This window comes from Marinobacter sp. OP 3.4, assembly GCF_036224885.1.
Lineage (GTDB): Bacteria > Pseudomonadota > Gammaproteobacteria > Pseudomonadales > Oleiphilaceae > Marinobacter.
On sequence record NZ_JAVVLT010000051.1, the window covers coordinates 1 to 52,779 of the forward strand.

Annotated in this window: 73 protein-coding genes (1 of these 73 only partly in view); 12 read left to right on the forward strand and 61 right to left on the reverse strand. The window is 59.4% G+C overall.

The window, feature by feature from the left end; genetic code table 11:
• From RO069_RS09035 to RO069_RS09050, 4 genes are all read left to right on the forward strand, one after another.
• Positions 1-1,045: tyrosine-type recombinase/integrase (locus RO069_RS09035; RefSeq protein WP_328186871.1), on the forward strand; the 1,045-nt coding region annotated here is incomplete at its 5' end.
• Positions 1,046-1,085: 40 nt separating this feature from the next.
• Entirely contained in the window at positions 1,086-1,634 is a 549-nt protein-coding gene (locus tag RO069_RS09040; RefSeq protein WP_328186873.1) for an HNH endonuclease, read from the forward strand.
• 89 nt (positions 1,635-1,723) lie between these two features.
• Entirely contained in the window at positions 1,724-1,972 is a 249-nt protein-coding gene (locus RO069_RS09045) for a hypothetical protein (protein WP_328186876.1), read from the forward strand.
• A gap of 15 nt (positions 1,973-1,987) precedes the next feature.
• Positions 1,988-2,281 carry a hypothetical protein gene (locus RO069_RS09050; RefSeq protein ID WP_328186877.1) on the forward strand — a complete coding sequence of 98 codons (294 nt, stop codon included), beginning with the start codon at positions 1,988-1,990 and terminating at the stop codon, positions 2,279-2,281.
• A gap of 107 nt (positions 2,282-2,388) precedes the next feature.
• Here the strand turns inward: RO069_RS09050 and RO069_RS09055 are convergent, their stop codons facing one another.
• The 3 genes from RO069_RS09055 to RO069_RS09065 all read right to left on the reverse strand — a co-directional run bounded on the left by RO069_RS09055 (position 2,389) and on the right by RO069_RS09065 (position 3,969).
• Entirely contained in the window at positions 2,389-2,892 is a 504-nt protein-coding gene (locus tag RO069_RS09055) for a hypothetical protein (protein ID WP_328186878.1), read from the reverse strand.
• A gap of 106 nt (positions 2,893-2,998) precedes the next feature.
• The gene (locus RO069_RS09060; RefSeq protein ID WP_328186880.1) at positions 2,999-3,799 is read right to left on the reverse strand and encodes a KilA-N domain-containing protein; all 801 of its coding nucleotides are present in this window, start codon (positions 3,797-3,799) and stop codon (positions 2,999-3,001) included.
• Positions 3,796-3,969, reverse strand: a complete 174-nt coding sequence (locus RO069_RS09065; protein ID WP_328186881.1) for an Arc family DNA-binding protein — start codon at positions 3,967-3,969, stop codon at positions 3,796-3,798. The genes RO069_RS09060 and RO069_RS09065 overlap by 4 nt, the downstream gene beginning before the upstream one ends.
• A gap of 116 nt (positions 3,970-4,085) precedes the next feature.
• Between RO069_RS09065 and RO069_RS09070 the strand changes: the two genes are divergently transcribed.
• Entirely contained in the window at positions 4,086-4,397 is a 312-nt protein-coding gene (locus tag RO069_RS09070; protein WP_328186883.1) for an Arc family DNA-binding protein, read from the forward strand.
• 415 nt (positions 4,398-4,812) lie between these two features.
• Here RO069_RS09070 and RO069_RS09075 read toward each other — a convergent pair whose 3' ends face one another.
• From RO069_RS09075 to RO069_RS09355, 58 genes are all read right to left on the reverse strand, one after another.
• Positions 4,813-11,241 (reverse strand): LPD38 domain-containing protein, encoded by a 6,429-nt coding sequence (locus tag RO069_RS09075; protein WP_328186885.1) that lies wholly within the window; start codon positions 11,239-11,241, stop codon positions 4,813-4,815.
• Positions 11,238-12,671 carry a hypothetical protein gene (locus RO069_RS09080; protein WP_328186887.1) on the reverse strand — a complete coding sequence of 478 codons (1,434 nt, stop codon included), beginning with the start codon at positions 12,669-12,671 and terminating at the stop codon, positions 11,238-11,240. The genes RO069_RS09075 and RO069_RS09080 overlap by 4 nt, the downstream gene beginning before the upstream one ends.
• A 12-nt stretch (positions 12,672-12,683) precedes the next feature.
• A complete protein-coding gene (locus tag RO069_RS09085) occupies positions 12,684-12,941 on the reverse strand; it encodes a hypothetical protein (RefSeq protein WP_328186888.1) in 258 nt (85 codons plus the stop codon).
• Positions 12,929-13,441, reverse strand: coding sequence for a hypothetical protein (locus tag RO069_RS09090; RefSeq protein ID WP_328186890.1), 513 nt, complete (start codon positions 13,439-13,441; stop codon positions 12,929-12,931). The genes RO069_RS09085 and RO069_RS09090 overlap by 13 nt, the downstream gene beginning before the upstream one ends.
• A gap of 7 nt (positions 13,442-13,448) precedes the next feature.
• Positions 13,449-14,081 (reverse strand): hypothetical protein, encoded by a 633-nt coding sequence (locus RO069_RS09095; RefSeq protein WP_328186892.1) that lies wholly within the window; start codon positions 14,079-14,081, stop codon positions 13,449-13,451.
• A gap of 381 nt (positions 14,082-14,462) precedes the next feature.
• A complete protein-coding gene (locus tag RO069_RS09100; protein WP_328186894.1) occupies positions 14,463-14,849 on the reverse strand; it encodes a DUF4376 domain-containing protein in 387 nt (128 codons plus the stop codon).
• Positions 14,827-15,237 carry a hypothetical protein gene (locus tag RO069_RS09105; protein WP_328186896.1) on the reverse strand — a complete coding sequence of 137 codons (411 nt, stop codon included), beginning with the start codon at positions 15,235-15,237 and terminating at the stop codon, positions 14,827-14,829. Before RO069_RS09105 ends, RO069_RS09100 begins: the two co-directional genes overlap by 23 nt.
• A complete protein-coding gene (locus RO069_RS09110) occupies positions 15,234-17,687 on the reverse strand; it encodes a phage tail tip fiber protein (RefSeq protein ID WP_328186898.1) in 2,454 nt (817 codons plus the stop codon). The genes RO069_RS09105 and RO069_RS09110 overlap by 4 nt, the downstream gene beginning before the upstream one ends.
• Positions 17,684-19,306, reverse strand: a complete 1,623-nt coding sequence (locus tag RO069_RS09115; protein WP_328186899.1) for a hypothetical protein — start codon at positions 19,304-19,306, stop codon at positions 17,684-17,686. The genes RO069_RS09110 and RO069_RS09115 overlap by 4 nt, the downstream gene beginning before the upstream one ends.
• A 10-nt stretch (positions 19,307-19,316) precedes the next feature.
• On the reverse strand, positions 19,317-19,895 hold the full coding sequence (locus tag RO069_RS09120) for a hypothetical protein (RefSeq protein WP_328186901.1): 579 nt from the start codon (positions 19,893-19,895) through the stop codon (positions 19,317-19,319).
• Positions 19,892-20,551, reverse strand: coding sequence for a phage adaptor protein (locus RO069_RS09125; protein WP_328186903.1), 660 nt, complete (start codon positions 20,549-20,551; stop codon positions 19,892-19,894). The genes RO069_RS09120 and RO069_RS09125 overlap by 4 nt, the downstream gene beginning before the upstream one ends.
• 3 nt (positions 20,552-20,554) lie before the next feature.
• On the reverse strand, positions 20,555-20,866 hold the full coding sequence (locus RO069_RS09130) for a hypothetical protein (protein ID WP_328186905.1): 312 nt from the start codon (positions 20,864-20,866) through the stop codon (positions 20,555-20,557).
• Positions 20,867-20,917: 51 nt separating this feature from the next.
• Positions 20,918-21,664 (reverse strand): phage major capsid protein, encoded by a 747-nt coding sequence (locus tag RO069_RS09135; RefSeq protein WP_328186908.1) that lies wholly within the window; start codon positions 21,662-21,664, stop codon positions 20,918-20,920.
• 98 nt (positions 21,665-21,762) lie between these two features.
• A complete protein-coding gene (locus RO069_RS09140) occupies positions 21,763-22,497 on the reverse strand; it encodes an HNH endonuclease signature motif containing protein (RefSeq protein WP_328186910.1) in 735 nt (244 codons plus the stop codon).
• Between the two features lie 474 nt (positions 22,498-22,971).
• Positions 22,972-23,928: a hypothetical protein gene (locus RO069_RS09145; protein WP_328186912.1), complete on the reverse strand. Its 957-nt coding sequence runs from the start codon at positions 23,926-23,928 to the stop codon at positions 22,972-22,974.
• A gap of 124 nt (positions 23,929-24,052) precedes the next feature.
• A complete protein-coding gene (locus RO069_RS09150; RefSeq protein WP_328186915.1) occupies positions 24,053-24,259 on the reverse strand; it encodes a hypothetical protein in 207 nt (68 codons plus the stop codon).
• 35 nt (positions 24,260-24,294) lie between these two features.
• Entirely contained in the window at positions 24,295-26,292 is a 1,998-nt protein-coding gene (locus tag RO069_RS09155; protein WP_328186916.1) for a portal protein, read from the reverse strand.
• Entirely contained in the window at positions 26,285-26,587 is a 303-nt protein-coding gene (locus tag RO069_RS09160; protein ID WP_328186917.1) for a hypothetical protein, read from the reverse strand. The genes RO069_RS09155 and RO069_RS09160 overlap by 8 nt, the downstream gene beginning before the upstream one ends.
• Entirely contained in the window at positions 26,584-28,035 is a 1,452-nt protein-coding gene (locus tag RO069_RS09165) for a terminase (protein ID WP_328186919.1), read from the reverse strand. The genes RO069_RS09160 and RO069_RS09165 overlap by 4 nt, the downstream gene beginning before the upstream one ends.
• A complete protein-coding gene (locus tag RO069_RS09170) occupies positions 28,028-28,639 on the reverse strand; it encodes a hypothetical protein (RefSeq protein WP_328186920.1) in 612 nt (203 codons plus the stop codon). The genes RO069_RS09165 and RO069_RS09170 overlap by 8 nt, the downstream gene beginning before the upstream one ends.
• Positions 28,636-30,579 carry a DUF5011 domain-containing protein gene (locus RO069_RS09175; protein ID WP_328186922.1) on the reverse strand — a complete coding sequence of 648 codons (1,944 nt, stop codon included), beginning with the start codon at positions 30,577-30,579 and terminating at the stop codon, positions 28,636-28,638. The genes RO069_RS09170 and RO069_RS09175 overlap by 4 nt, the downstream gene beginning before the upstream one ends.
• A gap of 57 nt (positions 30,580-30,636) precedes the next feature.
• Positions 30,637-31,419: a hypothetical protein gene (locus RO069_RS09180; protein WP_328186924.1), complete on the reverse strand. Its 783-nt coding sequence runs from the start codon at positions 31,417-31,419 to the stop codon at positions 30,637-30,639.
• Positions 31,416-32,777, reverse strand: coding sequence for a hypothetical protein (locus tag RO069_RS09185; protein WP_328186926.1), 1,362 nt, complete (start codon positions 32,775-32,777; stop codon positions 31,416-31,418). The genes RO069_RS09180 and RO069_RS09185 overlap by 4 nt, the downstream gene beginning before the upstream one ends.
• A complete protein-coding gene (gene lysC / locus RO069_RS22110; RefSeq protein WP_442915357.1) occupies positions 32,761-32,979 on the reverse strand; it encodes an Rz1-like lysis system protein LysC in 219 nt (72 codons plus the stop codon). The genes RO069_RS09185 and lysC overlap by 17 nt, the downstream gene beginning before the upstream one ends.
• Positions 32,885-33,256 (reverse strand): hypothetical protein, encoded by a 372-nt coding sequence (locus RO069_RS09190; RefSeq protein ID WP_328186927.1) that lies wholly within the window; start codon positions 33,254-33,256, stop codon positions 32,885-32,887. The genes lysC and RO069_RS09190 overlap by 95 nt, the downstream gene beginning before the upstream one ends.
• Positions 33,253-33,477 (reverse strand): hypothetical protein, encoded by a 225-nt coding sequence (locus tag RO069_RS09195; protein WP_328186929.1) that lies wholly within the window; start codon positions 33,475-33,477, stop codon positions 33,253-33,255. Before RO069_RS09195 ends, RO069_RS09190 begins: the two co-directional genes overlap by 4 nt.
• On the reverse strand, positions 33,477-33,758 hold the full coding sequence (locus tag RO069_RS09200; protein WP_328186931.1) for a hypothetical protein: 282 nt from the start codon (positions 33,756-33,758) through the stop codon (positions 33,477-33,479). The genes RO069_RS09195 and RO069_RS09200 overlap by 1 nt, the downstream gene beginning before the upstream one ends.
• On the reverse strand, positions 33,755-34,138 hold the full coding sequence (locus RO069_RS09205; RefSeq protein ID WP_328186932.1) for a M15 family metallopeptidase: 384 nt from the start codon (positions 34,136-34,138) through the stop codon (positions 33,755-33,757). Before RO069_RS09205 ends, RO069_RS09200 begins: the two co-directional genes overlap by 4 nt.
• A 180-nt stretch (positions 34,139-34,318) precedes the next feature.
• A complete protein-coding gene (locus tag RO069_RS09210) occupies positions 34,319-34,810 on the reverse strand; it encodes a hypothetical protein (RefSeq protein ID WP_328186933.1) in 492 nt (163 codons plus the stop codon).
• Positions 34,811-34,814: 4 nt separating this feature from the next.
• On the reverse strand, positions 34,815-35,012 hold the full coding sequence (locus RO069_RS09215) for a hypothetical protein (RefSeq protein ID WP_328186934.1): 198 nt from the start codon (positions 35,010-35,012) through the stop codon (positions 34,815-34,817).
• Positions 35,003-35,446, reverse strand: coding sequence for a hypothetical protein (locus RO069_RS09220; RefSeq protein ID WP_328186936.1), 444 nt, complete (start codon positions 35,444-35,446; stop codon positions 35,003-35,005). The genes RO069_RS09215 and RO069_RS09220 overlap by 10 nt, the downstream gene beginning before the upstream one ends.
• A 1-nt stretch (position 35,447) precedes the next feature.
• Positions 35,448-35,621, reverse strand: coding sequence for a hypothetical protein (locus RO069_RS09225; RefSeq protein WP_328186938.1), 174 nt, complete (start codon positions 35,619-35,621; stop codon positions 35,448-35,450).
• Entirely contained in the window at positions 35,618-36,121 is a 504-nt protein-coding gene (locus RO069_RS09230; RefSeq protein ID WP_328186941.1) for a DUF6378 domain-containing protein, read from the reverse strand. The genes RO069_RS09225 and RO069_RS09230 overlap by 4 nt, the downstream gene beginning before the upstream one ends.
• Positions 36,118-36,528, reverse strand: coding sequence for a DUF1937 family protein (locus tag RO069_RS09235; protein WP_328186942.1), 411 nt, complete (start codon positions 36,526-36,528; stop codon positions 36,118-36,120). The genes RO069_RS09230 and RO069_RS09235 overlap by 4 nt, the downstream gene beginning before the upstream one ends.
• Positions 36,525-36,713, reverse strand: a complete 189-nt coding sequence (locus tag RO069_RS09240) for a hypothetical protein (RefSeq protein ID WP_328186943.1) — start codon at positions 36,711-36,713, stop codon at positions 36,525-36,527. The genes RO069_RS09235 and RO069_RS09240 overlap by 4 nt, the downstream gene beginning before the upstream one ends.
• Positions 36,713-37,147, reverse strand: a complete 435-nt coding sequence (locus RO069_RS09245; RefSeq protein ID WP_328186945.1) for an HNH endonuclease — start codon at positions 37,145-37,147, stop codon at positions 36,713-36,715. Before RO069_RS09245 ends, RO069_RS09240 begins: the two co-directional genes overlap by 1 nt.
• A 176-nt stretch (positions 37,148-37,323) precedes the next feature.
• Positions 37,324-38,505, reverse strand: a complete 1,182-nt coding sequence (locus tag RO069_RS09250) for a helix-turn-helix domain-containing protein (protein ID WP_328186947.1) — start codon at positions 38,503-38,505, stop codon at positions 37,324-37,326.
• Positions 38,502-39,095, reverse strand: a complete 594-nt coding sequence (locus RO069_RS09255) for a recombination protein NinG (RefSeq protein ID WP_328186949.1) — start codon at positions 39,093-39,095, stop codon at positions 38,502-38,504. Before RO069_RS09255 ends, RO069_RS09250 begins: the two co-directional genes overlap by 4 nt.
• The gene (locus RO069_RS09260) at positions 39,092-39,343 is read right to left on the reverse strand and encodes a hypothetical protein (protein ID WP_328186950.1); all 252 of its coding nucleotides are present in this window, start codon (positions 39,341-39,343) and stop codon (positions 39,092-39,094) included. The genes RO069_RS09255 and RO069_RS09260 overlap by 4 nt, the downstream gene beginning before the upstream one ends.
• A complete protein-coding gene (locus tag RO069_RS09265; protein ID WP_328186951.1) occupies positions 39,340-39,564 on the reverse strand; it encodes a hypothetical protein in 225 nt (74 codons plus the stop codon). Before RO069_RS09265 ends, RO069_RS09260 begins: the two co-directional genes overlap by 4 nt.
• A complete protein-coding gene (locus RO069_RS09270) occupies positions 39,561-39,833 on the reverse strand; it encodes a hypothetical protein (protein WP_328186953.1) in 273 nt (90 codons plus the stop codon). Before RO069_RS09270 ends, RO069_RS09265 begins: the two co-directional genes overlap by 4 nt.
• A complete protein-coding gene (locus RO069_RS09275) occupies positions 39,830-40,069 on the reverse strand; it encodes a hypothetical protein (protein WP_328186955.1) in 240 nt (79 codons plus the stop codon). Before RO069_RS09275 ends, RO069_RS09270 begins: the two co-directional genes overlap by 4 nt.
• Positions 40,066-40,512, reverse strand: coding sequence for a hypothetical protein (locus RO069_RS09280; protein WP_328186956.1), 447 nt, complete (start codon positions 40,510-40,512; stop codon positions 40,066-40,068). The genes RO069_RS09275 and RO069_RS09280 overlap by 4 nt, the downstream gene beginning before the upstream one ends.
• Entirely contained in the window at positions 40,509-40,721 is a 213-nt protein-coding gene (locus RO069_RS09285; protein WP_328186957.1) for a hypothetical protein, read from the reverse strand. Before RO069_RS09285 ends, RO069_RS09280 begins: the two co-directional genes overlap by 4 nt.
• A complete protein-coding gene (locus RO069_RS09290) occupies positions 40,718-40,873 on the reverse strand; it encodes a hypothetical protein (RefSeq protein ID WP_328186959.1) in 156 nt (51 codons plus the stop codon). The genes RO069_RS09285 and RO069_RS09290 overlap by 4 nt, the downstream gene beginning before the upstream one ends.
• A complete protein-coding gene (locus tag RO069_RS09295; RefSeq protein ID WP_328186960.1) occupies positions 40,870-41,067 on the reverse strand; it encodes a hypothetical protein in 198 nt (65 codons plus the stop codon). Before RO069_RS09295 ends, RO069_RS09290 begins: the two co-directional genes overlap by 4 nt.
• A 112-nt stretch (positions 41,068-41,179) precedes the next feature.
• Positions 41,180-41,899: a hypothetical protein gene (locus tag RO069_RS09300; protein WP_328186961.1), complete on the reverse strand. Its 720-nt coding sequence runs from the start codon at positions 41,897-41,899 to the stop codon at positions 41,180-41,182.
• Positions 41,900-42,012: 113 nt separating this feature from the next.
• The gene (locus RO069_RS09305) at positions 42,013-42,243 is read right to left on the reverse strand and encodes a hypothetical protein (protein WP_328186963.1); all 231 of its coding nucleotides are present in this window, start codon (positions 42,241-42,243) and stop codon (positions 42,013-42,015) included.
• A gap of 402 nt (positions 42,244-42,645) precedes the next feature.
• Positions 42,646-42,954, reverse strand: a complete 309-nt coding sequence (locus RO069_RS09310; RefSeq protein ID WP_328186965.1) for a hypothetical protein — start codon at positions 42,952-42,954, stop codon at positions 42,646-42,648.
• A gap of 10 nt (positions 42,955-42,964) precedes the next feature.
• The gene (locus tag RO069_RS09315) at positions 42,965-43,981 is read right to left on the reverse strand and encodes a phosphoadenosine phosphosulfate reductase family protein (RefSeq protein WP_328186967.1); all 1,017 of its coding nucleotides are present in this window, start codon (positions 43,979-43,981) and stop codon (positions 42,965-42,967) included.
• Positions 43,982-44,245: 264 nt separating this feature from the next.
• A complete protein-coding gene (locus tag RO069_RS09320; RefSeq protein WP_328186969.1) occupies positions 44,246-45,631 on the reverse strand; it encodes a replicative DNA helicase in 1,386 nt (461 codons plus the stop codon).
• On the reverse strand, positions 45,628-46,491 hold the full coding sequence (locus tag RO069_RS09325) for a hypothetical protein (protein ID WP_328186970.1): 864 nt from the start codon (positions 46,489-46,491) through the stop codon (positions 45,628-45,630). Before RO069_RS09325 ends, RO069_RS09320 begins: the two co-directional genes overlap by 4 nt.
• The gene (locus RO069_RS09330; RefSeq protein ID WP_328186972.1) at positions 46,491-47,276 is read right to left on the reverse strand and encodes an HNH endonuclease; all 786 of its coding nucleotides are present in this window, start codon (positions 47,274-47,276) and stop codon (positions 46,491-46,493) included. Before RO069_RS09330 ends, RO069_RS09325 begins: the two co-directional genes overlap by 1 nt.
• Positions 47,273-47,482, reverse strand: a complete 210-nt coding sequence (locus tag RO069_RS09335) for a hypothetical protein (protein ID WP_328186974.1) — start codon at positions 47,480-47,482, stop codon at positions 47,273-47,275. The genes RO069_RS09330 and RO069_RS09335 overlap by 4 nt, the downstream gene beginning before the upstream one ends.
• Before the next feature lie 74 nt (positions 47,483-47,556).
• Positions 47,557-47,817: a hypothetical protein gene (locus tag RO069_RS09340; RefSeq protein ID WP_328186976.1), complete on the reverse strand. Its 261-nt coding sequence runs from the start codon at positions 47,815-47,817 to the stop codon at positions 47,557-47,559.
• A 9-nt stretch (positions 47,818-47,826) separates the two neighbouring features.
• A complete protein-coding gene (locus RO069_RS09345; RefSeq protein ID WP_328186978.1) occupies positions 47,827-48,045 on the reverse strand; it encodes a hypothetical protein in 219 nt (72 codons plus the stop codon).
• A 551-nt stretch (positions 48,046-48,596) separates the two neighbouring features.
• The gene (locus RO069_RS09350; RefSeq protein WP_328186980.1) at positions 48,597-48,815 is read right to left on the reverse strand and encodes a hypothetical protein; all 219 of its coding nucleotides are present in this window, start codon (positions 48,813-48,815) and stop codon (positions 48,597-48,599) included.
• A 368-nt stretch (positions 48,816-49,183) separates the two neighbouring features.
• On the reverse strand, positions 49,184-49,369 hold the full coding sequence (locus RO069_RS09355; RefSeq protein ID WP_328186982.1) for a Cro/CI family transcriptional regulator: 186 nt from the start codon (positions 49,367-49,369) through the stop codon (positions 49,184-49,186).
• Between the two features lie 140 nt (positions 49,370-49,509).
• Here RO069_RS09355 and RO069_RS09360 point away from each other — a divergent pair, with 140 nt between their 5' ends.
• From RO069_RS09360 to RO069_RS09390, 7 genes are all read left to right on the forward strand, one after another.
• Positions 49,510-50,283: an XRE family transcriptional regulator gene (locus RO069_RS09360; RefSeq protein WP_328186984.1), complete on the forward strand. Its 774-nt coding sequence runs from the start codon at positions 49,510-49,512 to the stop codon at positions 50,281-50,283.
• Positions 50,284-50,431: 148 nt separating this feature from the next.
• A complete protein-coding gene (locus RO069_RS09365) occupies positions 50,432-50,833 on the forward strand; it encodes a response regulator transcription factor (RefSeq protein WP_328186988.1) in 402 nt (133 codons plus the stop codon).
• The gene (locus RO069_RS09370; protein WP_328186990.1) at positions 50,830-51,108 is read left to right on the forward strand and encodes a hypothetical protein; all 279 of its coding nucleotides are present in this window, start codon (positions 50,830-50,832) and stop codon (positions 51,106-51,108) included. The genes RO069_RS09365 and RO069_RS09370 overlap by 4 nt, the downstream gene beginning before the upstream one ends.
• Positions 51,105-51,422: a hypothetical protein gene (locus RO069_RS09375; protein WP_328186992.1), complete on the forward strand. Its 318-nt coding sequence runs from the start codon at positions 51,105-51,107 to the stop codon at positions 51,420-51,422. The genes RO069_RS09370 and RO069_RS09375 overlap by 4 nt, the downstream gene beginning before the upstream one ends.
• Positions 51,419-51,901: a hypothetical protein gene (locus RO069_RS09380; RefSeq protein WP_328186994.1), complete on the forward strand. Its 483-nt coding sequence runs from the start codon at positions 51,419-51,421 to the stop codon at positions 51,899-51,901. Before RO069_RS09375 ends, RO069_RS09380 begins: the two co-directional genes overlap by 4 nt.
• Complete coding sequence (locus RO069_RS09385) at positions 51,901-52,668, forward strand: recombinase RecT (protein ID WP_328186996.1); 768 nt, start codon at positions 51,901-51,903, stop codon at positions 52,666-52,668. Before RO069_RS09380 ends, RO069_RS09385 begins: the two co-directional genes overlap by 1 nt.
• A protein-coding gene (locus RO069_RS09390; RefSeq protein ID WP_328186998.1) for a YqaJ viral recombinase family protein crosses the window boundary here: on the forward strand, positions 52,665-52,779 show its 5' end (the start). 1,472 nt of this gene lie beyond the right edge of the window; 115 of the gene's 1,587 nt are visible here — the first part of the coding sequence; it begins with the start codon at positions 52,665-52,667; the stop codon falls past the right edge of the window. Before RO069_RS09385 ends, RO069_RS09390 begins: the two co-directional genes overlap by 4 nt.

Below are 52,779 nucleotides of genomic sequence, written 5' to 3' on the forward strand. Positions count from 1 at the left end.
GTACCCGGAGGTTTCCGGAAAGTCTGCGCGGGAGGAAGCGGAGCGGCTGCGCAAGCTGGCCAGCGACGGCGCAGACCTGAAGACCATAAAGGACCAGGCCAAGGTAAAGCCCACGTTCAAAGAAGCGGCAGAGGATTGGTACAGCCGCAAGGTGGCTGAAGGCCTGGCGCCCAAGACACTCCGGCTGATGCGCGACGCCCTGGACAAAGACATGCTCCCGGCCATCGGCAGCAAGGCGCTTGAGAGCGTGACCCGGGCAGAATGTACCCAGCTGCAATCGAAGATCGAGGGCCGGGGCGCATGGCACATTGCCAAGAAAGCTCGCGGCTGGATGAATCAGATATTCAGCTTGGCCATCGCCCAGGGGAAGTGTGACCTGAACCCGGCCAGTGAGCTGCGTCACGTCGCCAAGAAGGCGCCGCAGACCCAGAACCACCCACACCTGCATGAGCCAGAGTTGCCGGACTTCCTGAACGCGCTGAGTCGGTCCAACAGCATGTACCCCACTCGGGTTGCGGTGTACATGATCCTGCTGACAGCCTCACGCCCCGGCATGGTCCGGTGGGCTGAATGGTCCGAGGTAGATCTGGATGAGCAGATGTGGACGATCCCGGGGCCAAAGATGAAGAAGCGCCGCGACCACCTGGTGCCGCTGCCCGATCAACTGATCCCGCTGCTGCGCAACCTTGAGGAAATTACCGGCCGGGGCCGGTACCTTTACCCCGGGGTAAAGTCGAACGCCGTGCTCTCTCACACCACCGTCAACGCCGTTCTGTCGAATGCCGGGTACAAGGGCAAACTGACCGGCCACGGATCCAGGCACACGGCGTCCACCCTGCTGCGCGAACACGGCTGGCGAAAGGACTACGTGGAAATGCAACTATCGCACGTCGAACAGGGTGTGGCCGGGGTGTACAACAAGGCGCAGTACCTGAAGCAGCGGCAGGTTATGATGCAATGGTACAGTGACTATTTAGATGCCTTAAAACGAGGTATTTCAGAACAGGATAAGGAAGATTTTGCAAAGCGGGTGATCAAAGGTTAAGGGCTCTCAGAGCGGTTTCGCCAACAGAAGGTACACCAGTATGCAGACAAAAAAATATCCGTCGAAAGATCTATTGGAGAGCTTTCTTGAGTATGACGCTGAAACCGGTATTTTTGTTTTAAAACCCAGGAGTCGTCAGTATTTCAAGACAGAGCGCGCCTGGAAGATTTTTATGTCACGAGACGCCGGTCGCAAAGCGGGCGGGCTGGCATCGAATGGTTATCGGTATATCGCTCTTCTCGGTACTAAATACCTGGCGCACAGGCTGGCAATGATTATTAGCGGGACTGACCCGTATGGCAAGCATGTCGACCACATTAACGGGGACCGGGACGACAACAGGCTATCCAATCTCCGGCTCGTGGATAACTCTCAGAACCACCGAAACGGAAAGCTTCATTCCAGCAATACATCTGGTGTAAGTGGTGTGTGTTGGGACAAGTCTGTAAAAAAATGGATCGCAAGAGTTTTTGTGGAGCCGAACGTAAGCAAAACCATCGGCGTCTTCCAGGATATTGAGGACGCCAAGAAGGCAGTTATACGGATTCGCGAATCTTCCGGCTATACAGATCGCCATGGTAAAGCATAGATTATCTGGATGCTTTGCAGGCCGGACTTACTGAAGATCAAAAACACCACTTTGCAGCCAGGGTGCTGCACTGACCAACGGAGGCCATCATGGGAAAGGTTGTGCGATTTCAGGATTATGCCGAGAAGATAGCAGACGCGCTCATGGAGGGCCTGCTGTCCCGGCAGGTAACCCGAGACGATGTTGTGCGTGCTGTCCTCGAAACTGAGCCCATGCAGTTCGCGGAGGGCGACATCCTGCTTAGGGGTCTTGATGGTGAGGCGCAAGAAGGCTGCCGGCCGGGCCGGCCCAGGGATAATGCGCCCATTTTTGCTGACGATTTTCTTCGAGATCACTGACCAACGGAGGTCACCATGTACCTAATTTTCGGCGGTGAACGCTATTACGCAGCAGGCGGCGGTTACGACCTACTGGGCAGAAGGGAGAGCCGGGAGGATGCCATTGCCTTTGCGCAGCAGGCTATTGGGAAGGAGGGCGTGGAGCCGTATGATGAAGATCTCGACTTCATGGAAGATGAGCCGCGCACAACGCCCATAGAGTGGGCGCACGTATTTGACGCTGAGTCCGGGGCGATCATTGCCACCTACGGGGATATGCCCCTGGGCGGCGGGACCATGTTCACCGGAATCCGAGAACGAAAAGCGTAGCCAAATACCCCCATTTAAGGGGATTCCCTACCTGTAGTCTTGTGCTATGGTTGCCGGAGGTTCATGGAGGGAGAGAGTGGGCCAGGCACTGTGCCCGGCCCGAACTGTCATACAGGGCGATACATCTCGGCACCACCAGCGATAGCTCGCATACCAACGATTGCTAGAGCTGCAATGGCTTCAGCAAAGCCGCATTCAATACCTTCGCCGCCGGTCCGCCACCCATCGCTCTCGAAAGCGAACTTCATTGCTTCATGGGCGGCGTGCTCATCTTCCTCTCTCAGCCTCATGATTTCTCCAGCCATGTCATACCCCATCGCCTTCTCGCGATGCCACTGGCCGATCTGAGTGGGAAGGCGGGGCGGCAGCCAGTTATCCATAACAGTGAATTTTCCGCTGAACACCCTCCCCGTGAAGCTCAAGTCATCCCTACACTCAATGTTTCTTTCTGGGATGCGAAGGTCAAGCTGGGGCGCCAGGTTCGTCTTTGCGTAACTGAATTCCTCCTGGTTATCCTTCAGGTCTTCGTCCCAGGCGTCTCTCTCGGGGGCTCCCCCTTTATGGGGATTCACGGCTTCACTGCGTGTGCTAATATGATCTTGCGTTCTCATGACGCTCTCCTTTTGCCTGTTCCCGCAGGCGTTAGGGTTAATCGTGGCCACCGACAGTGTGCGGTGGTCACGGTTTTCTACTCATAGTGCAGTTTTCACCATCCGGCTACGCTGCCTCGCTATCAAACTTCATGTGTACGAACTCACCATCCCAGGTCCGCTTCATCGGAAGCTCGCCCTTCAGATACAAGTCATACAGCTTCTTGGCGCCCTTCTTCAGCAACCTTGGTTCATAGCGTATCAGGTTCTCAGAACCGTGAACGCCGATTTCCCTACTCGTCTCCGTGAGGTACTTGTCCCGGGCAGTGTGGTAAACACGCAGTCTACGATTGGCGCCTGACCGGCTCTCGTTGTACAGCCAGCCAAGATCCTTCCAGACGTAGTTGCTGAGCTCATGAGTGTTGACGCCATTCAGCATTTTGCCGAACGCAGCCAGGGTCATCCCCTGCTGGAAGAAGTTCTCCAACTTCTCAATCCGGTCTGACTGCCTTTCAATCTGCTCCGCCTGATCCGCTGCAAGCCTCAAAGCCTCGGACAGCGACCCAGGCACCTTCACCGGTGCAAGATTGCCTGTCCGGTAGTCCATGAACACTTGGTTCACCTTCAGTTGGAAGGCGGGGCTGATCCATCCGGCATAAGAGATTGCCAGCAGTTCGTGGGCGAAAGTGCCGGTCCTACCCCTCCCCTTTACGGTGTCCAGAATTTTAGAAGCGGGAATTTCCGCTTCTAACTCTCCGACCAATTCCTGGGCCTGTTTCGTACGCAGCCATTCGCTTGGCTTCTTGCCAGCCCCGGTGCCACTCGCTTTGTGAATGGTATTCAGGTTGAACCTGCCCTGATCGTCCACTGCGATTTCAACGCCGGCCACCACCGGCAGCCCGGTTCTGATATCGGTTACGTTGCTCATGCCGCCTCCTGCTGAGTTGCTGGCTGGCTATATGCTCGCTGAAGGCGGAAAACTATCTCCGCATTCATGGAGCGCTTGTTGGCCTCTGCCTGCCGGCGAATCATTTCTCGCATGCCAGCAGGAAGCCGAACACTAAACTTCTCTAGTTGATTGCTTGGGTAGTTACTCAAGGCTTATCCTCCGTTCCGCACTTGATGGCAACTTGCCCTATCATGCTGGCATAGCTTTGTGGTGATGGCAAGCTGCCATCATAGATTTAATGTCAACTTGCCTTTATCCTCGCCGTATGAGCGAAAAATCCTACCCCAGCCATCAACTCGACAAGTTCCAGCTGCGCCTGCCGGCAGGCATGCGCGAGCAGATCCGAGAGGCAGCTGAGCGCAATTCCAGATCAATGAATTCAGAGATAGTCGCCCGCCTGGAGCAAAGCTTTGCGGGTCCGAAGGAATTGGAGGCGGCGGCAGGGGTATCCCAGAGACTGGAGGAGCAGCTTCAGCAGGTCCGCATGGAACTCTCATTGATGGCAAAAGCCAACGCGGAAGCCTCGGAGTTTATAAGGGAGTTGCGGGAAATGGATCGTCGAAAGGAAGAGGGGTGAGGATGAAATGAGCGGGCGAACCAGCGTCACCATTATTGCTGTCGCGATTGCTTTCGTTTTGGCGGTTGCTGCATGGCAGTATCTCTCTCCTTACAATGCGTGCGTCCGTGGCATGCTGGATAGCGGGGCGCCTGATAGGTCGGCGCTGCTGAACTGTAAAGGGGCGTGACGTGCTAGGGAACAAGGCTTTTTAGATGGGATGGGGCGAGATTTTTGGTTTGGCCTGTTTCATGATGGTAGTTGGTTTGCTGGCGCTTACCCAATTCACCACCAGGTGGCATACGTGGGGGTTTTTCCTGACGCTATCGTTCGTGATTATCCCGGTGATCTTTTTTATCATGATGTGGATAATCGCTTACCCGCCACTCCTAATCCTGTTGCTGATTATTGCGTTTGCGGGGGCCAACCAGGGGCGCTAACCTTCCCGGGACTCCACCTGTTCAACCAGTCTGCCAGCTCTTTCCTGCAGCCTATTCCTGATGGCCTTCATGCGATCCAACTCCCGGCGCTTCCATTCGGCTGACTTCTCTGCGCGGTTGATTTGCTCCATACGCTTGTTGATCTTGCTCAGGTCTCGCTGGGTGCTGTTCAGCATTCTTCGCAGGGCCAACTTGCTGCGGTTCTGCTCAATCAGTTCTTCGGCTTGCTCCATCTGGCCCAGCTCACGGTACTCCTGGATATCGGCATGAACCCGGTTCACCTCCTTGAGCGCTTCATAAAACACCGTGCCGTAACGGGTATACCATTCCTCGTCGCCCAGGTTCTTGTAGAAGCTGCGGATGGGGTTGTACTCATACCACCGCTTGGCAGGCTCTGTCTCGCCCTGTGCGCCTTTTATGATCGTGTCGCCAACTCCCGACATCCATGACCCGACAGAGCCGAAGTAGCCTTGAATAAGGTGATCTACCTGGACGGGGGATGGGGTCAGAGAGTTATCGGGCCCCAGAAGCATTTCAACTCCCGAACTGACCCACTTGGCCGGCTCGGTTGTGGTCGGTCGCATGCGCAGCGAAGGCCGCATGCGTTGCATGCCCTGGGATTCAATGGGCCTTCCTGTGAAAGCGTCGTAGTTCGAGTACACATCAAGTAGCGGCGCAGCGACCTGCGGCACGGGGCTGAATGAGAACGTATCGGTCAGCATATGCCCCAGGCGCTGCCTGAACAACTTGCCGGTCGCTTCCTCGTTGACGAACTGCTCCGTCACCCTTTCGGCCATAGTGGCAATGGCGCCAACCTCAAAGGGCTTCGGAACGAATATAGCGTGATCTTCAGACAGGCGAATGAACCAGTAGGTGTCCTTCTGCCATTCTTCAAGGCGCTTGTATTCGTCATCCTCGTAGTTGCGCAGGTAGTTGGCGATAGACACCAGGGCCAGAGTGCCAGCGACAGCCCAGAAGCGCTTGGCGATCTGTGCATCCGTGGCGTTGCCCTGGCCAAAGGTGGCTCGGAATGCAGGTTTGACGCCACTGCGGTAGATCTTGTCCAGCCCTTGGAGCCGGGCATTCATGAACGGGACCACATCAATCAGGATGCGCACAGCCGGCCATGAGCCGTACTGGCTGAAATTCATCAGGTCTCGCGCCTGGAAGGCTGCGTAGAGCTCCCCGCGCTCCTCCACGTTCTGTGCATAGATTGCCGCCCGGTTCACGTTTTCGGTAAAGTCGGTCACGTTATTCCACTGGCGCCAGAGGGCTTTGACCGTCGCCGGCACCATGCTGGGGGAGCGGAGCACCTCCGCCCGACCCAGGGCCCCGGTGATCTGTAGCCGCATTTCATCCGCGTTCTCGCCGTACAGGTGGCCGAAGCTGAATGAGCCACCAGACGCCATCATCTGCGCCCTGGTCCGGCCATTGCCGTAGGTTTTCGCGCCCATCATAGCGTTACGCAGCGGGTTCTTGGCAACCGGGCTGGTGGCCAGGGCCTGCAAAGTATCCCGGATCAGGTTGCGCAAGATGAAGGTTGGCGTGGTGGTGATCATGTTCGTGAACAGGCGCTTGAACTTGCGCATTATGTCCAGCATCGTGCTGTTCATGCCCGGGTGGGACAGCGCGCTGACCGCCTTGAATACCAGCGGGTCATCAATCTCATACCAGATCTTGCGCCCGTCTCGGAGAACGAAGGTGCTGTTCTCTGGGGTGCGCTCAGCCTCCCGAACTTCCCGGGCAATGCCGAGGTCTTCAGCGTTTTCCATTGCCTGCAGCGCAGCCTGGTTCTTCAGACTTGCCTGAAGCAGATGATGGAAGTTCATCATCGTGTTTTCCAGCAGGTCGTTCAGGTTTTCCCTGCCGCCCTTCAGGCGCTTGTAAGCTTCCTGGCGACTGATGCCCCCGGATGACTTCGGGCCGGTAAATCCGCCCTCTTTGTCAGCCAGGCGATAGAACGGCACATAGAATTCATTGGCCCAGGTTTCGCGCTGCTCCTGGGTAATGATGCCGGTCTGCGCTGCAATCTCCAGCACGTCGTCCCGGTACTCCTGGAACTGGCGGAACACTTTGTTGTAAAGCGCTTTGCGCGATTGCCCCGATTCAGTTTTGCCCTCGTTCAGGCGCTTCAGGGCATCGACTTCTTCGGGCGTGAATAGGTTCTCGCGGCCATCCTCCATCAGCCGTGCTGACCGGTTGCCGGCGATCCAGCCAAAGAAGCGTTCGATCTCGGCAGCGGTGCCCAGTTGCTTCAACGTGTCGTTCAGCCCGCGCTCGCTGTCCTCTCGCAGGGTGATGACTCCCTCCTTGGTGTTCAGCTTGATCCGCGAGGTAGTGAGCATCGATTGCAGGGCCCCGCTGGCAGCGCCGGCCATTTGCGCCAGAACCCAACTGCTGGAGGCGGTGGAGCCCTCCACTACGTCCTGGCCATACAAGGCCTCGTCCACATCCTTGAGCGCGGCAAAGCGGTCCACGATACCCTGGCGGAGCTTGGTGGCCCAGCGGTCCAGTCTCTCGGCCAGCCAATCAGAAGCCTTTTCTCTGGGCGTTTTGGGTGCAATCTTGCCCAGGGCGGTGCGCTGGTCTGCATCAAGGTCATCGAAGTGGTCAGCAGCATGGTCCAGCCGGTTGCCCATTCGGCTGAACATGGGCACGTCGTCATCAATGATTACCGACTCAGGCGCGAACGGCACAATGTGCTGCGGGCCACCAAGGTCAGTGTAGTCGATCACGATTCCGTCGTAGCCCCGGGCTTCCAAGTCATTACGGAATTGCTCCGCCTCTTGGGGCGAATTAAAGCCGGGCAAATCGCTGCCCTCGATCAGGTAGGGGTTGCGCACGTCAAGGAAGTACGGGCGGACGGCGCCATAACGTTGCGCGTCAATATCGGAGTGCGTAAAGAAAGTGCCAAGAGAGGCCGACGGGTGTTTGGTGGCGAACCCCCGGCGCTCGGCGCTGAAGTCTTCCGCTGTCAGCTCTCGGCTGGCCCCTCGGAAGACGAGGAGCGGTCGCCCGGCTCGGTCGGTGATTCGGGTTTCTTCCTGCCACCCTTCCCGAGTTTGCCCTCCGCCAAGAGATCTTCCACGGACTTCCTGTTGGCCAGGCCCTTGGTTAAATCGATCTCGGATTCTTTGCGCTTCTGACTCATCAGTGATTTCTCCAACCTCGGGCAGTGGCGGGGCTTGCTCAGCCTCCGGCTGGTTGCCGCGAATGTCCTGTGTGAAGTTGCGGCGTGGAGCGCGGCGGCCATGCTCGAAAGCTCGGGCAATCAGATCAATGCGGCTGCGCAGCTCATCCGCGCCAATGTTATCACGAACCCAGCCGGCCCTGACCAGCAGGCGCTTCAGTCCATTGCGAAGTGTGCGCCAGCCCCGGGAAAGCCAGTTGACCTTGCGCTGCGCCAGGGTGCCCAGCAGTTCCTCAGCATACAGCCGGTTGGCTTGTTCTTCGTTCAGGCTTGCGGTTTCTGCAACCGATTCATAGTCACGAACCGTCTGCTCCCAAAGCTGCGCTACTTCCTGGCTTTCGGCGGCCGCTTTTTGGATGTCCCGGTAAAGCTGCTGGCGATCCTCTGGCTTAAAGAACCCCAGGCCCTTGTGAACCAGGATTTCTTCCTGAAGCGTCTCGCGGATCTGACTTTGGCGATCATAAGCATTTGCGACGAGGTGAACGGTGTTGGTTCGCGGCTCGAACTGGCCGGCGATGGTGTCGCCTGCGTCTCGCTCTGGGTTGTAGCCCGGAAGGGTTTCAGCGGAATCGTGGATCTTGGTTCGGACATCATCTGCTCCTTGATACTTCCGAAAGAACTGATTCACTGTATTCTCAACCTGGCGGCGAGGCAAGGGCTGGCGCCGCTGGCCGCGCCCCCTGCGGGCGGAGAATAGCGGCGGATCATCTTGCTGGCTGGACGCCGCTTCCGGCTGGGTGTTGGCTGGCTCAGCTTCTTGATTGGGCCGGCCAGATTCAGGCTCATATTCCTGGGAAGGCGCGGTATCAGCGGGCTCGGCTTGTTGATCGGTTGTTGATTCAGCCGGCGACTGGGCGCTGCGCTCTCCATCATCAACAATAAACTCGTAATCATTGACGGCCCGATCCTCCAAGCCTTCACTCGCCACGTCGCGCACTTCAATTGTGGCGTCATTTCCGTAGGTGGAACGGAAATACTCCGCGTATGAAGGGTCGTTCGTGTACCGTTTCCCTTTCAAGTCTCCCCGCTGGAACTGCTCAAGACCTTCTTTCTCGAACACGTCTTCGAATCCAACCGTGGGGCTGCTGGCCCGATAAAGTCGGGTGTAACCCTGCGGCACCGGGCCAAGAGCTTCGACGGACGCATTGATGTCCACCTTGCCGGCCTCGTCGGTGACAAGATCCATTTTGCGGGGGTTTTCGATTGGCGCAGCAGCCTGCTCATCGCCCCGATTATCGGTTGGCGAATTCGCCGCTTCCGGCTGTTCCGTAACTGGTTGAGCTACATCGGCTTGGTCGTTTGTGAGGGGAGCTTCTTGGCCGGTCTGCTGGCCGGTTTCTACCGGCGCCAAGGGCGCGGCACTTTCAATGGTGGGATCTTGGGTGGGCTGGCTTTGTGTAGCTGGCACCGCAGTGGACTCAAAACTCGCAATCTCGCTGCGCAGATCCTTCAGCACGTCGGCGCGACTTTCGCCCTGACTGATGCGCTGGGCAGCACGGTTTACGGAATCGTTGACTTCTGGCTGCTGGATGGCGCGAGCAATCAGGTTCATGCTGTTGGAGCTGGTAGCGGTCACCCCGGGGATGCGGCCACCCTGTTCGGCTTCCGGGAACGCAGTCTGTAGGCGGGAGCGCAGGGATTTGTTGGCATTCAGTGTCTGGCGCAGGCTATCAAGCACCTGCACCCGGGGCGCGGCAAGCTCGCCTTGGTCGCCACTGATTTCCACGTCAATGGCGGCCAACTCTCTCTGATTCGATGTGGCAGGCTTGACTCGGTCAAACACCTGAATGGCGGCGTCGCGTGTCTCGGGCTCGCTAAAGCGGCGATTCACCACATCCTGGTCTGGCTCAGGCAAGACAGAGATCGGATCTACTACGGCGGGCTCTGCCTGCTCTGCGGACGTTTCAACAGCGGTTTGGCCGGCAGGGTCTCGCTGGAGGTTGCGGCTGACCGGCTGACCATCCCCCCCCCCGGTCTGTCGGGCTGCTTCTGCGGCTGCGCGGCGTGAGGCGGGCGCCTGCTCGGGCAACTCGTCGCCCAGATACTGTTCGGCTATTGGTTGGCCGCCGACGGGGGCGTCCGCAGGCGGAGCGTCGCCCGTGTCGCCCCCCGGCTCTGACTGCTGCTGATTGCGCAGCCGCACCAGCGGCTCCGTGATGGCGGCCATGCCAGGACCAGCGATGCCGCCCACAATCATGCCGTCCTGGATCAGTTGCCGGGCCTCGCCCCATGTCATGTCCGGGTGAATGGTGCCTTTATCGATACCGGCCTGAAGCGCTGCAGTAATGCCCTCTTGGACGGATTCAGCCGCGCCTGCTTCCGCCAACTTCTTGAAGAAGTTCGTGCCCGGCTTGATGATACGCGAAATTGGCAGGTATTCAGGGATCGCCTCGGCTGCTGCCTGTGCCACCGCATAGCGCTGGGATTCATCAACAGACAGCCCCTCGTCCCGCCCGGTGCCGTAAGATTCCCCAGTCACCTGGCCGCCAATAATACTCATGCCCACGGCGGGATTGCGGGTTACGGCGCTAGCGAATAGAGCCGGAGTCATTTCCGCGATGCTGGCAATCGCAGTGCTGGTGTAATATTCAGGGCTTCCAGGCTCCGCGTTGACCGGCACCATGTCGGCCTGGGCATCACGGCGGGTCTTCTCGCCAGATTCCGCAATCTCCTGCGGGTTGATGATGCCCATGTCCGCGACCACCTGCTGCTGTTCCGGCGTCAGCTCGGTGGACATGCGCGATTTCAGGCTATCCAGCGCCTCGGGGATCGGCGTCTCTGGGTCAATTATTCCTTCCCGTCCAGCCCACGCCAGGGCCTTGTATTCGTTCGGGGAAATGCCCAGCCGCTGCGCAGAGATCTGCATGTGCCGCTCGCGCTCCTGGTCCATGTCCTCGCCCAGCATCTGGACCAGGCCGCCAAAGGACTGCTGCAACCTCTCGGGCACGTTGTCCAGACTCTTGCCGGTAGCCTCCAGGAAGCTGTCGTACTGCTGGCCATTCTCTGGTTGCGGCTGTTGACGGAAGCGCTCAGGGTTCTGATTTGCGCCAACGCCAAACAGGCGATTCGGCGATAGCCCCATTCCTTGCTCTGGGACCGCTTCCTCAGGAGAGCTTGCGGCATCGTCAGGCGCGTCAAGAAAGGCGTCAGCACTCGCGGGCGCCGGCTGCGTCACAGGCTGGCTGCCGGCAGTTGTAGGTCCATCAGAATCCAGAAACTGATCTGCTCGCATCATTCAAATCCCAGTCTGCGAAGTTCGGAAACCGCCTGCTCACGGGTGATGTTGCCGGCCTGATATTCAGCCTTGATCTGCGCAGCTTGCTGCTGGGCTTCGACTGGGATTGCGCCTTGCTGGTCGGCCTGGCCGCCACGGTTTACCCTTCCCTGCATGCTGCCGTCCGGCGCGGGAACTGCCGAGCCATCAGAGGGAAGTTGCTGGACAGACGAATCAAGCATCTGCAGGCCTTGAGCCTGGGGCTGAACAGGCGGTGATTGTTGCTGTCCAGCTTGCGGCTGCTGAATCCGGAGCCCTGCCTGTGGGGCAACGATCTGGTCATAGACCTGACGCGCTTCTTCAGTCAGCTCCTGCATAGACTTCTTGTTCGGGTCGTATTCATCCTGATTGCGGGCTGCTGCGCTCACGTATCGGCTGATGAAGGATGACGGGTTGGATTTCGATGTGGCCACAAGGGTGTAGGCCTCGGACAGATCGCCCGCAATGCCGTTGGCCACCATCCACTCAGCGGTCTGCACATCGGCGGGGGCTTTGCCGTCGCCGCCTCGGCTGCCAACGCCAGCCCGGACATCCCCGGTGCGCTGGTTGTACAGGTCGCTGTTATTCAGTCGGCGCCAATCGGCTTCGCCGCCATCTGGCTTGATGCCGTAGGCTTGGTTGCGTGCCTGTTCAGGGTCAAGGCCCAGTGCGGTCAGCTCTTGGGTCTGCCTGTAAGCGCTGGACCGCTCCGGCGTCTTCCCAGTCAGCACAGCCAGCATCTTGCTGGCCCGCGCCTGTGCTTCGGGGGAGTTTCGGAACGGCTGACGCAGCATGTCATAGCCTTTGACCTGGCCCAGCAACTGATCGACCGGAGTCTGCATAACCTCGTCATCACCGGCAGTACCACGATTCACGGTCATGGGGGCGCGGTATTTCCTGCCGTCCTCGCCCTCGACTTCAACGCTGAAGGCCACGGTGCCCGGGGCTTTGCCCGGATAGATGCCGTCGATTCGCTTCCTTCCGCCCTCGCCCCGGTTGATCCGGTGGCCAAACATCTGGTTGATGGCGTCCAGGGTTTCCGGGCTTCGCATGCCAACGGGGCTGTTCGGATCCATGACGCCTTTGGCGGTTTCCAGAGACTTGTCCGTCTGCGGATCCAGCACTGGCCAGTATTTCGGGTTGTCCCGGAGAAAGCCTTCTTCTTCCTCGGCCAGGGGCAGGCCGTGAGCCATCTTGCCCAGAACCTGCTGCGCCTGCTGCTGTTCACGCTGCAGTCGCGCCTGATCCATCGTCAGGTCGTGCCGCTCACCTTGGCGCTGATGCGTCTCTGTCGCCCGCTGCGCCTGCTGGTCACGCAGACCCATGCGCTGCTTGCGCTCATCCATGCCCTGCATGAAGCTGTAGCCCTGCATGAAGCCCTGGGCCAGGCCAAGGCCTTGTTGTCCTGCCATGGTGATTACCCCTTAAAACATGGATGAAGCGAGAAGGCCGATACCGGCGCCGATAACAGCACCAACGGGGCCCATGCCGGAGCCATACGAGGCCCCGGCATAGGCACCAACGGCTGCACCTGTGCCGGCGGCGGTCATCTTCGCCTGCTTGTCGGCCTGGTCCAGTGTGTCTTCCTGGCGTTCGCGCTCCTGCTCCAGCGTGGAGGCCTGCTGCATTCCCTGCATGGCCTGCGTCTTGTACTGACGACCTACATTGATCAACCCCGCCATGCGTCTTCCCTCTGTTGTGCGACTGTGGAGAGCCCGCCGGTCATCAGGCCCATTTCCTGGTCCTCGATGGCGGTCCTCATGGCATTTTTAGAGCCTGCCCGTGCGGCAGCCGTCTTCAGGCCCCATGTGCGGTTATTGGCCTCGGCCACGTCACCAGTGGGCGTAACGCCATACCTGGAGAGGCCGCGCTGGGTCTGGTCGAAACTGCGGTTCATGGCGCCGGTCATGGTCTGGTCGGCGAAATCCACGGCACCCTGCTTGAATTCGCTATCGTTGAAGCGGTCAAATAGCATGTCTTCCACCGGCGCAAAGCGGGCGATGTAGTCATCCCACTGGGCCCGATGAATCTTGGCGATGTTCTCGGAGCCGGACTGGTCGCCGGTTTCGGTGGTTTCGATGGTGGTCGGGTTGTAGCTGGGCGAGAAGGTGTTGCCACCACCAAACGGGCTTGCCATGGCCAGCCCTTGCGTCTGGGTATTGAGGTTTGCGGTGTAGCTCATGACAGCCTCACAGGTTCTTCACGTAAGCCGTGTTGTCGTAGAGGGGTTTCTGCTGCCCCTGAGTATTCAGGCCCTGGGTGGCGGGGCCTCGGCTCATGTAGGCCTGTGTCCCGGCCCCGGCTACCGTGCCGGCCAGATGGAGTCCGGCCTGACGGTTCTGGTAGGACTGGTTGGCGCGATTAATGGAGTCCTGCGTGGCGTCGGCGGCCACCCGGCCCATGCCGCCCAGAGATTCGGCAGCCTGCCCCTGGCCCATCTGGACCACGTTCTGCAGGCCACGAAGACGCTGGTTATCCACGGCCACGTCGGTTTCGTTCAGGCCGGTGCCCATGGACAGGCCCCGGTCTTGCCCCAGCGCATTCATGGCGGTGACGCCCTTGCCGGAATCCGGGGTAATGCCCTGGGCGAACAGGTTCTCGGAAAGATCCTGCTCTGCCGGCGCAAAGGCCTGCTGAACGGCGGACGTGGTTCGCCCCCGGGCCTCGCTGAAATCAGAGTCCGTCTTCTGAACGGCCTCGATGTATTCGTTCTCCACGGGCACGAAGCGCTGCTGGTAGTCGTTCCAGCGGTTGACCGCAATCTCGCCCAGCGCTTTTTCCTCGGGGGTTTGCTCGATGTCGTTATCGCCGCCGCCGCTCATACCAGTGTCCTCGTGTACTGTTTGCCATCACGAACCCAGTGCCGCATGGCTCTGCGGTACCCTGGGCGAGTTGATTCAAAGGTGAGTGCGACCGCCCCGATGTCCCGGGCCAGTCGTTCGATGTGCGGTTCGTACCGCCGGATGAGGTTGCCGCCGGTGCCGTAGGCCACATCAACGTGGACGGTGACCGGATTGGCCCGGGGGCGAAGGATGAAAAAACCTTCCGGGACCTTAAAAAAAAAGGCCCGTCGTTCATGACAAGCCTTTCGGATGCTCTTGGGCGTCCAGTTGGACGGGGCTTTTCGTCGGACCACAGCCAGGCCCCGCTCCACCTCTGACCAATAGTCATCAATGGAACACAGCCTGGGGATGCTCACGGGTTCAGGTCAGCCAGAAATCCAGTTGCTTGAGTTGGGCCGGCGTCGGTGCCGGATCGGCCACGCGGAATTGCTCAGCCTTTGCGTGAAGCACGGCTGCCCGGATGGCGCGGTTGGTTTTGATCTGCTGGTAAGCGTTGACAAGTTCGGAGTGGGAGAGCTGCACAATCGTATTATCTGCCAGCTTCCAACCCAGTTTACCATTTTGCAGGGTCGGCAGTGAGCCAAATGTGTCAATGGCCTGCGTCAGCCGGTATTCCGCTTTCTCGTCCGCATCAAACGTGCCGTAGGAGGTCGTGACCGGGCTCAGTTCGTGGGCGTCACGGATGTCCCGGATCTGCTCCCATGTGGCCGGTTTGTTGTCCGGATTAAGATGCAGCGACCGCTTCAATGGCGACCTCCTGACCCAGATATTCAACCGCGCTGAAACGCAGGATATAGGTGCCCGGCAGGTCCACGGAAAAGCGCACTTCGCCGTCTGTGACTTCGTCTGTTTGCCCATCAGGCCACGTCACGCTGACCCCCACCGGGATGCCGGTGATGACCGCTTCTTCCTGACCGTTGGCGGCAATCGGGGCCGGCGGGGTCAAAGCCATCGTCTGCCGCTCGACGACGGCCTCATTACCGACATAGGCGTTTCGCATCTCCACCCACTCAGGCACAGCAATAATTTGCTCGCCTGAAGCCAGGGTTTCGGCCTGGGCCTCATCCAAAAAATCCGGCACGTCGATGATCCGGTTGATCGAACCATCTGGCCTGTAAACGGCAAGGCGACTCATCGTTTGCACCCTATGACAGAGATCGTTACATCAAAAAGACTGGTTGCCGCTCCGTTCTCGGCTTCGGCTTGCACATAGATTGATCGCGTACCTGATGGCATGTCGTACTTAATCATGCAGCTTCCGCCGACGTGGTTGCCCGTCGAAACCCCCTGAAACCACTCCGACAAATATCGCTGGGAGCCATTCACGACCAGGCGGAACCTCCACCGATCAATGCGGGTGGTCGCGCCACCGTCCACGTAAAACGCGAACCCCGAAATACCGGCATTAACAATGATTGGGAGCGTGCTGGATTCACCGTGGTTGTAGTTCATGGCCGCCAAGGCACCCCCCCATGCGCCTCGGCCTCCAGATCCTGAGCCTGACGAAGATGCGGGCACCGTCACCGCCTGCCCCTTGATCTGGAGCGTATCCACGTAGGCATCACCGGTGTAAATCTTGTTGCCGTCGATCAGCGTGGTGCCGGGGCGAATCCAGTTTTCAAACAGGGACGTGTCGCCGGCAGCCTCGGCCATGTTGACGACTTGCGCCAGGTCGTAGGACGTGCCCCCGATCTGCAAGCTGGACGAGATGTAACCGCTGGTGGCCTCGATGTGCCCACGGGCGCGGATGTCGTTGAACTCCGCATAGCCTGATTTCTGGATGATCCAGCCCGACACGTCCGCCGTGTAGTTGTTGCTCTGGATCACGTTGGTGATCATGGCGTTGGTAATTTCGGCGTCACCAATGAGCGCTTCAGCCAGAGTGCCGGACGCCGCAAAGATCTTGTCAGCGGCAATGCTCTCCACCATCAGGTCGGTGATGTACGCCTCAGGGATGTACGCCGGGACGTTGATGGCGAACCGCTTCTGGCCCTCCACTTCCGCATAGCCAAACACGAACTGGGTGTCGCGTAGGGCGTCGATGCTGCTGTAGTTGGTGTTCGGGTTGAACTGCGTGATCGACTGGCCGGGGTCGATGAAGTACACCGCATCGGACGCCACAATGAATTCGCTGGTCACGCCATCGTTCATCAGGCCAATGCCGGCCATGTACCCGTTCACGTCGGTCTTGATCGTGAACTGGGCTTTGATGTCGGTCACTTCCCCGTCGAGGCCCTGAACAACAGATGTTTCGGCCTTGGTCTGCAGGGCGGCGGTGTTGTCGCCTACCGTGGAGCCCAGGCTGGTGACAGACGAACTCAGGGACGAAATGTTGTCTTCGTTCGTCTCCACCCGGGTTTCCAGCGCCTGCAGGGCTTGGGCATTCCCGTCAACATCCAGCGTGTCGATCTGCGACTGCAGGTTCGTCACGTCCTGGTTCAGGGCAACAATGCCGTCTTCCGTCAGCACGACGCGGCTGTCCAGCAAGTTCAGGGCGTCTGCATTGGCCTGAAGGCCGGTGGCTGGATCTGTGACCGCGTTCTGCAGCAGGGTGATGTCAGAGCTGTTGGCAGAGATATTACCTTCGGCTGCCGTGGTGCGTGATTCCAGTGTGCCGATGGCCAGCGAATTGGCCTGCGCATCGCCCTCGACCGCTGTCATTTCAGCCTGCAGGGCGACAACGTCCTGCGATATAGCGGTGACCTGACCGTCCAGCACATTAATTTGTGTGGCGTTGTCAGAGATTGCCACCGCGTTGGCTGACAGCAGGTCGTCATAGGTCTGGTAGGCGCCGATCTGCGTCCAGCTGGCGCCCTCGACAGGCGTCGGGCTGGGCGCGGTCATGGCCACCAATGCCCGCCAGGCGTAACCGTTGTACTTCACGGTATCACCGGGCTCGTAATCCGCTGCGCTGTCGAATTCCGGCAGATTCAGGACCTCGTTCACGGCCACCTGAATGGTGTCCAGCCGTGAGTCATGATCGACCAGCGTGTCCTGAATCGTCGGGATGGCCTGAATCGGGGTCAGCAGCTCAAGCGCCAACTCGGATTCCGAAATCAGCCCCTCGATCTGCTCAATGATGTAGCTCGGCGCCAGCGGGGTTTCGCCGTAGGTGCCGGCAGTGGCGTTGTATGGCCCCGGGTCACCAGAGGTCGATACAGCGCGAACCCAGTAGTAATAACCAACACCGCTCCCCACGGCATCCGCGTACACCCGGGCCGGCGTGGTGGCTGTCAGGACCGCGTTGCCCAGGTTGTCGTCCGAGGCCCGCCAGATTTCCGTGTAGGCGTAGTTTGTCTGATTGATGCCGTCCCATGACAGGATGATGAAGTTCATGGACGGATTGGCCTGCAGGTCGAACAGCGGGCCAACGTAGACCGGAGACGGCAGCACGGTGTCCCCAGGCTCCAGGCCGCCAGAGCGGTTCAGGCGCCCCAACTTGGAGCCCACCAGATCCCGATAGGTAACCACCCGGTCCAACTTGTCGCCCCGGTCGCCTACCCAGATCTCGACCATTTCCTTGATCTTTTCAACGGTGGGGTTCTTGTCCCGGGTAGCGGGAATGGAGGGGTAGCGCTTCCTCACGTAATGCCCTCCACCGCATCGGCCATGACCACTCGGCGCACGGTGCGGGTGCCGCTGACCTCTACCTCAAAGCGGCGGGCCAGGTAGCCGGCCGGCATCGGGAACGGCATGTTTGATGTGACTTGCTGCGTGTGCTTCAGGTCGCCGTCGGCGTACAGCTTCACCACCAGGGTGTCGTCGGCGGTCGCCGGATAGCTGTCAGCATCCACCCTGCCCCACGCCATGTTCGCGGGGCGCGTCAGGTAAGTACCGCTGCGCCAGAGGTAATCCAGCACATTGGTGTCGTCATCGTCCCAGCGCACAATCTCGTCATTCAGCACCAGATACAGGCCGCCGTCCTTCGGGTCCGTGTAACCGGCGTCGGCGTAGAAATCCAGTTCCACATAGCCTTCACCGCTGGCGTTGATCGCAAAGCCGCCATTGCCGTCCTGGCCCTGGTAGAAACCGATGTACCAGCTGTCCAGCCGGTAAGCGTGAATGGTCTCCGGGTTCAGGCGCTTCCACTCGTAGCGGTCGATGACGGTTGACGTAATCACTGGGGCATTACCGGCGCCGTCCACGGCCACCAGACCATCAGCAGTGGCGTACAGGGCAAAGTCGCCCATATCCACCATTGAGCGCTTCGACACGCAGGCCCGGGGGTTCTCGATCTCGGCCTGCGAGGCAGCGGCAGGGCTGGTGAATGAGACAATGACGGGCTGACCCTGGGTGGCCACGACAATGCCGCCACGCACCGCCACGAGGCCGGTGATGGGCTGGTCCATTGTCAGGCGGTAGCTGGGCGGCCAGGCATGCGGCAGGTAGGCCTCGGACAGGCACAGCTCCTTGCCAGAAAATCCCGCCATCACACCGTTCTCGCAGGCAATCAGGCCGGCCATGTCATCGGGCGGCTGATACCACTCGTAACTTGGCAGCACCTCGCCCAACTGATCGCTGGCCAGGGTGTCGGTGTAGGTGACATTGGCAACCGGGATCTCGCCGACATACAGGAATTCGGTGTCACCAGAGGCGGACGAGGTGCGGTAGATGCGCTTATGGGTGATGTTGTAGTTGCCGGTGGGCGCGGTGGGGATATCAGACAGGTCCACCTGTTCACCATCGAATACGTCAATCAAGGCACTTGCCGGTGACGGCGGGCCTTCCTCGCCCCGGTCAGAGACGTAGGTGAAGGTGTAGGTGCGGCTGTCGGCGCTCTCGTCTTCCGTGTCCGCTGTGCCGCTCTTGGCAACGGTCATCGGGGTGGCGGGCGCGGGAATGCCAAGGCGCCGCTTGTTCGACGGGAAAGGCTCAGAGCCGACAGTAGCAATGCCGGCAAAGGTCATGGCCGGCTCGCCATCGCCGGTGAAATAGGTGGTCGTTTCGGTGTCGGAAGGCAGCGGGCCCTCGGCCACGTCCACGTCGCCCGCAAACTCAAACCAGAAGCCTGTATCCCCGAACCGGTGCAGGCTCTTGACCGTGGGCCGTGACGTGGCCCGGATAGTGGTCGGCCCACGAAAGCCCTGCAGCGCCCCGGTCTGCATTCGGCAGTTCACGGCACGGTGAGCCTCACCACTTTCCAGCAGGTGCGGCTCAACCTTCGGCCTGGCGCTCCGAAAAAAGGACAGATCAATCTGGTTCATGCAGTCTCGCTCAGAAGAACGGTTGCGGGCTCACGCGCAGGGGCGCTTCAGTGTTGCCGTTGGCCTTGGCCAGTCGGGCATCCGTGAGGGATTCGAGGTACTTGGAGCGGTGATAGGTGGCCATATTGGGGTTTGACCAATCCTTGCCCGGGATAATCACCAAACGCTCCAGGGCGCCGTGGATCAGCGCCTGGTCGTAGTCCAGGCCGATAGCGTCCAGCATGCCGTCCGCGTCCAGGGTGGGCTGTAGAACAACGTGCAGCTCAATGGGGCCCTTGTCCGGGTCTGGCAACGTGTCGAAGCGAACCATGCGGAACACGTTGATATCCGGGTGAACGGCTTCCTTGTGCTCACTGCCGGGCTTGCGCTGCCAGGCACAGATCAGGGCCGCCACTTCGGTTTGCTCGGGCAGGTCCAGCTCATACCGATGGATGCCAGGGCTCAGGTACAGGTCCATGATCTGCTCACGCCACAGGTGCGAATCCCGGCAAAACTTGATGGCCGTGTCGCGCAAGGCATCCTCCACCATCATTTCCGGGCAGCCCGGCACATGCGGCATCACCCGGCTGAACAGGTCGCTCCACTTCATCGCTTCGCCCTCTCGGCCATCTGTTCAGGGTGCAGCTCCTGCTTGGCTACCTTGCGCCCGGTCACCATCTGGCTGGCGATCTGCCGGTAACCCTGGGCCTTGTTGAAGTCCTGGGTGCCGGTGCTCTTTTCGTAAGCGCGGGCCAGGACCAGGTAATACAGCGCGGTGACGTAGATATCCGGCAGGCTGATCTGGCTGTTCTCGTCCACCAGGGCCGGCGGGGTGGCGGCGTAGACCAGATTGACGTATCCGGCAGGGTCCGGCTGGGGCGGCCAGACTTCAAATCGCTGCGGATCCCGGTCGTCATAGATGAAATGCCGGGCGGTCGTGCTGGCCTTGGACGCTCGCCAATCAGGCCGGGCTGACTCCAGAATGGTTCGGTCGATCTGCGTGACTGAGCGCCCCGGGGTATTGCCGTCAGCGCCCATGTTGCCGCCGATATCAACCAGGGCCACGCCACCATCCGGCAGGCTCTGCACCGTGCCAGGGGCCAACTGCACCGCCTGGTTCATCGTGTAGGCCGCAGGCTTCAGCATCACCACGTCACGCTGGGCACCGCTCAGATGGCCCACAAGCTCAGCCAGGGCCCAGCGCACATGTGTGTCATCAAACAGCGTGGTGGCCGCCTGGTTGCAGATCGTGCCGGCTGTGGTCATGGGTTATTCCTCGGACTCGACCAGCTTTTTCACTTCGTCGCGCAGTTCGGGAACCTTCAGGCTCTCGTCCATCTCGACGCCAAAGTTTTCGTAGGCGAATTTCAGCAACTCGGCCTTGCTGGCACGGCTGATGACAATGCCGTTATCAGAAACCGCAGGGGCAGACGGGGATTCGACCGTTGCCGGGCCAGTTGCATCCACTTCCTCGAACGCGGATTGCCCATTCTGGCTACAGGGCTCCATGTCGGTGTTTTTGGCGAGCAGAGGGTGATACGGAAAGACAACGCCAGTCTTGCGGTTGCGAAGAAATTTCATGGGATTACCTCAAACAAAAGGGGCTCCCGAAGGAGCCCCGTCAGTGGGTGATCAGCCCTTCACGCCGTACAGGTGCACCAGCGATTCAGGCTTGATGACCTCGTAGCCGTAGACGTTCAGGCCGCGCATCAGATCGCCGAAGCGATTCGGGTTGCGCAGGGTTTCCATCTTCGTCATCTGGCTCGCGAAGGTCAGACCAGACTTGTGGCCGGCCAGCATGTGGAAGGCATCGGTGCCGGTTTCGTCCGTGGTGGCGAGCAGGTTGCTCTTGTACACGGTGAACCGGTCGATCATCCCCATGCGACCATTGCGCAGGATGGAGGTGCCATCACCGGCCAGGCTGGCGTCCTTCAGGTCAGACTTCTTGACCAGGCCGCAGGCCCAGGCCGGCAGGATGATGAAGCGCCCTTCTTCCGGGACGTTCTGCTCATCCAGGACCGTGCCGCAATCCACGATGTAATCGAGGATGTTGTCCTTGGTGATAGACACCGGGGCAGCAGCCGCGCCGAGATTGATGTTGCCGCTGATCTTGCCGGCTGTGGCGCCGGTGTTCTCGGCGGCGACGCTGCCGTAGATGTCGCCCAACACATCGCGGTCGATGGCGATCTTGATCTGCTCGGACGCATCGTTGGACCACATGTCCATCAGATTCAGATCTGACTGGTGTTTGTCCACGTCGTCGCAGGTGAAGTTGAAGTGCTTGCCCTGGTCGATCACCAGCTCGGTGCTGGTGGACTCGGGGGTGTCGTAGGTCAGGTCCTTTCCCTTCTCGTAGTCGTAGACCTGGATGGTCGGCACGGTACGGATGTGGACCTTGTCGCCGTAGGCGGTAATTTCCAGTTGTGTTATCGACCGGCTCTTTATCCGGCCTTCTGCGAGTTTCCCCGCAGCTCAGACTATATCTTGCTTGCGTTTTTGCGGTGGTAAACCGCCCAACCGGTTTCGCCTTCAACGGCGTGATGCCGGTTGTGTTCAGAGCGGGTCATGATTTCAAGATTGTCGGGCCGGTTGTCCAGCTTGTCGCCATTCAGGTGGTGGACGATTTCATCCTCTCGGATTCGTCTGCCCAACTTCTGTTCGGCCACCAGCCGGTGCTCTCGGATATAGCCTTTCGAGTCGGCGTCCGGGTGACCCAGAGCCAACAGCATCCGATAGCCGTTATGGGTGTAAATAACACCCTCGGCCTTATTTACCGGCTTGATGGCCAGCTTCCGGCATATCCGGTAAACCTGGGTGCTGCTGAACCCAAGCTCTCTGGCGATTTCCGGTGCGGACATGGTCTCTGCCATACCCCGGATGTCGTCTTCCAGATCGCTAAGCTCTAGGCGCTTCGGCAACTCGATTCCGTGTCGTGAACAGAACCGAGCCACGCTTTTGTGTTTGTCGTATCCCATTTCTGCCGCAATCTCCTTCGCGGTCATGCCCTCGCAGGCCATTCGGAATACATCATTCACCTGTGCGCCCAGGCCTCTGTCGTGTAAGGCGTCGAATCCATGCTCGATACCTACCCACTCAATAAGGCCCAGCAGTTGGCGGTAGTCGCTGTCCATTCCTTTGACAGCAACCATGCCCACCAAACCGTGTTTCTCGAAACTCTCTTGTACCCACTCTTTAAACAGTTCGTCATTCATGGTGATTCCTCGCTTTGTCCTCCGTGGACAAAGTTTATCACCATTCGCAAGCCCCCGCACTCGTGCCCGTTTCGCCCGGTCTGGGTTACTCCGAGTAGTCGTTGAACCGTCACCCTGTTCCCAGGGCGCTTGGCTGCTGATTGCCCAATCCGCTGACTTTTTGAACCATCACGCCTGCCGTTACCAGCTACGTTGTGGTGTCAGGGCTCTAAGGGCGTCCCAGCAATTCACGGGGTTTTATGAGAGCCAGTTAACCCTCGTAATCAACGTTACTGATCGCGGCCAGCACAGTTGAGTCATAAAATTTCGTGACCAACTTGCTGGACCACAGTTCGGGGATGAAACGGGAGGCCGCTGGTGCGCCGCTAACGGTGCGGTTCGCATAGTTCGGGCCGTTCGCAATAGGCATACCCATGATGAATTACCTCTCAGGTGTCATGGTGCTGCGCCACTGGAACGGCCCGTCGTAGGCCGTCAGGAACCAGTGAGTGCAGCATGGATGTCGCGTTCAAGTGCCCGCGCTTCGTCCTCCCTGCCCTTCCACAGGCCCTGTCGTATCTGCTGCTGCAGAACGGCGTAGTCCTGGGGGGTGTACTTCGGCGTCTGAACAGGCTCTCGGCGCGGCGCTTTTTTCTGCGGCGCGACCTGCTGCTCAGGGGAAGTGGCGGAAGGTTTCGGCTCGGGCGGTTGCTGTTCGCGCTTGAACTGCTCCACCACATCGATCACCGTGAGAACGTCGAGATCGTTACCGGCGGCGTTGAGGGTGTCCTGCAGGGTCAGCCCGGTGTTCGGGTCAGGCGTTTCGCTCAGCCAGGCCACGAAGGCACGGCTGTTGTTTACCTGGTCGAAATCGGGCACCCGGCGATGCAGCGTGTTCCAGAAGCGGGACTGCTCAGGGTTTTCCTTGGGCGCTTCCGGCTGGGTATCAGCTTTGCGCTGGCCCATTTCCGCGCTGACCATGCTGCGAACGGTGTCGCTCACGGCCTTGGCGGCGTCTTCGCCCAGTTCGTCCTGCAGTCGTGACTGAATGCTTTCCAGTTCCGCAGTGGCCTGGTCCGCCGATTTCTCGGCTTTGGCCTGCGATTTCTGGGCTTCAATCAGATCCGCTTGGGTTGTCCGCAGTTGCTCTTGCAGCCTGGGAACCTCTGCCCGGTACTTGCCCTGCAGGGTTTTGTAGGCGGCGTCGAGCTTGCGGTGCTTCTCGCTCAGGTCATCCTCATCTGCGTGTCCTTGCGGGGCCTCGGGTGCGGGCTCCGGCTCGGGCGCAGGCTCTTGCGGTTCCGGCTCGTTCTCCGGTTCGGTGGTGGCCTCCGGTTCGGTCGGGGTGTCCTCGGCTTCCGGCTTGGCCGGAGCGTTCGGGTCGCCGTACATTTCCCGGTGCAGTTGTTCAGCTCGTTCGAGCTGTGCTTGCGCGGCTCTTGGTGCTGCCATGGTTGCGGCCCTCCTGGGGTATCGCTGGGTTAAACGGTTCCGGCCCGTGGCGCGGGTATCGGAATCCGGGCACAAAAAAACCGCCTCAGTGGGCGGTTTCTGGGTCTTGCGTGGGCGTCAGGCCTTACGGTGTCTGTCGCCGGGTTTTCTCAAGGCTGGCTCGCGCTTCCCTGGCAGCCTTGATCAAGTCACGGAGATCCTTCGCAGCCCCTTGTGCCTGGCGCAGCGTTGTCTCGTCGGTTTCTTCAATGCAGCATTCGGTGGTGGCCTGTAGGCTTTCCTCCAACCACTGCAGAATGTCTTTGAAATGGCCGTTGTGCTCCAGGGCCATGAGGGCTTCCAGAACACGCTGGTCAGGGCGATTGATCACTGCTGGCCACCTTGCTGCATCATTTGCTGCTGAGCGGCCTGCTGCTCCTGCATTTGTTGCATCTGCATGCGGCGGCGCAGGTCTTCCTCGCTCGGGATGGCGTCACTGGCCATGTCCACACCCTGAAGGCTCTTGCGCAGCAGTTCTGCCCTGCCCTCGATGCCAAGGATCTGCATATCAATCGGGTTGGCGGTCTGGGCCAGCAACTCCTGCAGGCGCATCTGGTTTTGCTCTTTGGCAACCAGAGACAGGGAGCCCCGGGCGATCACCTGGGCATCGCCCTTGATAGACCGATCCTCGTGCCAGAGCATGTTGTAGACGTAGAACTTTTCGATGGTCGGCGCGATCACCCCGGCGTCGATGTGCTTGATCACATTCTTGATGGCCTTCGAGGCGGCGTTCATCAGCATGGACAGGCCGGAAGCGGTCTTGCCTGCCCCGCCCACTGAATCGCCCACGCCATAGCTGTAGGACGGGATGCCGCTGTATTCGTCGGCCAGGCTGGAGTATTCCTTGAACACCTTCATCAGGGCATCGGTGTTGGCGTTGGGCTGGAAGAACTCAATCGGTGGCCGGCTGTTGCCGCCGGTCTTGGTGTAATCCAGTTGCCAGATCTTCCATGGGAACATCTGCTGCACGGTTTCACCCGGCGCCAGGCTCGCGGTATTCACGGCCACCTGGGGGCCGGAGCTGATGCCCATGTTGGCCACCAGGGCGCGGGCAGCGGCGTTGCACACGTCCTGACAGTCCTTGATCAGGTCGGGCACACCCTTGCCCCAGAACGCCCCGGGAATTTCCTCGAAACAGGCCTTGGCGTAGGGCTTGCGCCCCAGCGGGTCCGGGTTCATGCGGACACAAATCACATGGGAACCGATCAGAACGGCCATGATGTCGTACATGGCGTCCGGGTCGGGAATCTCAGATTCCGTCTTGCCCCACTCGATCAACTTGGAACCCTGGACGGAGCCCCAGTATTCCAGGGCTTCAATGGTCTTTTCTTCGTCAACAGTGCCGTTGTACTGACCACGGGCCCGATTCTTAGCAGAGCGCAGGCTCTCGCGGGTCCAGTTGCTGAGGCCATGAAGCGTGTGGTCCCTCAGAACGGCGCGGATACGTTCTTCGTCATAGCCCGGCAGGCCAATCAGGTCGTGAATCTCATCAGGGATGTACTCGTGAATCTCGATACAATCACCCTGGTCCGGTTCCACAATGCCGGGTGCAGGGTAGAAGGCAAACGGGTCCACCCGCTCAACTTCCGGAGCGATTTCCTCGGCCACGGTGACCTGGCCCTGTTGAGGAACCCATTGCAGCTTCTTCTTGCGGCGCAGCACCGGGCCTTTCAGGATGCCAGCCGGGTAGTCCACAACGTCGGAGATCACGTCATCAAACTGGCGATTCCAGCCGCCTTCGCTCAGTTGGTCCTCAATCTCGTCGGCCATCCGCTCGCACTTGGTGTCGGCCTCATCGGAAATCTGCCCCTTCACCTTGTCGTACAGCTCGTCGTACACCTCGCGCATGCGGTCCGGCGTGATGCGTTCGCCAGTGGCCTGGATAAACTGAGCGGCGTCCTGCTGAACGCGCTGCATCAGGGAGAACTTCACTTCTGGGGCCAGGTCAGGGATGCGCGTCGGCTTTAAGGACCACGGCCTGTCCCCAGCCGGCATCAGAACGTCCCGAATCCAAGACTTCGCAGCCCGGCATTTCACAGACGTGATCTGCATATAGACCAACGGCAGCCCCTGGTTCTTGATCTGTTGGGCCTTGTCCTCGCTGTACTGCCCGGCGATCTGGCGCAGGCTTTCCAGCATGCGAAGCTCCACCGGCTCCTTGTGGCGCTGGGCCACTTCCCAGAACCTCCGGATGTGTCCGGCCAGGCTTGACTCGATCTGTTCGCGCTGGCGTTCCTCGGCCTCCAGTTGCTCCTGGACGCGGGTGTTTTCCTCCCGGTCCAGATCTGCATTCGATTTAACGAGGACGAGGCCCTGATTACGCATTGGCTGCTCTGCCTGTGTTCACGATGATGGGGTTGCGGTGGCGCTCCTGACGAACGCGGACGACGTGATCCCGGATGCCCTGGACCATGTTGCCGATGTATTCCTTGCTGGTCTGATTGATGTCGTAGGTCACCTCGATCACCACCTTGTCATCGGTGACACACTTGAACTGAATCAGGGGTTTCTCGCGGTGGTACTGGACCTGAACGCCGTCACGATTGGCCCACTTGGCAAAGATGTGGCGCTTGAGGTGGTCCACCAGGCTGTCAAGCTGCTTGGTTACATCATCGATCACGTCCACGCTCCCATATCCACGTTGGCCACCGGGCGGGCCGTTACTCTCTGTCCGGCTGACAAGGCCCGGGCAATCTTGGTGCTGTCCGCCATGGTCATGGCCAGCGCAGAAGCCAGGTCCGGAGAGACGTTGATGCGTTTCTTCAGGTCCTCGGTGCGCTCGATCACAATCTGCATGTTGGCGTTGTACCCGTATTCGATAGCGGTCATTTCCAGAATCAGCTCCTTGTCGTCCGGCAACGCGGCGTCATGGAGCCATTCGGCCATCCGGCACCAGATTTCGGCCCGGGTGTTGAAGTATTTGCGGGGGTCTTCAGCGCGGGCGGCAGACTGAACATCCACCACCGGGGCGCCTAGCTCTTCTAGGCGGTCCACCACGCCGGCGCCGACACCAATCCCATCCACGCACACGGCATCGGCCTTGTGTTCCTGCCATGCCTCATAGGCCTTGGCGGCCACTTCCATGGTGGAAATCTCGCGGTAGGTCTCAGGCATCCAGACTTTCGGGCCCTGACGGCGGACAATCACGGTGCGGTCGTCGCCGTAGCGGGCCACGTCCACACCAATCACCACCGGGTAGCGTTCATAGATGCGTTTCGGGATCACTCGCAGCCTGGCCGCCTCGGCGGTGTCCTCGTTGATCAGCTGACTGCTGGACGCCCTGGGGAACTGGCCCTTGACCCGAACCCGGAAGAAGTCGGAATCCTCGCCGTAGTCATCGGCCCACTGGTCAATCTCGGCCTTGTTGGTCATCCGGCAGGTGCGGGAGTCCACCTGCCGGGTATTCCAGCGGTGGCGCATGGACCGGAAGCATTCACGGAAGCGCCCGGTATTCCGTACCGGGTTCCCGTACACGAACCAGAACGCGCCCGGGGTGGTCATGGCGCCCTCGGTAACCTCCCAGATGATGTCAGCCACGGTTGAGGCCTCATCGAAGATCACCAGCACATGCTCGGCGTGAAGGCCGGCAAAGGCGTCTGAGTTGTGTTCGCTCCAAGCAATCGCCGTCACGCCCCAGGTTTCCGGGCTTTCCACGGCAAAGAACCGGGTGGCGGTCCACTTGAACCAGTGCTTGTTGATGGATCGTTGATGCCAGACGGAAAGCTCCCGCCAAGTGGTGCTGTTCAACTGGGCCTGGGTACCGGCGGTGATCCGTCCGGCGCAATGTGGCCTGGTACTGCAGAACCAGAGAATGACCCAGGCGGTTTCCGTCGATTTGCCAATGCCGTGACCGGATGTGGTGGCGTCCCGCAGGGCAATCTCTTTCCCGTCGCGAATATGGTCGCGGATGGCGTTCAGCTGATCCTTCTGCCACTCGTCCGGCCCGTCCGGGAACTTCTCAAGCGGGGTGCCTTTCTGTCCCCAGGGAAATGCGAGCAACACATAGCGCAGCGGATCGTCCCAGCACTTCGCTATTTCTTCGCGCAGGTGCTGCTCGGATTTACTCACTGCGAGCCTGAGCCCTCTGAATGCCCTTCAGCAGAGCGTCTTCCAGTGAGGTGTCACCGCTTTCACCTTCCTTGCTGTTGATCCCGAAGGCTGTCCGCTCCAGCGTCTGGAAATTCTTCATAGCTACGGACAGGTCCTTGATGGTGACGGCCCGCTGCGGCAGGGACAGGGCTCGATTGACCCGGGCCCGGCGCTGGGCATCCCATTCTTCTTCGTCGGCCTGCTGCTCAACCAGTTCTTGCAGAGTCTGGAAGTTGGCCGTATTGTCCAGCAGCTCACCCATCAGCATCCCAGCCAGCCCGCGAGCGCTCTGAATGTCCTTCCTGTGGCTATGCACCACATCCGCAGTACGGCTGGCGACCTGCTCAACAATTTCCTCATCGGTCACCGGCTCGTGCTGATCTTTCAGAAGGCCGCGGCGAATCTTGTCCTTGGTGCGCTTATCGACTTCGCTTTCCAGGTCACGGACCCAGTTGTACTTCTTGGCCCGCTGGCGAATCGCGGCTTCACTGGCGCCGTACCGGGCGCTGATCTCGCGGTTGCTCAGCTTGTTGGCGCGCCACTCTTTCTCGATGCGCTCCCAGTCGTACTTCAGCTTGCTCATGCGGCCAGTCGCTCCAGCACCAGCAGGCGGAACTTGAAGATAGCCGTCCGGCCACTGGTGGTTGTCATTGTCAGGGTGATCGGATAGGTGTAGCCGTCGCTACCCTCGGAGAGCCAGACCTTCACGCGGTCCTCGCCCGGGACGCGGCCCTGGCCGACGATCTCAACGCCAGCGGGGGCGGTGACCAGAACGTCCTCGCTCAGGTCGTCGCCTTGCAGTGTCAGCCATTCAGACAGGTCGAAGTCATAGTCCAGGATCTCGCCCGGCTGCTTCACAAAGGCCCGCTCGCCAGCCTCAATGCGGTAGGCGCGGGTGGCGATATAGGTGCGGTTCGGCGGAGCCAGAACGTCCAGCGGGTACTGTGTGGCCGGCAGGACCGTGACGGTGCGGCTGGTGCTGCCTTCGTTGCCGGCAGCGTCGGTGACCGAGTAAACCAGGTTGTAGCTGCCGGCCTGGCTGGTATTGACCGTTCCAGTGATGGTCACCTGTTCGGTCAGGTCGCCATCAACGTCGTCGGTGGCGCTGTACCCGGGATCGGTCCACGTATCGCCAACGGTCAGCGTGCGGTTGCCGCCCACCAGGGAGATAACCGGAGCGGTCTGGTCGTCCGGGACGAACTCGACCACGGAAACCGTTCGGGTGGTCTGAGCCGTATTGCCGGACGAGTCGGTGACGCTATAGGTCAGCGTGTACTGGCCGATGGTGCCGGTATCGACTGTGCCGGTGACCACCACGTTCATGGTGATGTCGCCATCGGCGTTGTCAGAGGCGGTGTATCCCGGATCTACCCAGGTTTCGCCCTGGACGATGGACTGGTTGCCGCCTACCAGGGAAATCGTGGGCTTGACGGTGTCAGCCAGCGTGGTGCTGGTGAAGTTGCGAGCCCGGCCACCAATATCAACGGTGGTGGTGATCGTGTCGGAGTAGTCGTTGCCAGTGCGGTGACGCAGGCGGACCTGATCGTTCAGGTGGACAACGGTGTCAGCCTCGGCAAACGTGCCCCAGGTTGCGCCGCCATCGGTGGAAATGGAGTATTCGCTGGTGGCATCCCCGCTGATGGTCAGGGGCACGTCGGCACCCGCGTCCACGTCCTGAATGGTGATGGTGTTGGAGGTGACCAGTACGTCCCGGGCCTGATTGGTCAGGGCCGTGAACGTGAAGTCTGCCGGAGTGGTATCAACGGCCTCGCCCAGGCCGGTCGTGTCGATGGTGAACGACCAGGTGGTGCCGTCCAGCTCGGTGTAGGTGACCGGGATCTCGGCCTCTACGTCCGTGGCAAAGTTGCCATTCTCATCAAACGTGCCGGCGCTGGTCTGGGTGGTCAGTTGCTCGCCTTCCAGCGGCGTTGCTGACCAGTCGACAAACAGGTAATCCTCTACCGGGTCCACCAGGGTCCTGGTGGTGTAGTTGTTGCCCCGGGTGTAGGTGAAGGTGGCGCTGGCAATAACCGGCGCGGCGTCCGTGGTAATTGCCGCAGAGGTCACGACGTTGGAGTTGTTGCCCTCAGTCACTTGCACGTAATGCAGGTAATACTGGGTGCCGGCGTCCAGACCGGAAAGGCTGACGCTCTGCGTAATCTGCGCTGCTATTGCCTGTGACAGCCCGCCCGCCTTGATCGTTGCGGCGCTCTCAGTGGCGTTCGCGGTCGCCAGTACGTACAGGTCACCGCTCTGCGTGTTGGTATCCACGGTGCCGTCAGCGGCATTTTGCCCGTCTGCCGTAGCCGTCGGATTGCTCAGCGTCGCAACCGTGCCGGAGCCCACCTGATAGTTGATCGCCTCCACCTGCCCGGTTGCTGCAATGATATGGCGCAGCGTGTAGTTGCCGTCAGCGCCAGACACAACGCCATCGGTGCCAACGGTCAGCGTATCGACGAACTCGATCTGGTCACCGGCCACCGGCGTGGTCGTAAACGAGGCATCGCTCGCCCAACTGGACAAAGTGACGCTGTCCCGACCAGTTCCCGGGCTGTAGGTAAAGGCGGCTGTGGGCACGGTTTAGGCTCCGGGGTCGGTCAGCTCGGCGTTGACAGAGCCGAACAGGAGGCCGGCGGCGCTGGCGCCCTGGGCGGGCAACGTGGGCATGGTGCCAGTGAAGGTGCCGGTGCCATCGCCGTTGTCGGTAATGGTGACGGTCACGTTCAGGGTGTTGCTGCCGCTATCGGTTAGCACAAGCGGACTGGTCGGCACACCCGCAAAGTTGGCATAGCTGCCGCTGATCGTGCTGCCAGGGGTCAGGGTGGCGTTGTCGAGGGTGACGGAGGGGCCGGCGTTCTCAGCAATGCCCATGGCCGCAACATACGAGTCGCCGGAGCCGGCTTCATTCTCGACCTCAATCGTAATAACGCCGCTAGAAGGCGAAACCTCGGTGAATACAGCGGATTCCGTGGTGTTTGGGTTGCCGCCAACCACGTCATTAGTAATCTGGGGAGTGCCCCCACCATTCACAGTCCATGATGAGGAGCGGCCACCGATGGTGTACGAGGAAATACCGTAAACGGTATACGTCTTGGAGTCATCAAGATCAGTCCATTGGCCAACTGCCCCACCGCGAGCGCTCTGTAGTAGAGCCCCCGGCGCCACCCATGCGGCATCCCCTGTGCCGCCGTCTGTCGTGCCCTCGCCCCCTGGTATGCCAGTGAACGAGGTAGTGAACTGAAACGACCAGCCGGTTGATCCCAGCCCCTGCACCGATTCATCGCCGGCCTCAACGTTATACCAATCGGTGACGGAAACATCGCCTCCGTTCGCGTGTGTCACGTTTATGTAGGCTTCACTCATTTCAACCACTCCGGCAGGGCGTTATACAGTTCTGTGGGCAGAGAGTCGTGCACCTCAACGCGGCTGATCGCGTACCATTCCTCGACTCGCTGATCGTTGGGGTAATCTCTCCATATAGCGTTGCCGCCAATGTCCACACAATTCCAGCCAAGCCCACCGGGGCTGCCGTTACCCATCCAGGCAATCGTGTTATTGGCAAAACAGAGCTGGTCGTTGACCCATTGAAGCCCAACGCCATCCTGCATGCCGGGGGCGGAATTCATCTTTGCGTACAGCTCAACCTTGTTCCAACCTGCGCCGTACACCATGTCGTGCGTAACCGTCACACCTGGCTGAATTACCTGCCCGGTAGTTCGGTCCAGTAGGGTGAAGCTCACGCCATCGATACCATCACGGATATTGTTGTCGAAATTCAGGGCCAGATCGCCGCTGGCAAGCGGGCGAGGGAGCCCGATAGGTGCCGGGTCGTTCTGGTAATAGTTCGACTCTTGGGGGTCGCCTCGAAATGCCAGGAAATTGCGCAACCCGTACTGGCTGACCCCCCACTGAGTCTGAAACAAAGCGGAGGTATTCCCGTCGGTGAAAAACTTGTATATCTCGCTGTCAGGGGTTCCTGCATCTAGGTGCCGAAACCGAACGATTTTGGATTGCCCACCGGATGTCCATCCCGGCTGGAACTTAATCCAGTAACGAACTAGCATTTCCGGATATTGATCATCGAACCACTTTGTCAAAATCCCATCAGCATTCCAGTTGTTCCACCCTGCGTCGTAGGACTCTCGGTAGTGCACGTAGGATTTCCCTACTCCGCCTTCCAGTTGCTCCGGGTCATCACCTTTGATCATGTAGGCGTCGTGGTGATCCGGGTATCCGTTTGACGGCGACCAGTTGACCTCACCATGGCGCTGGTTGGTCCATCCGGCGTCCAGCATGCCCTGTGGTAACGGCTGTGAGCTGGTGTGGTCCGGCAGGCCGTCAAACGATTCCTCAAAAATCAACCCCTGAGCCGCCGCAGCCGTAGCCTGGTCAACCGGATCGCTCCACGCGCCGGCGTCCTCACCGATATAGCCGCGCAACTGAACGGAATAGGTTTGCTCAGCGGTCAGCCCGGTAACCGTCAGCCCGGATACTGCCTCCCCAGAGTCAACGCGAATCTCGTAGGAATCGGCTCCGTTGCCCTGGGTGATGGTCGCTGTGATGCTGTTGCTGGTTGCCGACAGGGTGAACTCTGGCGGATTGGGCCCAGTTGAGCGTGTTCCGTCGCGCAGGTCCGGTGCCGTGGCGATAAAGGGCGAGGTCAGGCCCTTGACCGGCGGCGTCGTCAGGTTTCGCAGGACGATGTTACTGGGCGTTGGCATTGGTGATCTCTTTGATGGCGTCAACGAGGCCGCGCTGTCGGGTGGCGCAGTCGTGGTACTGGCTGGCCCAGTCGCTCATGGTGAGCACGACATCCCGGGCGGTGCCGTCAGTCAGGGGTGGGAGCGTCTTCGGGCACTTGATCAGCAGGTTCTCCTGGGGCTTCACCACTGGCGGCGCTGTTGAGCAGCCGGATAGAAGCATCAGGGAGGCAAACACGCTGATACACAGGCTTCTGAATCTCACGGATCACTCCCCGGTCGATGACGCGCTCGTTGGCTTTCAGCTCACTGAGTCGCTGTTCGACCTGTGCGGAAATCTCTCTTTGACCTTCGCGGATGTTTGCGGTGAGGCGGTCCAGGGCCTCCATGGCGGCCAGCTCTTTGCTGTCCTCAAGCCAGCCCTTGGCGGTCCAGCCGGCACCGAATACGGCGGTAATGGCGACCGCTGCGGCGGCCAGCTTGATCTTGGAGGTGATCATTTGCGGGCCTGCGCGAACGCCTCAAAAGCGTTGTTGCCGTAGTAGCCCAGAAGGATGAAGCCGAAGACCCAGCAAAGACCCTCAACCAGATCGGTGTGGGTGCTGGGGATGGCGCCGGTCAGGGCGCACAGTAGGCTTATAACGATCCCAGCCAGGCTGACGTAGGCCATCAGGCGGCGGTGAAACCACCACTGGTTGGGGTTGGGGTGCTCGTCAGTCATCACGGGCGCTCATACGTCTGGTTTTCAATGAGCCGGTCCAGCTTGGAATTGATCAGGCGCAGGTCTGTCTTGAGCTCATCGAACTTCTTCTCCGACGTTTCCCGGTCCTGCACCCGTTGGTCTTGCAGGTGGCGGATGTTCAGTTCAGCCTGGCTGATCCTCGTGTCCTGCCCTGCCAAATACCAAAGGGCGGAAAGGAGCATGGCCATAGTGGTCAGCAGATGGGTGATGTTGATGGTCTTGCTGACGTGCCAGTTCTCCCGGGGTTGCTGGTCGCTCATGGGTACTCCTTCCATGGCAGTTGGTAGTGGGGCCCATCTTTCAGCGTCTGCCAGTCCCCGCCCCACTCAATGGGAATGCCCCGCTCTTGCGCCGCCTGTTTCATGGCGTCGGCAATCTTGTGATACAGAGGCCAGTCCCAGCGGACAGAGCCAGTGACCCAGGCCCCCAGATCGACGGCATGGCCGGTCAGGTGACGGCTGTTCATGGTCTGTGAGGCGCCAGAGGCTACAAGCTCTGCCTGCCGGGATTTGGTTCGAATGCCTTCCAGCACGGTGAAGTCCACCTCTGTGATCTGGATGGCGCGTTCGACAACGGTAGACAGGTCAGGGTGAACGCTCGCAAGCCTGGCTCTTGATCTTTGGCTGAGCATGAATCCCATGACGAACTCCGGGCATAAAAAAAGCCCGCACGGGGCGGGCTGGGAACTGGTAAGGATTACTTGACGGTTGGAATTACGCGCACAAAAAAAGCCGCTGACCAAATGGCGCGGCTTTCTCTGTGGATAGTTTCTCTATTTGACCTGAAGCCTACCCCAGCAGTGAGCCAGCAGTCAACACGATCAAGCTGCTTTCTGGTGGCCCGCCATAAAGCCTTCCAGCTTCTGATATCCGTCGGTGATCCGCCGGCGCATGGCTTCAACCGAACAGTTCAGATAGTGGGCGCACTCGAGATCATCCCAGAACTTTGTTATCGGCTTGTCAGGGTTGAATGGGTCTACCGCCAAAACTCGAGTCCTTCCCCGCAGAGCACGATCTACGGCCAGCGCCTCTACCTGCTTATCTGACAGCAGCGCCATGATGGTGGCGGCCCGGCTCATGTCCTCGGTGATGTACTGACGGTTGATCCGATCGACCTTGGCGCCCAGCTTACAGAATCCAGAGAAGCCGGAGCTTTGATACTTCACCGCCATCTCGAGAATGTTCCGTCCCTCCCAGGTGATGTCTTTGGTCATATCGGCCCGAACCACGTACTCGAGGAACAGGTCAACAATGCTTTCCGCCGCTTCACGCGCCCGCTTCTGCTCTGGTGTCTTCCGGTTCTGCTCTGCCATGTCGCTACTTCCCCCGCATACGATTGATCATGCCCCGCAATGTCTGCTCGTCCCTGGCGCTATGGCTTTTCAGCCAATCCTCCAGCTCCTGCCGGGTGATGTTCTTGGCCTGGTACAGCCTCAGCTTCTGGGTGGCCTCGTCTTTGAGGCGGTTCCAGCGGGTGAGGCAGTCGGCTTTGTACTGCTCTTGGTCTACCACCACTCGACCTTCCTCATGCGCTTGGTCATGCCTTTCTCCAGCATCAGGTGCAGCCCGTAGTCGTGACATACCACCCTGCCCTTGTAGATGCCGAAGTTCGCCGCTTTGGTGTCCGTGAAAAAGGCTGGCAATTGGTCTGGCAACTTCCCGTCCAGCGGCTTGGTCTTGGCCTGAATCAGGACGCGACCACACGGGCTGATGTCCAGGCAGGGCGCAAACCACTTGGCCAGGTCGGTTTCCTGAATCCGTGACCACGTCTGCCACTCGTTGACGTTCTGGTAGAAGTCCGGCTGCTCAAACTTCACCACGGCATTCTTGATCAGGCTCCAGTCGTACACCGTGCGGCTCATGCCGGCCCCAAGCTGCTCACCGGTCAGCATGTGGAACAGGTCGTGGGCGATCAGGTTTGGCTGGAATATCTCGTCAATGACGCTCATATCACCACCCCACGCTCACCATGACTGGTCCGAAGCAGGCAAACCCCACTTTAGCCTTGCGCCAAAGACGGAAGTGCAAAGCCAGGGTTTTGTGCAGCCTGAAATCTATCCACCCATCGAAACAGTGGATGGCCATGCTCACGCTCTTGCTATCGCGGTCGAAGTAGATCTTCATTTCCCTGCCGCCTCCCCGGCCAACCCTGCATAAGCCGCCAGATCCTCAAAGTTGTCCGCCCGGAAGTCGCCCTGTTCACTGCGGACCAGTTTCAGGCAGCACATGAATTTCCAGCCCTGTTCCTCGGTCATTTCGATACCGGTCAGAGCCCTGAACATGTCCACGGTCTTGCCCATGCTGCGCTCGCCCTGCGGCGCGTCGTAGGTGGCGGCGCGGTCTTTCATGTGGCCAAGGCCAGCCTCCAGGAATTCGTGGGCCAGAAGGTTTCGAGGCGCCTCCATAGGCCGAATAACCTCTACGGGCTTGAGCCTCAACCGCGAAACTTGGCGGAACAGGTCGCGTATCAGCCCTTTCACGGGAAGGTCATAGCTCATTGCGCCAGTTTCCCAGTTCATGCGGTGAAGCATGTAATAGGGCCAACTTCCTTCAGGGATTGCCCAGTTGTTCCAGTTCGGATGATCCCGGTCTGGGCTGTATGGATATTGCTGCTCGTCACTCATGCCACCTCCCTCACCGGCAACTCCCCGGCGCTGTTGTAGACCTTGATGCCCAGGCGGTGGGCCTCGTCTATCTCGCCCTTGGCACCGCTGCTGTACTGCCAGCCATCGACCAGCACCACGGCGTCGCACTTCTTCATGAGCGCCAGGGTGCCGTCAAGCCAGAACTGATCGTCAGCCAGCCCCGGGAAATCGTGGTCAAAGAGCGCCGTATTCACCGTCGGCATGACCGGGAACCATCCACGCCGCACACAGAGGCGACCAACGTGCCTTGCGGCTGCCACGTTCTGCGCTACCGCTTCCCGGGTTTCGGCTCGGTAGGGGCCGGCTACGTAGACCAGGGGCAGCTTCCTCGTCGCCATATTCGGGTCAAACACTGCGCACCTTGTCGATGCTGCTGGATAGTTCATGACAACCCCCACATAGCCAAACCCCAAACCGCCCAGGTGCCGATGTTCATAGTGAACGCCAGGCCCAGGTTCATCAGGGCGTACATTGCACGGTGGAATCGTCCGCCGCTCCCCGTCATCCGGTGGTGAAAGTGAACAAAGCAGGCCGCCGTGATCAGCAGCGGAATCAGGATTGTGTAGGTCATCAGAAAAGCCTCCCCATGCTTTCAGCGAACTCATACGGGTCCTTGGCGTGCTTGGCCAAATTGCATTTCGGGCAGGCAATTACCAAATTGTCAATTTCATGCTGGCCGCCTTTTGCTAGCGGCACATAGTGGTCAATGTGGAAATCGCTTCTGCATTTTGATTCACACCAGTAGCAAACTTTGGCCTGGCTATCAGCCCACTCATTGAGATCTTCCCGAGAGACCCCTTGAAGACCGGCCCTTCGGCGGGCTTGAGATGCCCGCTGTATTTCCCGATACCGCTCTCGGTTTTCTTCACGCCACTTTCTTTGCCATGCAACGAACTTCTCTTTATTTTTCTCTCGATACGCCTTTCCATAGGCCAGCCGCTTGTCTCTGGTTTTAAGGTATGCGCGCCTAGCGGTCTGCTTTCTGCTCTTGATGTTTTCTGGCAATGCAGCCCGCTCCTTTGTGCACTCCAGGCATACCCCGTTGGTTGTTTGTCGAATGGAAACGTGCCCGTGCTTACATGGCCTGCCCGTGAAGTAATGCGGAGACCCGCTCTCCATTGCGTCCGGACGACTCGATGGTAGCCGCAGCCCTTGGCCATGGCTTATTGCGAGATTAGCGCTCATGCCGCTTCCCCCGCCTGATAAACCATGTCAGGCGTAATCGTGATTCGACTCACCTCGCCGTACAGCTTGTGATAGGTCATGGTCTTCGCTGACCGCTCGCTTATGTAGCCGCCCCGGGCAGCATGTGCGTCAGGGGCCGCTAAGGTCCGGTGCTGCTCATTCTTGATGCCGTTGAACTCAATCACCTTGTCATGATGCAGGTGTCCGCTGTGGCAGTATCGATGCTTGGCGGCGCCCCACTCTTTCGGGAACAGCGCGGCCATGACGGACGGTAGCTGCTCGATCTTCTTCAGGTGGCCGTGGTGGTAGGTCAGCATCGTCTCGCCGTGCAGGTGGCAGTAATACGGGCGGGGGCTGCGGTCGATGGTTACCCGGGGCTCGTGCTCATACATGGCGTGAAGCCACTCCCGTGTGGCCATGCTTACACTGATATCGTGGTTGCCTTCGGCCATCAGCACGATGACGTGCTTGTGCTTCGCCAGCAGCATGCTGATGATTCGGCGGGTGGTGCGGATCATGACGCGGATGATCTTCTGGTAACGGGAATCGGCGTCCAGGATGTGGCCGCTGGTGGGCGTGACAGCCAGTATGCCGTCATAGTGGGCATGGTCACCCAGTTGGCAGAAGATGGCCGTCTCGGAATCCGGCGACAGCGCAATCGCCTGCTCAAACCAGCGCATCAGCAGGTCTTCGGCGATTCTCAAGTCCCAATCCGCGCCGGTTTCCTCCCCCCAGGCCAGGCAGCCAAGATGATAATCCGTGAGCGTGTACTGGTTGAGCAGGTCAGCAGAGAGCCCCTTCGGCGCCTTCGTCGGCTTCACTCGCGGCAACTCGTCGGCCATAGCCTCAAAGGTAGCCTTCATCATTTCCCACTGCTTTTCCTTGTCGGCGTCGTACTTGAGCCAGCGGCGGGTCAGGGTTCCGTCTTCCTCGTTGATGAAGTCGCTGTGGCCTTTGAGCAGGAACCCAGGGGCCGCTTGGCGGGTCAGCTCATGCTCAGGCGCGAACCCCTGCCGCGCCGCCCTGGTCTTCAACCTGGCCATGGCGTGGTCCACAGCCCTACGGTTAACACCCAGCTTCTTTGCAGCCTTCTGCTGCGACCCATGCTCATTCACCGCGAGAAGGTACTCCCGCTCCCGATCAGTTGCGTACTCCAGTAACTTCTCGTCCAGCTTCATGCGGCTTTCCTCTCAATCTCACGGGTCAGCTTTCGGTAGTGGGCCTTGATCTGCTCCAGGTCCTGAATCGTGTACTTCTTCGGTTCGTGCGGCCCTTCCAGCCAATCAAGGGCTTCCTGTCCAATGGTGTTCAGCAGGTTCTTGCGATAATCGACGGTGTTGCCGGACAGGTGCTGATTGCAACGTGTGCACTGCGCCCAGCAGTTCAGTTCCTCAAAGCGCAGTTCAGGGGCGGATCCGACAGAGCGGTAATGCCCGGCGTCCACCCGGCTGCCCGTCATGAGACCGTCATTGGTCTGGTAGGCGCCGCAACTGATGCAGGGGCGGTACTTGTCCCGGGCCCGGATGTAGGCGTTGAACGCCTGCTGGGCTTCCTTCATGTGCTGGCCCCGGGTTTTGAGGTCCTGTTTCTGCTTCCTGATCCATGCGCGGGATTCCTTGCGCTCCTTTGCTGCCTTCTGTTCCTTCTCCCGGTCCACCAACGCCAGCGCACAGGCAGGACTACATGCCTTTTGCAGGCTATTCATGGGCTGATACTCGCCCTTGCAGACCTTGCACTTCTTCTTGCGCTGGATGCCGGACCTTTTCACTTGGCCTCCCGCTCAATCATCGCGGCCAGGCGCTTGCTCACTGCTTTCGCTGACAGGGCGTTCAGGCGCTTTGCAACTCTGTTCTGATAACAGACGGTTTCGGCGTACCGGTACATATGAACGCGGTGGTTCTCGATCAGGCCCAAGAGCCACCGTTGCCGCCGGCCAAACTTCGATTGATAGAAGCGCTCAGCTTTCGCCGTAGCTTCCTCAGACCATGCCGACTCCAACTCATTCAGGGTGCTCACGCCGCATCCTCCCCAAACTCAGCCGGCATGTCGTTAAACGCCGGCCTGGTGATGGTGCTGGCCTGCTGGGAGGGCAGTTCGGTGACCTTGCCTCCATTGGCCACGAAGTCCTGGGTCAGCAGTTCGATCTCTGCCCTGGCTGAGCGGCGGCTCTGCTGCGACATGCTCACGGCAACCGGGCGCATGATCTGTTCGGGCTTGCAGTTGGGGTGTCGGGTCATGTGGCCTTCTCCTGTTTCTCAGTCACTACCAATTCGATATTCAGGTCTTCGGCCAAGCTCATGAGGCTTCGCACATGCTCAATCTCGCCCAGCGTCCACTCTTTGGTGGCTTCCCGGACAATGGAGCGAACGTCCTGCTCGACCTGCTCCAGGTCCTTCTGAATCCGCTCCATGAACCGGCTGACCACCAGATCCTCAACACGGCCCTGTAGCTCGTGCGCAATGTGGGCGCTCAGCATCTTTGCGACATCAGGCTTCTGCATGCTCATGATGTTTCACCCTTCAGTTGCTGCATCAGTTGGTCAAAGGTCATGCCGTTGGTGGAGTTGGCGGGCTTGGCGGCGTTGGCTGCCACCATGTCGGCCATGATGATGCCGAGTCGCTTTTTGCGCCTGCGTGCAGCCCGGTTCATTGCGCGGGCAAACTCTTTTACCGGGTCGCTTCCGTTACCCGCTTTGGGTAAACCAGTACCCATATAGGGCTTTGTGGGTCTTTGGGTGCTCATGCGGCAACCTCCATTCCTTGCCAGTTCGGATCGGTGAGCTGGAATCCCAGCCCGGTGAAGTGCTGATAGATGGCGTCCAGGTATCGGCGCATCTGCGGGACGTGCATCAAACGGGTAACCGGGAAGTCGAAGGGCTCAGCCATCAGCGCCAGCTTGGTTTCATAGGGCAGCGGCTTGACGGTCTGGTCGTACTTGGCTTGAAAGTCGTCGTCCTCGCGGAGAATCGGCACCCCGAAGTGGAGCTTGCAGTACGCCCGGTATTCCTCGGCAGTCTGGTCGCCCTGCTCCGCCGCTTCCTTGCACCACTGCATCTGGAGTCGGTTCTGCGGCAGGCTGCGCTTGTCGCCGTCCTTGATCGTGTTGGTGAACGGCATGGGCTTGCTCTCGATGTAGCGGATGAGCATCTGGCGCTCTTGCTCGGTGCGGACCAATCGCTGATTCATGACAGCACCCTCCGACGAAACCGCAGCAGGCGGTTGAACTTCACCCCGGACCGGCTACAGTGACCGCTGACGGTATAGACCCGGAACTTGCCGTCGATCATGGCACCCCGGGTGCGGCTCTCCTTGAACGGCTCGCGGGGCAGGAAACTGGTGGCCACTCGCAGGGTGTAGGGCATGATTTCTGTGCATCGGGCGAAGCGGTTGGTCATAAAGCCTCCACCTGGCCAATTGTTGAGATCGCCACGAATACCGACACGAACCCCATAGCGACAAACCAGCCAAACTCTCGGTCGCAGTAGGAGCGCGCCGTTTCAGCAATGCACAGAACCAGCACGACGACGGTGAGCGTGAGGTGAATCATCCGTCCACCCTCCCGCGCTGCTGCTCATGCTCCCGGCACAGACCTACACCCACGCCACCACAGATGGCGGCCATGCATACTGCGATAAGGCGCCCCATTACTGTGTAGTTGCCCGGGTTCGCGTCCCAGAAGATGAAGCCGATGATCAGGAAGCCGGCGATTGCGCCGATGGTTGCCGCGACGAGATACTTCATGACTCCACCCTCCCGCGCTGTTCACGATTAATGAACAGAGCCATCGGCTGAACTGTCACCATATATGTACAAGTGGAGACGGTTTGTCTGATTGTGCTCATATTGGGACAGGTCATGACTGATCCCCTCCCTTGCGCAGCATGCCGGCGTCGTAGAGGGCGGTCATGATCGTGGCCATGGGGATCTGGCCAGAGATGCCGAAGTGCTTGATTGCCTGATGCGCGACCTTCACGGCTTCGCTACAGACTTCCTCCCTTCCGCGCTCTGCGTCGGTCTTGAGGGGGCGCAGTTGCGAGGGTTTGTAGGCGTGATACTCGTCGCCCACCCTGCAGACCGCCGACTTGATACTCATTTCTTCGTCGTAGCCAACCACTCGGCCAGTGAAGTATCTGTAGGCGCAAGGGCTGAGCGGTTCCCGGAGTTCTACTTCCACACCAACCGGCGGCAGCCCATCCACCCACTCCTGGCTCTCTGGTTGGGCCTGATCTTTCAGGCGAATACCGGTATCCGTCCAGCCAGACACTTCATCAGGGTAAAAGCATCCCCCTTTGGGGTATTCCTGAAAGCGCGGGCCGTCAGACTGAAACTCGCACAGGAAATAGGTGCCCCGGTTGCACTCGTCATCGGTGACAACGACAAGGGCGCCGTCTTCCGGCAAATCCTGGCTCTCTGGCTTGGCGTCAGTGGGCTGGGGCTTGGGGCGGGAGACGCAGCAAGGGTGCAAGCGCGCATCGTAGAACTGCTTATTTGTCGGGCAGTAATGGGACGCTGATCCTGCGTTCTCATCCCACCACTCCACACTATTCAGCTGCTCCTGCGTCGGGGTTTTCATGGCGCTCTCCTGTTCAAGCAATTCCTGAATGCGGCGCTCCCTGCCTGCCCGGCAATGAGGGCAGCTATCATCGAAGCTGTAATGTGTGAGTCGGTGTCCGTGGCAAATAGGCATCACGCAGCCTCCCCAGGCCCGCCCGACTGAACCACAAACATCTCAGTCCCGTTGGGTTTGCTGAACTTGTGCAGCTCTCCGGCGTCCACCAGCGCATGCAGTCCGGCCCGGACCTCGAACGCGCTCTCACAAAGCGCCGTGGCAATCACCCCGCAGGGCATCGGGTCGCAGCCGTCCAGAAACGACAGAATTCGCTGCTCAAGCTGCTTCTGTTCGTTGATGCTTCTCACGGCTTCACCTCCACAATCGCCACCGGAAACCACTCTGGGTGACTTCCCGCCAATTCATCCCACAGCTGGTTCGCAGACTTCGCACTCATGCGCACTCTGCGCACTCCAAACTCGTGATACTCAATCTCAAACTCCCGCAGAACCCCGCATGGCCCCGCTTCGCATGGGTTTTGCGCACTGCGTAGTGTGCGTAGTTGGTGCGTAGTCATTGGCGCGGCTCCCGGAGACAAACATATCGCTCCACCGTTGCCTGAAAAGTTGGGGGCTCGCGGTCACCGGGGTACCACGGGTAGAGCTCTCGCTCCTCGGTGATCTTTTGGACGCCAACCGTTTCGAGCCAACGCAAACCCTTGTCAGTCATGACCGGCCTCCACGCGTACCAACGCTCCATTCCTGGCTGGCTCACCGCGCACCTACCCGCTGCTTGCCCTTCTCGGATTTCAGCAGCCGCTTCATCATGAACACGGACCCTTCACTGGTGGCGATGCAGTAAGCAGCGCCGGCGGCAACCAGGTGCAGCCACGACCCGGTTTCAATCGCAGTCCACACCTGCTTCCAGATCAGGATGTTTGTCAGGAACCAGATGCCGTTGGAGCAGTACGCGGCCTTGCGGTGATAGGTAGGATCACCGGAGTTACGACTACGGCTGACCCAGGTGAAGGCCATGTTCTGGACGAAGGCCACGCAGGCCAGGATGATGATCTCGATCATTGCGGGTTCCTCACTCACAGAGTCCGTACACGGATGTGCACTTGGGTTTCTCGTCGGTCACGTCGATGGCTTTAATCAGATCGTACTGGCGGCCGCCTCGGCTGGTTCCGGCCCATTCGGCAATCTGGTGAATGCCATGACTGTCCAGGTTGATCTCGGAATTCACGCGGGAATTACCTGGCACCGTGTCCGCGCTGAAGAACGTGGCCATCTGCCTCTTGCTGGCCTTCGATACCAGCCGCTCCCATTGGGCCACTCGCTCAAACTGCTCTGGATAGGCCGTCTTAATGGCCGACAACTCATCCTTGCGTGCGTGAATACATGGCATACACCCCACTCGACTCATTCCTTTCTCATAGAGCGGGTTCCATTTCACGCCGGCCTTTCGGTGTTGGTCGAACACCTGCTCAGCGTTCCACTCGATGATGGGGCGATAAATAAGCCAGCCTTTCGGCTCGGGATCCCAGCTACCGAGTTCAACGTCGTACATCGGCAGGTTCTGCCGCTCTCTGGATTCGTCAGCGCGAACCCCTTGCCAGCTGATCACAGTGTCGAATTGCTTAAGCAGCGGATCCATGAATCTATTCAAGGGCTCATGCTTGAGCTCGGTGCTGCAGAAGCGGCTGGTCGTTGACGGGAACCTTCCTTTCCAGAGGCACAGGTCTAGGAACGGAACCCCGGTGGGGTGTAGCAGGTCAATCATGTTCTCTAGGGACCGCTGGGTGTAACCCGTGCAGTGCCGATCCCGGCGACCGCAATCGTCCAGGCAAATCAGGTTTTCAATCATGCGCTGGCGCTTGGCGTTTACCCGATCCGCAAAGTCGGCTCGAACGATATGGATATGCTGGCCGGTCTGGCCCCGCAGGTATCCGTCCAGGTATTGAACGTACTCATAGGTTTCCGGGTGCTCGTGACCGGTGTCCGCGAACACGACTACCAAATTTTCCGTATTTCGCTCGATAGCTAGCGTAAGCATGGCCGTGCTGTCCTTGCCGCCGCTGATGCTGATGACGTTGCAGGTGCTCATTTCCCACCCCCAACCTTAAAAGGCACCCAATCAGAGTTCTTCTTCACCGGCTTGTGCCACGTATCCACAGACTTGGGCTCAAGCTCCAGGCGGTAGCGGGAGGCGGTGCACATGAATAGCTCGGTCTCGGTGCGGTGAAAGCCGCCAGGGGATACCGGCAGGCCACGAATACACCCGCAGCACTGATTCGCACTCATACCCCGTCCTCCCATTCCCCAATGCTGATCAGGTGATTGATCAGGGTTGTTTTGCCGACGTGGTGATTCATAGCGGCATCCCCCCCCGTCCCTTGCGGTTCTTCTGGTCCTGATCGCGTGCCTGGCGCTCAGCTTCTTCCTTCTGCTTGCGCATCAGCTCAAAGTCCGGCCGGCCCTGCATGGCGACGAAGCGGGAATACTTGCCCTGCCACTCAAGCCCTTCACTGCCGGGCTCACCCATGCGGATCTTGCCGAAGATGATTTCTGTCAGCGGGTCCGGGTTGTCGTTGTCCCGGTCGTAGTAGCCTTCGCGGTAGGGGAAGATGATCACGTCCGCGTCCTGCTCAATGGCGCCGGATTCGCGAAGGTCACTCATGTGGGGGCGCTTGTCCGGGCGGGATTCAACGCCGCGGTTGAGCTGGGACAGGGCAATGACCGGGCACTGCAGGTCCTTGGCCAGGCGCTTGATGCCCTGGCTGATCTTGGTCAGTTCCTCGTTGCGGTTGTTGCCGCGCTCGCTCATCAGGCCGATGTAGTCGATGACCACCAGTTGCAGGCCGTACCGGCGTTGAACCTCAAAGCAACGAGCCCGGATCTGGGCAATGCTCAGGCCACCACGGTCGTCAATGCGTAGGTTGCCGTTCTGGGTGCGCTGCGAGGCGGCGCTGAACGCGGTCCATTCGTCCTCAGTGAGTGTGCCCTTGCGCAAGGAGCCAAGATTAATCTGGCCCAGTGAGGCACTCATCTTCTCGATGATTTGTGGCGCGCTCATCTCAAGGCTGAACACCAGTGTCGGGATCTGCTTCACCACGGCGTTGTGCTCAACCATGTTGAATGCAAGGGTAGACTTGCCCATGCCTGGCCGACCGGCGATCACGATCATGTCACCCGGGCGCATGCCGTTCATGCGGTTGTCCAGGTGCTTGAACCCGGTGGACAGGCCGATCAGCTCACCACCGGCATCGTTGCGATCCTGCATTTCCTCGATGAACGCCTTGGAAGCAGTCTTCATGTCCCAGAGCTGGTCGTCATCCTTGCGGCCAATGTCGCTCAGGTCTGTCAGGATGCGCTCGTAGGCGGTTTCGGGGCTCTCGTCCTCCAGCCACTGACGGGCGCTTATGATGGTCTGGCCAATCTTGCGGTACAGGGACCGACTGGTGATGACCTTGGCGTAGTAGCCCAGGCTGCTGATGGACGCCTTGCCAACGTATTCCAGAACTTCTGCAACGAAGGCCATGGGGTGTGAGTGCCCGGTTGCTTCCAGACGCTCCGCAACAGTGATCACGTCTACCGGCTTGCCTTCGCTGAACAGCGCGTAAGCGGCCTGCATGGGCTCCCGGATCTCGGTGCTGAAGTCGTCGGCTTTGAGCGTGGAAAAGATTTCTGCGGTGTACGGGCCGCGCAGGGTCAGTTCCAGAACAGAGGCTTCTACGAAATCGAATTGGTCGCTCATGACGCCTCCCGCAGATGATCGTTGCGCTGGTCGTCGCCCTGGTGAAACTCACCTTCGATGACGCGGGTCATGTTCGATTCATTCAGCAGCCAGTCGAAGCCTGGGCGCCAGTTGAACCCGTCTTTGGTGCCGGTAAGCGGCTTGGAGCGGCGGACGTGCAGGAAATATCTGCGCCAGAAGTCCAGATCGCTGCCACGGCTGTTCTTGCCAAACACTTCCTTCCAGCGAGCGCGCATCAGGCTCTTGCGCTTGGTGTTCAGTTTCACCACCTCGGGCAGGAAGTCTCCAAGCAGCTCGTTGTACATGTCCACAATCGCCTGGTATTCCACTGGGTCTTTCGGTTGTGGCTTCGATTCACTGGACGGGGCCGAGTCATCGCCAGATGACGGAGTCTTTGATTCAGGAATCTGGTATCCGGAATCAGGTATCAGGTATCCGGTATCCGGCGGATTAGAAACGTTCTCATCACGTTCCTGTTCCGTTTCGATACCGTTCCGTTCTGGGTCGGTGCCGTTCGGGTCGTCACCGGTAACCGGTTGAGGTATGTCTGTACCCCGCAAGACCTCGTTTTTATGGGGTCTCTGGTGCTTCCGGAAGTTGACGACGTGCAGGTAGTCTTCACCGTCCACCTGGTAGATTTCCACAAATCCTGCCTGCTGTAGTTCGCCTACCAACTCAGCAAAGTCCACGTTGTCGTATGGAAGAACTTCGACCTTCAGGCGCTTTGGCTTGTACTTCATGTTGCCGTTGAAGTCAGCCTGACCCCACAGCCCGATGAATCCGAGACGGGCCAGCGGCGACAGTTCACCTAGATCGTCGTTGGTGAAAAATCCGGGTTTGATATTGCGAGCCCTGGCCATTACGCACCCCCTTCCATGATTTCAGCCATCTGCTGACGGAAGGCAGTCCAGTTTTTAACCACCTTGGCAATCTCGATGAGCTCTTCGGGGTCATCCAGAACATCATTGGCCGCTACCAGCAAATCAATGGCCATGCTCTCGTTGCAGTAGCTCAGCCGGTTCCTGAGTATTCCTCTTGCGTAGTAGAGGCGTGACATATCGGGGTCGTCGCCGTGTCTTAGCTTGTTCGCTGCAATGCGGGGGATCATGCTGAAAAACTTCTGCGCCGCCCGGTCCTCACAGCGGCCCTCGTCATCGAACTTGAGATACTGGCCTGCTGATATCTCGATGCACTCACTGACGAGCGTGTAGCCGTACTTCTTGAACCATGTGCGGATTGAGCGCTCGCCTTGTTCGTTTACCTCGCGGGTTACCATTACGCTCTCGATCTCATCCACAAGCGTCTCGACAGCGTCGTTGTCCATATCCTTCAGACCGGCCCGCCAGTCCATCATCATCTGCAGCTGCTCGCGCCGCTCGTTGAGCTCATCCATCTGGGCCTTCTGCTTTGCCAGCGCGGAACTGTCGTCCAGCTCGATGTTGGACTTTCCAGAGTTGCACCCCTGACAAGCGGTGATCAGGTTGACTATGGAGTTGTCGCCACCTTTCGATACAGGCTTGATGTGATCGACATGGAGGATCACGTCTGGCGACGATTGCCCGCAGTATTGGCACTTGAAGGAATCCCGCTTGAATACCTCGAAGCGCATCTTTTGAGGAATGGCTTTACGTTTGCTCTGACTCACAGCAGCCCCCTCCGACGCTCAATGCGCCGAATCTCGTCAGGGGTCATCAGGGCCTGGCGCTGGAGAATGCAGGCACCCTGGGCTCTTGCCATGCGCTTCCATTGATCTGTAACGCCGGTTTCCCAGGACATAGCCAGCCTTAGTGCGGTGATCTTGAGGGAGAGCCAGAGAATCGTGGCTTTCCTTTGCAATTCAGAAGTGTTCATGCGATATTTACCTCTACTCTTTGAGTAAAAGCCCGGTAGGCCTGCCAGCCTGCGATCCGGGCTTTTTCTTTGCCTCAAATCCGGCTGTAACCGGACTCAAACGCTTCCGCCGGTGACCAGGACTTGTACCCGTCCGGATACACGACGTAATACCCGCCGGCTTGCGGGTTGTGCTTTTGCAGGTATTCACCTGTTACCGGCACCGGGCCGTAGCCCTCATCCTCGGGAATGATGGTTCCCTCGGTTTTTTCCCTGTCGCACAGCACTTCCTTGATCTTCAGGGCCCACACTTCTTTGTGGCTGCGGTACTTGGGCATTTCGCGTTCAGTGGTCATGTCTTCCCCTTATGCGGCCTTGAGCCGTCCGTTACCGTCATACTTGTTCTGGAAGCCGTAGAAGCGATCAACCTGCTTCCGGGCTTTGCGCTGGGCTGCCACTCGCAGTTCGTTGGCCTGCTCCTGCTTCATGATCCCGGCGGCCAACTGAGGGGCCAGTACGGCATTCACCTGGTTGTCCAGCTCCAGGAAGTAATCGGGTGATCCAAATCGAATGATTCCAGCCATGACGGCCTCCTGTGTTTGAATTGGCGCCCTGGTATTCAGATAACGCGGATATTCCCAGGGCCACCCGCCGCACGGGTGCTGGATCGTCAGCGGGGTGCAGGCCCTCAGATCCGGATGCTTTCCTGCACTGCTTCACCGGCAACCGGCCGGACCCCGAAAGGTTTACCGGCCTCCTACCCACTTATCACCGTGGGAGCGGCGGGGTAGTTCTTGAGGACACTCCCATGACCGCCGGTGTCTTCTCCCCTACTTCGCGGGCACGGCTCAATCACCGTTATTCCCTTGTGCTTTTCGGGTTACCGCTTATCCCCTACAGGGGGTGGCGCCAGCTTGCCGGTTTATCAGCCCGGGGCTGGCGCCTGATGCCGGCCGGGATTGCCCAGCCCATTACAGCGACCGGGATTCCCCAGTCCGAAGCATCTGTGAAAGGCTCTGCCTTGCCGCTCCTAGTTCGATGCCTGTCTACCTCATTGGGTAGAGGGTGCGGTCTCGGGCTTTTTGCCAGCAGAGCCCTTCCAGATACCGGCTGGTAACGCCAGCCACTCGGCACATCAGATGTACTTCTCGATCCGGTTCAGCTCGCCGTGAATCTCGTCCAGCTCAAAGGCCACCTTGCGATGGATGGCGTTGAGGTCGTCCATCAGGCAATTCGGGCCAAGCTCTTTGTTCTCTTCCTGGCTGTCAGCCTGCGGCTCCGGCCCCGCCACCCGGTCGCCCAGGCTGTTCAGTCGATTCCTGGCGTGATGCAGCTCGTCCAGCTTGTCGCGCATTCTGCCAATGAAATTTTGAATCTCTCTTTGCTGGCCCACTGCTTGGTCGCTCTGTACTCCGCATGCTTGATTCATTGTTCCGCCCTCTATCTGCTTGTGGTTTGGCCCCTTACGGGAGCCACTCGGCACACTCACCCTGGGTACTGCAACCGCGATGTTCTGCGGCAAAGGAGACTCATTCGGTCATGTGCTGCGACTTTTACCCGCCAGATTCCCAGGCCTGGCGGTTTATGCAGGGCAATGGATCGCTGAACCCTGTCCGGGCCTCTGATCGCGCTCCCGGATAGCGCTACTGACAAAACCCTGTGAATTCAAACAGTCCCCAAAAACCCGGTTATGTGCATCACCAGTAATGGGGAAAATGGCAATCATGCAGCGTCGGCCTCCAGTGGGTTATCCGCCTTGAGCCGGCCATCGGTCAGTTTCTCCAGTTGCATCTGGCGAAGAAGTGGGATTTCTTCGGGCCAGCTGGAAATGGCCGCCCGACTGAGTTGCAGGGCGCGGGCGACGTTAGCCGCGCTTCCAAAATGCTCGATGGCCTCTGTCTTGGTCATGACGGTTCTCTGTGTCTGTTGTAAACCATGATCGGCACCAGTGTAAGTCATGATTAACATGGTGGCAAGTATGTTTGTGTCAAGCACAGTTAACCTTATGGGGTTTACCGTATAACCCTTACTGCTGTGAGCGAATTGCTATGGATATGAGTGAGCGAATCACTGAGGCTAGGGAGAGTGTTGGCCTGAACAAAAGTGAATTAGCGCGGCGCCTGGGCGTGTCCCGGGCCAGCGTGACAGCCTGGGAAACAGGCGCTGTTAACAACTTGAAGCATGACCATCTATTTGAGTTGTCGAAGATTACCGGTTTCTCCGCAAAGTGGCTGGCTACAGGCGAAGGTGAGAAGAAACGTAAAACCGCCTCAACAACAGTTGCCTACCTACCCGGATTAAGGAATAGTAAGGATGCTGGTTCCAGCGAACAAAAAAACCATGAGCTGGAGTTCCTGGGTCATATGGACGCCTGGGACAGCGATACTGCGCTAGGCCCTGATGAGGTTGAGGTACCGTTGTTCCGGGAGGTTGAAATAGCCGCCGGAGGTGGAAGGACTGAAGTGATTGAGAACCACGGAGCCAAGCTGAGGTTTGCCCGTTCCACCCTGGCCAGGGCTGGCGTCGATCCCGCGAACGCCGCCTGCGCCACGGTTAAGGGCAATAGTATGGAGCGACTGATTCCTGACGGGACAACGGTCGGTGTAGACACTGGAGATAAGGAGATACGAGACGGCGAAATTTATGCTTTCGACCATGACGGTATGTTGAGAGTGAAGTATCTGCAACGAAAGCCTGGCGGCGGACTCAGGGTGATCTCCGAGAACCTTAGTGAGTATCCGCCCGAGGACTACGGACCAGAAGAAGTGGAGCAGGACATACGCATGATTGGGCGCGTGTTCTGGTGGTCTGTGCTGAGGTGATCCCTCACGCCACACCGCAAACTTGAAAGTGTGACCTGAACCGGGTCACATTTTTTTATCCTTCCGATGTAAATTATGGTTGACACCATCAAATCTGTGCTTACACTGTTAATCATGGTTTACGCCATTTAACAAGAAGGACACAGTTATGGGACGCCGCAAGCACTACTACCAACACCTTCAGGTAGAACTGGGAGACACCAGTCACCTGACCGAACGCCGGGCCGCCGTTCTGCGCCTGGCCGCTGACGGAGACACCACGCAGGAGATTGCCGACAAGCTGGGCATCAGCCCGGAAACTGTCGTCAACCACCTGGACGCGCTGAAAGACCAGCTTTGCGCCCGCAACCGGGCCGACCTGCTATCGCAAGCGTGGATGCACGGCATTCTGGTGGCTCGCCACGCAGCAATGATGCTCGTTTTCGCACTGTGCCTGCTGGCCATGTTCCCGGTCGCACGGGTAAACACGCGAGCGCCCATTCAGGGACGGCCCAAGACAGCGCAGATGGTCCGCATTAACCGTCAGGAAATCTCGGGGGTGATCGCATGAACCCGCTCGAAAAACAGTTCCACATCCAGCAAGCAAGACTCCAGACACGCAAGCCAGCCAAGGACGGCATCGCGGCCTTTCGGGGGCGCCAGTATCGGGCCCCCGCTTTTTCTGCGCGTCCAGAGTGGGATCAGGACTTCTACAACATCCCGACCGCCCAGCGCCGCAAGCTGCTTCGCATGGCCCAGAACTGCCAGGACCGTGAAGCCGAGCGCCTGGAGCGTTACGCCCGGGAAGCCGCCAAGCGGTTCTATGAACAGGAGAAGGCAGCATGAGCAGCAACCGCAAATCCACAACCAACCTGATGGCCGAGATCCAGACCCTGGCCATTGCCATCAGCCAGGCCGGCGTTAAGCAGGTGATGACGGACTTCAGCGGCAACACGATGGTGTTCAGCGTTGACGTGTACCCGGCCGACATGGACTGGAAGTCTACGATCTCTGACATCTTGAAGGCCAAAGAGTGGAGCTTCCGGGTGTGGCTCAGGGAGGACTCGAAAGATGTGTCGATATCCAACCTGCTGATTATCCGGGACCGGATGGATGAGCTGATGGACCTTTTGCCCGAAGGGCGGGAGTGTGCGGCATGAGCATGACCAAAGACGAATGGCAGAACCGCCGGGAATCCATGGAGTACATCGAGAGCAACCGGCAATACCAGACCGAGAAGCGCCTGCTGGATGCCGTTGGCTATGCCAGGGGCTGGCTCAAGCGCCCTGTACCGAAGCCCGACTGGTTTACCCAGCAGTGCGCCCTGGCCCGCAAGCTGCTCAACGAGGGTGAGCTACGGGGGCTCGACGGCAAGGTGATCCTGACCTTCGAGGACGTAGGGGGCGCTGTGCGCCGGGATCAGGAGTACCTGCCCCACGCCCTGTTCGCCATCAGCAAGGGCAACTACCAGGACGGAGGCAAGAGCCTTGGCCACTGCCTGCTGAGCTGTGCCATGCAGTTGGTGGGCGATCAGCGGGAGCACTTCGACGCTAACTGCCGGGACGATCGATACGACGATGAAGGCGTCCCCGTTGACGAGCAATTCCACGAACACATTTCAGGTGAGGAAGCAGCGTAATGAGTAACGCAATTGCAAAAACAACAGGCATGGGCTTTGCCCTGCAGCCGAACAGCATGGACGAAGCCTTCCGTATGGCCGAAATGCTGGCCGGCAGCCAGATGGTGCCCAAGAACTACCAGGGCAAGCCGCAGGACGCACTGGTGGCCATGATGATGGGCTCTGAATTGGGGCTCAACCCGATCCAGTCCCTGGCCAATGTGGCGGTCATCAACGGCAAGCCGGCCATTTACGGTGACGCCCTGCTGGCCCTGGTCCAGAACCACCCGAAATTCGGCGGGCATGAGGAATTCTGTGACGAGGCCACCATGACCGCAACCTGCACGGTTTGGCGTAAGGGCGATGCCGCCAAGCATACCGTGACATTCAGCCAGGCCGACGCCCAGAAAGCGGGGCTCTGGGGCAAGTCCGGGCCGTGGACGCAGTACCCGAAGCGGATGCTGATGTGGCGGGCCCGGGGCTACGCCCTGCGTGACAAGTTCGCTGACGCCCTGGGCGGCCTGATTACCGTCGAGGAAGCGCGGGATATCCCTGAGCAAGACATGGGGCCGGCACAGCGGTATGAGGCGCCGAAGGACGCGGCACGGCCAGCCCTTGAGCATTATCCAGCGGATTCGTTTGAGCAGAACTTCCCCAAATGGCAACAGATTGTCGAATCCGGCAAGAAGTCCGCCAACGACATTGTGGCCATGCTCGAAAGCAAGGCCGTCCTGACCCCTGAACAGCGTGACCAGATCCTGGCACTGGAAGAAGGAGCCGAGGCATGAAACTCCAACAAGGCAAGATCGTTAACCTAGGCCAAGGCTCCCCGGAATGGGACGCCCTGAGAGCCAAGAGGTTCACCGCAAGTGAAGCCCCGGCCATGGCTGGCAAGTCCA

Excerpts from the sequence above, each read along its gene's own strand:
- RO069_RS09070 (WP_328186883.1), top strand. The coding sequence starts at position 4,086 with ATGAGCGAAAAATCCTACCCCAGCCATCAACTCGACAAGTTCCAGCTG.
- RO069_RS09345 (WP_328186978.1), bottom strand. The coding sequence starts at position 48,045 with ATGGCTGGAATCATTCGATTTGGATCACCCGATTACTTCCTGGAGCTG.
- RO069_RS09120 (WP_328186901.1), bottom strand. The coding sequence starts at position 19,895 with ATGAAGTGGAGCGACCTGTTCAGCCGGGTGATGCCGCATGTGCCGGGC.
- RO069_RS09370 (WP_328186990.1), top strand. The coding sequence starts at position 50,830 with ATGAACCCGCTCGAAAAACAGTTCCACATCCAGCAAGCAAGACTCCAG.
- RO069_RS09090 (WP_328186890.1), bottom strand. The coding sequence starts at position 13,441 with ATGAGCTACACCGCAAACCTCAATACCCAGACGCAAGGGCTGGCCATG.
- RO069_RS09095 (WP_328186892.1), bottom strand. The coding sequence starts at position 14,081 with ATGAGCGGCGGCGGCGATAACGACATCGAGCAAACCCCCGAGGAAAAA.
- lysC (WP_442915357.1), bottom strand. The coding sequence starts at position 32,979 with ATGCTTCTATCCGGCTGCTCAACAGCGCCGCCAGTGGTGAAGCCCCAG.
- RO069_RS09265 (WP_328186951.1), bottom strand. The coding sequence starts at position 39,564 with ATGACCCGACACCCCAACTGCAAGCCCGAACAGATCATGCGCCCGGTT.
- RO069_RS09380 (WP_328186994.1), top strand. The coding sequence starts at position 51,419 with ATGAGCATGACCAAAGACGAATGGCAGAACCGCCGGGAATCCATGGAG.
- RO069_RS09085 (WP_328186888.1), bottom strand. The coding sequence starts at position 12,941 with ATGGCGGGGTTGATCAATGTAGGTCGTCAGTACAAGACGCAGGCCATG.
- RO069_RS09130 (WP_328186905.1), bottom strand. The coding sequence starts at position 20,866 with ATGAAATTTCTTCGCAACCGCAAGACTGGCGTTGTCTTTCCGTATCAC.
- RO069_RS09200 (WP_328186931.1), bottom strand. The coding sequence starts at position 33,758 with ATGAGCGACCAGCAACCCCGGGAGAACTGGCACGTCAGCAAGACCATC.
- RO069_RS09075 (WP_328186885.1), bottom strand. The coding sequence starts at position 11,241 with ATGATGCGAGCAGATCAGTTTCTGGATTCTGATGGACCTACAACTGCC.
- RO069_RS09290 (WP_328186959.1), bottom strand. The coding sequence starts at position 40,873 with ATGATTCACCTCACGCTCACCGTCGTCGTGCTGGTTCTGTGCATTGCT.
- RO069_RS09045 (WP_328186876.1), top strand. The coding sequence starts at position 1,724 with ATGGGAAAGGTTGTGCGATTTCAGGATTATGCCGAGAAGATAGCAGAC.
- RO069_RS09190 (WP_328186927.1), bottom strand. The coding sequence starts at position 33,256 with ATGATCACCTCCAAGATCAAGCTGGCCGCCGCAGCGGTCGCCATTACC.
- RO069_RS09340 (WP_328186976.1), bottom strand. The coding sequence starts at position 47,817 with ATGACCACTGAACGCGAAATGCCCAAGTACCGCAGCCACAAAGAAGTG.
- RO069_RS09040 (WP_328186873.1), top strand. The coding sequence starts at position 1,086 with ATGCAGACAAAAAAATATCCGTCGAAAGATCTATTGGAGAGCTTTCTT.
- RO069_RS09170 (WP_328186920.1), bottom strand. The coding sequence starts at position 28,639 with ATGAGCAAGCTGAAGTACGACTGGGAGCGCATCGAGAAAGAGTGGCGC.
- RO069_RS09335 (WP_328186974.1), bottom strand. The coding sequence starts at position 47,482 with ATGAACACTTCTGAATTGCAAAGGAAAGCCACGATTCTCTGGCTCTCC.
- RO069_RS09275 (WP_328186955.1), bottom strand. The coding sequence starts at position 40,069 with ATGAGCACCCAAAGACCCACAAAGCCCTATATGGGTACTGGTTTACCC.
- RO069_RS09325 (WP_328186970.1), bottom strand. The coding sequence starts at position 46,491 with ATGGCCAGGGCTCGCAATATCAAACCCGGATTTTTCACCAACGACGAT.
- RO069_RS09220 (WP_328186936.1), bottom strand. The coding sequence starts at position 35,446 with ATGAGCGTCATTGACGAGATATTCCAGCCAAACCTGATCGCCCACGAC.
- RO069_RS09385 (WP_328186996.1), top strand. The coding sequence starts at position 51,901 with ATGAGTAACGCAATTGCAAAAACAACAGGCATGGGCTTTGCCCTGCAG.
- RO069_RS09360 (WP_328186984.1), top strand. The coding sequence starts at position 49,510 with ATGGATATGAGTGAGCGAATCACTGAGGCTAGGGAGAGTGTTGGCCTG.
- RO069_RS09050 (WP_328186877.1), top strand. The coding sequence starts at position 1,988 with ATGTACCTAATTTTCGGCGGTGAACGCTATTACGCAGCAGGCGGCGGT.
- RO069_RS09350 (WP_328186980.1), bottom strand. The coding sequence starts at position 48,815 with ATGCGCGACAAGCTGGACGAGCTGCATCACGCCAGGAATCGACTGAAC.
- RO069_RS09240 (WP_328186943.1), bottom strand. The coding sequence starts at position 36,713 with ATGACCTACACAATCCTGATTCCGCTGCTGATCACGGCGGCCTGCTTT.
- RO069_RS09285 (WP_328186957.1), bottom strand. The coding sequence starts at position 40,721 with ATGACCAACCGCTTCGCCCGATGCACAGAAATCATGCCCTACACCCTG.
- RO069_RS09270 (WP_328186953.1), bottom strand. The coding sequence starts at position 39,833 with ATGAGCATGCAGAAGCCTGATGTCGCAAAGATGCTGAGCGCCCACATT.
- RO069_RS09365 (WP_328186988.1), top strand. The coding sequence starts at position 50,432 with ATGGGACGCCGCAAGCACTACTACCAACACCTTCAGGTAGAACTGGGA.
- RO069_RS09225 (WP_328186938.1), bottom strand. The coding sequence starts at position 35,621 with ATGAAGATCTACTTCGACCGCGATAGCAAGAGCGTGAGCATGGCCATC.
- RO069_RS09155 (WP_328186916.1), bottom strand. The coding sequence starts at position 26,292 with ATGCGTAATCAGGGCCTCGTCCTCGTTAAATCGAATGCAGATCTGGAC.
- RO069_RS09310 (WP_328186965.1), bottom strand. The coding sequence starts at position 42,954 with ATGATCGAGATCATCATCCTGGCCTGCGTGGCCTTCGTCCAGAACATG.
- RO069_RS09140 (WP_328186910.1), bottom strand. The coding sequence starts at position 22,497 with ATGAATGACGAACTGTTTAAAGAGTGGGTACAAGAGAGTTTCGAGAAA.
- RO069_RS09185 (WP_328186926.1), bottom strand. The coding sequence starts at position 32,777 with ATGCCAACGCCCAGTAACATCGTCCTGCGAAACCTGACGACGCCGCCG.
- RO069_RS09060 (WP_328186880.1), bottom strand. The coding sequence starts at position 3,799 with ATGAGCAACGTAACCGATATCAGAACCGGGCTGCCGGTGGTGGCCGGC.
- RO069_RS09295 (WP_328186960.1), bottom strand. The coding sequence starts at position 41,067 with ATGAAGTATCTCGTCGCGGCAACCATCGGCGCAATCGCCGGCTTCCTG.
- RO069_RS09150 (WP_328186915.1), bottom strand. The coding sequence starts at position 24,259 with ATGGCCCTGGAGCACAACGGCCATTTCAAAGACATTCTGCAGTGGTTG.
- RO069_RS09205 (WP_328186932.1), bottom strand. The coding sequence starts at position 34,138 with ATGGGATTCATGCTCAGCCAAAGATCAAGAGCCAGGCTTGCGAGCGTT.
- RO069_RS09355 (WP_328186982.1), bottom strand. The coding sequence starts at position 49,369 with ATGACCAAGACAGAGGCCATCGAGCATTTTGGAAGCGCGGCTAACGTC.
- RO069_RS09280 (WP_328186956.1), bottom strand. The coding sequence starts at position 40,512 with ATGAATCAGCGATTGGTCCGCACCGAGCAAGAGCGCCAGATGCTCATC.
- RO069_RS09210 (WP_328186933.1), bottom strand. The coding sequence starts at position 34,810 with ATGGCAGAGCAGAACCGGAAGACACCAGAGCAGAAGCGGGCGCGTGAA.
- RO069_RS09125 (WP_328186903.1), bottom strand. The coding sequence starts at position 20,551 with ATGACCACAGCCGGCACGATCTGCAACCAGGCGGCCACCACGCTGTTT.
- RO069_RS09235 (WP_328186942.1), bottom strand. The coding sequence starts at position 36,528 with ATGAACTATCCAGCAGCATCGACAAGGTGCGCAGTGTTTGACCCGAAT.
- RO069_RS09315 (WP_328186967.1), bottom strand. The coding sequence starts at position 43,981 with ATGAGCACCTGCAACGTCATCAGCATCAGCGGCGGCAAGGACAGCACG.
- RO069_RS09055 (WP_328186878.1), bottom strand. The coding sequence starts at position 2,892 with ATGAGAACGCAAGATCATATTAGCACACGCAGTGAAGCCGTGAATCCC.
- RO069_RS09115 (WP_328186899.1), bottom strand. The coding sequence starts at position 19,306 with ATGAACCAGATTGATCTGTCCTTTTTTCGGAGCGCCAGGCCGAAGGTT.
- RO069_RS09195 (WP_328186929.1), bottom strand. The coding sequence starts at position 33,477 with ATGACTGACGAGCACCCCAACCCCAACCAGTGGTGGTTTCACCGCCGC.
- RO069_RS09180 (WP_328186924.1), bottom strand. The coding sequence starts at position 31,419 with ATGAGTGAAGCCTACATAAACGTGACACACGCGAACGGAGGCGATGTT.
- RO069_RS09300 (WP_328186961.1), bottom strand. The coding sequence starts at position 41,899 with ATGAAAACCCCGACGCAGGAGCAGCTGAATAGTGTGGAGTGGTGGGAT.
- RO069_RS09145 (WP_328186912.1), bottom strand. The coding sequence starts at position 23,928 with ATGGCAGCACCAAGAGCCGCGCAAGCACAGCTCGAACGAGCTGAACAA.
- RO069_RS09250 (WP_328186947.1), bottom strand. The coding sequence starts at position 38,505 with ATGAAGCTGGACGAGAAGTTACTGGAGTACGCAACTGATCGGGAGCGG.
- RO069_RS09105 (WP_328186896.1), bottom strand. The coding sequence starts at position 15,237 with ATGAGTCGCCTTGCCGTTTACAGGCCAGATGGTTCGATCAACCGGATC.
- RO069_RS09375 (WP_328186992.1), top strand. The coding sequence starts at position 51,105 with ATGAGCAGCAACCGCAAATCCACAACCAACCTGATGGCCGAGATCCAG.
- RO069_RS09080 (WP_328186887.1), bottom strand. The coding sequence starts at position 12,671 with ATGGCAGGACAACAAGGCCTTGGCCTGGCCCAGGGCTTCATGCAGGGC.
- RO069_RS09230 (WP_328186941.1), bottom strand. The coding sequence starts at position 36,121 with ATGAGTGACGAGCAGCAATATCCATACAGCCCAGACCGGGATCATCCG.
- RO069_RS09320 (WP_328186969.1), bottom strand. The coding sequence starts at position 45,631 with ATGAGCGACCAATTCGATTTCGTAGAAGCCTCTGTTCTGGAACTGACC.